Source organism: Nocardia wallacei (assembly GCF_029868745.1).
GTDB lineage: Bacteria > Actinomycetota > Actinomycetes > Mycobacteriales > Mycobacteriaceae > Nocardia > Nocardia wallacei_B.
On sequence record NZ_JARWOP010000218.1, the window covers coordinates 1 to 56,112 of the forward strand.

The window sequence follows — 56,112 nt, forward strand, 5'->3', positions numbered from 1 at the left end:
CACCGACGCCGCCACCACCACCCTCACCCGCGAATGCGGCATCGAAACCACCGACACCTACCACACCCTCGCCCTCCACATCCCCCCACACCCCGACGAACACAACCCCACCCTCAACCCCCACATCATCGCCCGCCGCAACCTCCGCCGACTCCAAGCCCAACTCGCCACCACCACCCACACCACACCCCTCCACCTCCTCTCCACCGACGGCGGCACCCTCCTCCTCCCCCACACCGAAGAACTCGACACCCTCGACGAACTCATCGCCGCACTCTCGCTCGCCGCGCGCGTACCGGTCACCGCGACCGTCGTCACCACCGAGACCGACGCCATTCCGCGCGCGGCCGACCAGGCGCACCAACTGCTCGACATGGTCACCCGCCTCGACCTGGAGCCGGGCCTGTACCGCTTCGACGATCTCGCCCTCGAGTACCAGCTGACCAGGCCGGGGCCGGGCCTGGACTTTCTGCGTGCGCTGCTCGCGCCGCTCGACCAGCATCCCGAACTTCTCGAAACGCTGCGCACCCACATCGCGCACAATCTGAACCGGCAGAAGACCGCCCGACTTCTCCACGTGCACACCAACACCGTCGACTACCGCCTCAAACGCATCGGCAGCCTGACCGGTTTCGATCCCACCCACGCCGCGGGCCTGTGGTATCTGCGCTCCGCGCTCGTCGCCCGCAGCTACGCCGGCGATCGGAACGAGTCCCGCGCACGTTGATGTCAGTTCCTGTCGGCAAATAGGATCGTGGGATGAGTCGATGGGAACCCAACGCGGGCGGCCGCCTGGTCCAGGCGGCGCTGGAGCTGTACGCCGAGCGCGGGTTCGACCAGACCACCGTCGCCGAGATCGCCCAGCGCGCCGGACTGACCGAGCGAACCTTCTTCCGCTACTTCGCCGACAAACGCGAGGTCCTGTTCTCGGGCCAGGACGCGCTGCGCGACCTCATGGTCGGCGCACTGGATGCCGCGCCCGAGTCGGCGGCACCGCTGACCGCGATCGGCATCGCCCTGCATGCCACCGCCGACCTCTTCCAGCAGAACCCCGATTTCAACCGCCGCCGCCACGCCGCCATCGCCGCGAATACCGAACTGCAGGAGCGCGAGCTGATGAAACTGGCCGCCCTGGCCTCGGCCCTGGCCGCCGCCCTGCGCCGCCGCGGCGTCCCGGACCCCGCCGCGAGCCTCGCCGCCGAGGCAGGCATCGCCGTCTTCAAAATCTCCTACGAGCGCTGGATCGAACACCCCGCCAACCGCGATCTGGCGGATTTCATGCAGGAGTCGCTGCACGCACTCACGACCGTAACCTCCGCCTGACCAAGTGCGAGGTATCGGCAAGAGCCACGACACTCCGGTTGCGCCAGTAGTCGTCCTGCCGCAAATGCGTGATGGCGCCCGGCCGCGTCGCGAACGACACGAATCCCGTTGCCTCCACCGGAATCCGCAGCCATGCCGTGACGACGAAAGTCTGCGCATACCCGTGCGTGACAACAACATGGTCGTGGGCGGCATCGGCCATCAACTCCGTCACACACGCACCGACCCGGCTCGCCACTTCCCGCCGTGTCTCGGCCCCGGCGATCGGTCCACGATGATCGAGCCGATCATGATCGGGAGCGGGCACCTGCCGCTCCGCCAGCCACGCGTTCGGCCGCCCCTCGGCCTCCCCGAAGCTGATCTCCCGCAACCGAGAATCCTCGGTTACAGGGACTCCCAACGCTTCCCCCACGATCCCCGCCGTCTCGGCACAGCGAGCCAGGTCCGATGTCGTAATCCGTACGGGCCGTGACATTTCCGCACCCCGCCGCGCCAACTCGCGGGCCACGAGCGCGGCATCGTCCCGGCCGTTCGGGGCGAGCCGGGAATCGAACCAGCCTCCGACAAGGTCCTGGGCAGTGTGCTCGGCATGAGGGTGCGTCACCACATAGATGTCCTGCATGCCTTTCCCCTTGCTCGCATCGGATCGGTCCGGCCTGCGCGGTCACGAACTGCTGCGAGACGGCCATTTTCGCCATTTGGTGGCCGATTGTGTCCGTGCGGGCCGGCCGGCCACCAACTTAGCTGCCTGCACTGGTGGCTGTGGTGGTGGCGACTACGACGGCGACCGTGACGGCTTGGACTTCCTGGACGGCCTTGCGGACTGCGGGGCCGCCCCATTCGCTCTCGCTGATTTCTTTGCCGCGGCGTTTGAGGGCGCGTTTGTCGGCGTCGGGGAAGAGTTTGGGGAGGAGGTCTACGGCGTGCAGGATCGAGAGGAGGGCGGCGGTGCGGTCGTCGGGGGTGGTCGCGTCGACGACGGCGGCGCGTACGCGGCGCTCGATGGCGGATTTGTCGCCGGTGGGGTTCGGTTTCCACGTGGTGGTCGGGAAGAGGCCGAGGATTTTGGTGGTGGCGGCGGTGCATTGGCCTGCGTCGGCGAGGTCGTGGAGCAGGGCCTCGCGCAGGTTCTGGGAGGGGCTGCGCCAGGCGCCGAAGCCGGCGACCTTGCCGACGGCGTCCTTGGGTTTGCGGCCGTGGGCGACGGTGACGAGTTCTGCCAGGCGCGGGTCGTCCGGTTGGGTGCCGGTGGCTACGAGGCGGCCCTTCTTGTGACCGGGTTCGTCGGCCTCGGTCAGGCGCAGGGCGCCCGCGAGGGTGAGTTCCACGATCGCGGCGCCGGCCAGCGCGGCGTTCAACTGGGTGCCGCCGATCCGCGGCTTGCCGGTGTCGTTGCGGTAGGCGAGCAACAGGAATTCCTCTGCGACCGTCACCCCGCCGACCTTACGCGTCAGGCGCTCTCGTACCGCCCGATCGCCGCCACCTTCGCCGCCGACGCCGACTCGGGATCGAAGTGGTAGCCGAGCCATTCCTTGGCCAGCCGCCGGGCCAGTTCGAGGCCGACCACGCGCTGCCCGAAGCACAGCACCTGGGCGTCGTTGCTGAGCACCGACCGCTCCACGGAGAAGCTGTCATGGGCGGTGACGGCGCGGATCCCCGGCACCTTGTTGGCGCTGATCGCGACGCCGAGCCCGGTGCCGCAGACGAGCAGCGCCCGGTCCGCCCTGCCGTCGGTGATCAGGCGGGCTGCCGCCACCGCGATGTGCGGGTAGGCGGTGTGCTCCTCGGCCCCGACACCTACGTCGAGCACCTCGGCCACGCGCTCGTCGGCCTCCAGGTCCGCCTTGATGGCGTTCTTGTAGTCGAGGCCCGCGTCGTCGCAGCCGACCACGATGCGTAGCTGCCCGGTCATCGGCGAACTCCTTCCGCAACAACGGTTTCCAATTCGCTGACCACCGTGCGCACGCACAGGGCGAGGGAGATCGCGCCCGCGTCGGGACTGCCCACGCTCCGTTCGGCCAGCGGCCGGGCCCGGCCGATCCGCGGACGCAAGGTCGCCGTCTCCTGAGCGGCGGCCTCGGCGATGTCTACTGCGGCACGCCAGCTTTCGCCGCGTTCGGCGGCCACGAGGAATGGCAGCAGCGCGTCCAGCATGGTCTTGTCGCCCGGTTGCGCGCGACCGAGCCGGGTGAGTGCGTCATAGGCATCCCGCACTCCCGCAGCGATTTCCGCGTTTCCCGGGATCCCGACGTCACCGAGCCGACCGCCGAGCGCGGTCAGCGCCGCACCCCACAACACTCCGGACGTGCCGCCCGCCTGCGCGGCCCACGCCGCACCGGCGGCTTTCAAGACACTGCCCGGCCCGGCACCCTGAGCCACCGCGGCGTCGGCAGCCGCACGAGCCGCCGCGGTACCCCGGACCATGCCGCGCCCGTGATCCCCATCCCCGGCAACGGCATCGATACGGCCCAATTCCTCTTCCACCACAACCATTTCCGCCGCCACAGCCCGCAATGCCCGCGCGACCCACACACCGCATTCCCGCCCCGCGGCATCGGCGGCCACCGCCGCTCGGCCGGAGCCACCGGCCCCGGACGTGGTCGGCTGCGCTGTGCCGTCGGCGGAACGGCCCGCTGCCTGCCCGGCACCGCGACCTACCTCATCTTCGGCTGCGGGCCTGGCCTTTCCATGTGGCTCTCCCGAACCCGCTCGGTGGCGTGGCCGCTCAGCGCGATTGCGGTCGTCCGCCTCCACCCTTGCCGAACGGCCGGTCGGCGATGCTCCGGCCACAAGACCTGGTGCGCTGCTCGCCATCTCGGCAGCACGGCTCGGCGACAGCCCAGCCCTCTCCCCGATTCCATGCCCGGACGATCCATGCGCCGAACCTCCCGAGTACGCATGGCCGAGGGCGGAATCCGGCGATGGGGCGGCGGGACGCTCAGAGAAAGTGGTCTCGGCGGCAGTCCGGTGCGGACCTCGTACCGCACCATCCGAGGCGACGCGACCGGACGCGCGTGCGACCTCACCGAACGAGTGTGTGCCGATGTCCGCCGCGTCGCCTGCGCCCGAGAATGTCTTGCCCACACCGGAAATGGTGCCGCGCCGGTATGCCGGGGTGTCGGCCGGTGCGGTCCACAATCGTTCCAGTTCGTCGTCGAGCCACATCACCGTGAGGGAGCAGCCCGCCATGTCGAGGCTGGTGACGAGTTCTCCGACCTCGGGGTGTACGACGGTGTAGCCCGCGGCGCGCAGCAACGGGGCGACGGTGCCCCAGAGGACGAACAGTTCCTCGTACTTGGTGCGGCCGAGACCGTTGAGGATCACCGCGATTCGCGTACCGCCGCCGGAGGGACGGTCCTCCAGCACACCCTCGACGAGCAAGCGGGCGAGGTCGGCGGCGGCGGGCAGGTCGTGGGTCGCGACGCCCGGCTCACCGTGGATGCCGAGCCCCAGGCCCATGGTCCCCTTCTCGACGGTGAACAGCGGACCCGCCGCGCCGGGCAGCGTGCAGCCGTCGAACGCGACGCCGAGCGTCCGGGTGTTGCGGTTGGCCAGCGCCGCGACCCGAGTCACGCCGTCGAGGTCGTAACCGTCCTCGGCCGCCGCGCTCGCACACTTGAAAACCGTGAAATCCCCGGCGATTCCGCGCCGCCGGTCCTCTTCACCGGCGGGCGCGCTGGCGATGTCGTCGGTGACCGCGAAATAGCGCGCGGCGATCCCGTCGGCGTTCAACTGTTCCACGGCCAGGCCGAAATTCATCACGTCACCCGCGTAATTGCCGGTGGTGAGCAGCACCCCGGCACCGCTGTCGGCGGCCCGCGCGACGGAGATCGCGTCGGCGGCCGACGGCGAGGTGAAGATGTTGCCGACCACCGCGCCGTCGGCGAAGCCGGGACCCACCACCCCGCAGAATGCCGGGTAGTGGCCCGATCCCCCGCCGACCACCACGGCCACCTTGCCGGGCCGGGTAGGAGCGATCCGCACCACGCCGCCGGGCACACCGACCACGTATTCCGCATTGGCGTCGAGGAATCCGGTCAGCATGTCCTCGGTGAACGACGCCGGGTCGTTGTAGAGCCACGTCATGAGAAACCCTCTATCGCAAACGTTTTCCGGAATCCGGGTCGAACAGGTAGACACGCTCGGGCGGCGCCGACAGCGCGACGGATTGCCCCGCGTCGAACCGCTCGTCCGCCGGGGTCTCCACCAGCACCGGCGCGTCCACGCCGGGCACGTCCACCGCGGCGCGGCCGAATTCCATCAGATGCTCGAAATACCTTACGGTGCAGGGCAATTCACCAGCCGTTCCCGCCGAGAGACGGCAATCCTGCGGACGCACACCCACCTTCACCTGCTGCCCGCTGGAGACCTCCGCCGCCGCGACAGGCAGTGCGCCGCTACCGATCCGGACCGATGTACTCGATCCCTCCCGCCGCACCACTCCATCGACAATGTTGATCTGCGGCTCCCCGACGAACCCGGCGACGAACAGGTTCGCCGGATCATCGAACACCTCGTCCGGCGTGCCGAACTGCTGGATGACCCCGCCGTCCATCACGGCCAGCCGGTCCGCCAGGCTCAGCGCCTCCACCTGGTCGTGCGTGACGACAATGGTGGTGTACCCGAATTCCCGTTGCAGCACCTTCAATTCGCGGCGCACCCGCTGCCGGGCCGAGGCGTCCAGATGCGAGAGCGGTTCGTCCAGCAACAGCACCGGCGGGTTGCGCACCAGCGCGCGGGCGAGCGCCACGCGCTGCTTCTGACCACTGGACAGCCCGGCGGGCCGCAAGTCCAGCAGGTCCGCCAGCTCCAGCCGCCGCGCGATCTCGCCGACCAGCCGGTCCGCCCCGGCCACCTTGCGCGCCTTCAACCCGTAGGCCAGATTCTCCCGCACCGACAGCGGCGGATACAGGGCGTAGCTTTCGAAACCCACACCGACACCGCGCTTTCCGGGCGGCAGTCCGGTGATGTCGCGCTCCCCGATACGGATGGCGCCGCTGGTCACGGTCTCCAGTCCGGCGATCATCCGCAGCGTCGTCGTCTTGCCGCAGCCCGAAGGGCCCAGCAGCGCAACCAGTTCCCCGGGTTCGATATCGAGTTCGATGCCCTTGACCGCCTCGAAACTCTCCCGGCCGCGCGCGGAGTAGGTCTTCGTGAGCCGTTCCAGCGTAAGTCGCTGGGCAACGCTCCGCCCCGGCGCACCGGGCGCAGTCGCTGTCGCCTCGGATGTCATTGTCTCTCCTCCGGTGTCGGGACGGCTGCGCCGGGCCGGTGGCCGGTGTTGCCCGCTGTGCCCAGCCGCCGACTGTCGGTGCCGGAATCGCCCGCCACGAACACGTGTACGTCGTCGAGCGGCACGGTCAACGTCACCTCCGCGCCTTCGCGGACGTGCGCGCCACCCGCGGACAGCGCGATGAGCGACACCCCGCCGATATCGACCGACACCTCGACATTGCGGCCCAGCCGCTCCGCCAACGTGATCCGGCCGAGGACGGACAGCGCGTCACCGCCGCGCCCGGCGACATCGCCCTGGCCACGCGCACCGACGGTGATGTCGCAGGGCCGCAGACCCAGTCGCGCGCCACCGCCGGAAACCTCGAGTCCCGCGGGCACCGGAATACCGATCCCCGTGCCCGGCACCGTGATCCGGCCGTCCGTCACGTCCGCTCCGACGATGTTCATCTCGGGCTGCCCCAGCGCCCGCGCCACGAAGGTGTCGACCGGCCGCCGCCAGATCTCCTCCGGCGTGCCGACCTGGATCAGGCGACCGTCGCGCAGGATGCCGATCCGGTCGCCCAGAGCGAGCGCCTCCTGGTAATCATGGGTGACATAGACCGTCGTCGTATTCGACATGCGCCCCAGCTCCCGCAGCTCCGCCCGCATGGCGGCGCGCAGCTTGGCGTCCAGGTGCGACAGCGGCTCGTCCAGCAGATAGACGTCCGCCGGGCGCACCAGCACCCGCCCCAACGCCACCCGCTGCCGCTGCCCGTTGGACAACTCACGCGGAAAACGCTGCTGTAAGTGGTCGATTCCGAGAGTGCGGGTGACCGCGTCGATCCGCTCGCGCTGCTCGGCCTCGGAGTACTTGCCCGTGCGTCCCGACCGCAGCGGCGACGCCAGATTCTGCGCCACGGTCTTCTGCGGATACAGCGCGTAACTCTCGAACGCCATCGCGACATTGCGGTGGTAGGGCTCCACCGAGGTCATCTCCGTGCCGCCGATGCGCACCGAGCCGCCGTCCACGTCGACCAGTCCCGCGATCGACTTCAGCGTGGTCGTCTTACCCGCACCGGACGGGCCCAGGATGACGAAGAATTCGCCGTCCGCGATGTCGAGCGACACGTCCTCGATGCCGATGGTCTTGCCGTAGCGCTTGGTCAGCCCGTCGAGTGCCAGCTGTGTCATCAGGACTTCACCGCCCCGAACGACAAGCCGCGCACCAGATACCGCTGAATCGTCAGCGCGACGAGCAGCGGCGGCAGTGCCGCGATCACGGCGGCCGCCGCGGTCAGGTTGTAGTACGCCTGCCCGCCGCCGCCGAGAAACTTGGTGATCGCCACGGTGACCGTGCCCGCATTGCTGTCGGCGAGGATCAGCGGGAACACGTAGTTGTTCCAGGCGAAGATGAACGCCAGCAGCGCCGCCGCCGCGATGCCCGGCCGCACCAGCGGCAGCGCGACCATCACGAACGCCCGCCGCCGCGTGTAGCCGTCGAGCAGCGCGGCCTGTTCCAGATCCTCCGGCAGATCCTGGAAGTAGGACCGCAGGATCCACACCACCAGCGGCATGGTCACCAGTTGCAGCACCCAGATCATGCCGACCTTGGTGTCGAACAGGCCGATCTGGTTGTAGATGACGAACAGCGGCACGATCACCATCAGCTCCGGCGCGAACCGGAACGACAGCATGGTGAACATCAGGTCGTTGGACCCCTTGTACTGCCACCGGCCCGCCGCGTAGGCGGCCGGAATGCCGATCAGCAGCGAAACCAGCACCGCGCCACCACAATTGAGCAGACTGGTGAGCAGTGCCGCCTTGAAATCGACGCTGGTGAGGTCGGTACCGCGCCGACTGAGCACCGTCCCGAAGTTCTCCAGCGTCGGGCTGAAGCGGAAGTAGGTCGTGGTCTGTTCGGCGGGAGTCTTCAACGCCAGCAACACCATCCACACGATGGGGAACAGCGAGAAGACGAACCAGCCGATCAGCACCACGTCGGCGCCCACCGACGCCGCGGTGAATCGTCGTTGTCCGGGAAGAAGTTCTTTGGCCATGAGCTACGACTCCGCTCCAGCGGCGCGACGCTGCGCCTTGCCGAGCACGCCCACCAGCAGGCGTGCGGTGATGAAAACGATTGCCCACAGCAGGAACATGTAGGTGCTGCCGCGGGAGTAGTCGAGATTGATGATGGAGTCCTCGAAGGCCCCGATCTGCAGCGTGCGCGTGGCCACGCCCGGCCCGCCCGCGGTGAGCACATACACCGCGTCGAACACCTTGAGGTTGTCCATGAATCGGAAGATGACCGCCACCAGAATGTAGGGCCACAGCATCGGCAGCATCAGCTTGCGGAACATGTAGAACCAGCTCGCGCCGTCCACCGCGGACGCCTCGAACGGCTCCTTCGGCAGCGACCGGATGCCCGCCAGCACCAGAATCGCCACGAACGGCGTGAAGATCCACAGATCGACCAGGATCACCGACCACAGCGCGTTGCCGTGCGACAGCCAGTCGAAGGTCGAGCCGAGCCCGAAGATGTGGTTGAGAATCCCGAACTGCGGGTTGAACATCAGCTTCCAGATCACCCCGGCGATCACCGGCGCGATCATCAGCGGCAGGATCAGCACCTTCTCGAACACCCGCCCGATGAGACTGGATCGGTTGAGCAGCAAGGCGATTCCCACGCCGATGACCGTCTCCACGGCGGTCGCGACCACCGCGAAGATCCCGGTCACCCGCACACTGGTCCAGAACTGCATATCCCCCAGCACGCTGGCGTAGTTGCGCAGCCCGATGAACACCGGATTCGGGTTCACCGCAGCGTAATTGAGCACCGAGTAGTAGGCGCCGATGACGAACGGGTAGAGGATCCCGACGACGATCAGCACCGCGGGCACCGACAGCAGGTACGGTCGCAGCGACCGCCGCCAGCGCGGAACCTCCACGGCGCCGGACGGTTCCGGCGGACTGACGGCTCGAGTGGTCATCTCGACCTCCCTTTCTTCGACCCGCGGCGGGTCACAGATTGACCTTCGACGAACTGGTCTTGGCCAGACTGGCCAGCCGCGACCGAGCGCTCGCGCCGCCGTAGATGTCCTGCAGGGCGACGGCCCAGTCCTCGGTGGTGTCGAAAAACTTCTTCTGCGGGGTGAACTGGATCTTCGAGCTGCCGATGACGGCCTCGAACGTCTCCAGGTAGCCGGGCATGCCGCCGAGTTGCTGCTTGAACACCCCGTCGAACACCGACTTGCGCACCGGGTCGGCGAAGATGCCGCCCCGCACGGCCTTCGACAGCGCCTCCTTGCCGGTCACCCACTGGATGAGCAGCCACGCCGCCAGCTTGTTCTTCGACATCGAATTCATCGCCAGCGACCAGGTCCACAGGTTGGTGCTGTAGTTGCCGCCCGGCCCCGCCGGTCCCGGATACCAGCCGAGGTTGCCCGCCTGCGCGCTGGCGCCGCGCTTGTTCTTCGGGTAGGTCGCGCTGTCGGCGTCGTAGACCATCATCGCCTTGCCGTCGCCCAGATCACCGGTGGCGTTCGGATAGTCGTAGGTGGTCCAGGACGTGGGCCCGGCCAGTCGCTGCATCTCCATCCACTTCTCGGTGAACGCGACCGCGGCATCGGAATCCATCGCGGCCCGCAGTTCGCCGCCGGAGAACTCGTAATCGCGAGCGCCCTCCCGGACGAACTGGGTCATGAATCCCGGATGGATGGTCGCCCATGACTTGGAGCCGCGGGTGGCGATGCCGTACCGGTTCTGCGAGCGGTCGGTGAGATCGATCGCGAGCTGGATGAAATTGTCGAAAGTGTCCGGCAGCGCGATCTTTCGCTGATCGAAGTAGGCCTTGTTGTAGGCGACCACGTTGTTCTCGAAGCCCCACGGGATCGCCCACTGCCCGCCGGTGCCCAGCGCGGAGCCGAGCGTGAAATCCCAGCGCGTGGAGGTGCGCAGGCCCTCGTAGATGTCCTCGAAGTCGTACTCGGCGTTGGTCGCCGACGAATTCGCCAGCCAGGGCGCCAGATCCTCCACCCAGCCCGGCGGGCCGTACTGCCAGATGAAGTAGGCGCCGAGCATGAACACGTCGTGTTTGCCGGTGCCGCCGGCCAATTCGGTGTTCAGCTTGGTGAAGTAGTCGGCCTCCGGCACCAGGTCGGTGTTCACCGTGATCCCGGTCAGCTGCGTGAATTCGGCCAGCAAAGGCTGCAGCGACTGCTGATACGGGTGCGGGGTCTGCAGCAGGTTCAGTGTGGCGCCCTGTGCGGCGCGCCAATCGAACGGCCCCGTCACCTCCGACGCGCCGTTGGTGGCGTGCACGCCGCCGCCGACGCCGCAGGCCGCGATCGCCGGCAGTGCCGCCGCGGCCGCGCCCGCGATTCCCATCGCCCGCAACATGTTCCGGCGCGACATCTGCGGGCCGCAATACTGTCTGTCCCTCATCGAACTTCCTCGGATTCGCCGTCACCGGCGGCTGATGTTGTCGTCTCTCCTCCGGCGGCCGTCCCCTCATCCGACGGCCGCCGTGTCAACCTGCCCCAGTTATCCCGGCCGAAACGTGCCGGGATGACGGGGCATTCACGACGGGATCAGCGACACCTTCACCGACTCGGCGCCGCTCGCCACCAGGTCCAGGCCCTTCTGGAATTCGCTGAGCGGCAGTTGGTGGGTGCAGATCTTGTCCATCGGCAGGACACCGGATTCGAGCATGCGGATCGCCGCGGGCCAGCAGTGCGGGCCGAGATGCGCGCCGCGGACGTCGAGTTCCTTGTCGTCGCTGATGATGCTCCAATCGACGGTCACGTCGCTGCCGAAGACCCCGTATTCGACGTAGGTTCCCAACTTGCGCAACAGGTTCAGGCCCTGTGGCACCGCCGACGGGTGGCCGGTGCCCTCGAGGTACACGTCCGCGCCGTACCCGCCGGTCAGCTCCATGACGACGGCCCGAGCGTCCTGTTCGCGGATATCGACCACGATGTCGGCGCCGCACTCGCGGGCCAGTTCCAGCTTCTCCGGAGCCATGTCGAGCGCGATCACGTGCGCGGGGTTCTTGGCGCGCGCCCCGGCCACCATGCCCAGGCCGATGGGGCCGCAGCCCGCCACCACCACGACGTCGTCGAAGGTGATTCCGGCCCGCTCGACCGCGTGCAGTGAGCACGACAGCGGCTCGGTGAACGCGGCGTGGGCGGGCGGCAACTCCTTGGACACCTTGTGCACCAGCGCTTCCACCGGATACACCATGTACTTCGCCATCGCGCCGGGAGTGCGGCGCTTGAAGCCGTAGAGGTCGTGCGGCGCGCACATGTGGTACTGGCCGCGCAGGCAGTAGCGGCACTTCCAGCAGGGCACGATCTGCTCGGACACGACACGGTCGCCGACCGCGACACCCCAGCGCGCGGCGCCCTCGGCGTCGATTTCGACTATCTCCCCGACGAATTCGTGGCCCGGGATCACCTCGGTCTCGGCCCAGGCCGGGCGGTTCTCGTCGCCCCAGAACTTGGCGGCGCCGTGATAGCACTTCAGGTCGCTGGCGCAGATACCGACCGCCTCGACCCGGACCAGCGCCTCGCCCGGCCCGGGAACCGGGACGGGGACCTCCTCGAGCCGGTAGTCACCTGGTCCGTGGCAGATCACCGCCTGCATCTTCTCCGTCATCGCACTGCCCTTCATCCTGTGTCTGCCGTCACAGTAACCCACGCCGTTTACATCTGTCCAGAACGAATGTTCACAGCACCTATGGCGTGAACAAATGTTCAATGGAATACTGCACACATGCCCAGCAGTCCCGATACTCCGGCGCAGACCTCCTCCGACAGCGGCACTTTCGCGCCGTCACAGCTCTACGCGGCGGCGAAGATGTACTACGAGGAGGACGCCACGCAGGCGCAGGTCGCGCAGAAGCTACGGGTCAGCCGGGCGACGGTGAGCCGGCTGCTGTCTCAGGCAAGGCGGCAGGGCATCGTGCGCATCGAGGTGCGGCCGCCGGACCTGTCCGACACCGGCGACCTCGCCGGATCGCTCGCCGAAGCCATTGGGCTGCAACGGGTCTACCTGTCCGCGCCGCTGCCCGCGCCGACCCCCGCCAAGCCGACGGTCGAGGTGATGGGCAGCTTCCTCGCGCCCGCGGTGTCGTGGGCGCTGGCGGAGGTCGGCCTGGTCGCGGGCGATGTGCTGCTGGTGTCCTCCGGGCGGACCGTCTACGAGGTGGCCCAGTTCGACCTCGAGCGGATTCCGGGGGTGCTGGTGGTGCCCACGGTCGGCGGCAACGATCAGCCCGAGGGGTGGTACCAGACCAACGAGATCACCCGGCTGATCTCCGGCAAGCTCGGCGGGCGGCCCAATTACCTTTTCGCTCCGGCGCTTCCGGGGCCGGACCTCTACGACACCCTGCGCGCCGATCCGTCCATCCAGCGGGTGCTGGATCTGTGGCCGAAGGCGCGGTGCGCCCTGATGGGCGTCGGCGCTCCCCCGCTGCTGCGCGACGACATACCGCAATTCGTGCCGACCACCTCGGCGTCGCTGCGGGCGGCCGTGGGGGACGTGTGCTCGCGGTTCTACGACCGCTCCGGCGCACGGGTCGACTTTCCCGGCGGCGAACGGCTGATCGCCGTGGAATTGGCGGTGCTGCAACAGCTTCCCGTCGGGATCGCGGTGGCGGTCGGGGGCGAGAAGGTGGCGCCGATTCTCGCGGGCGCGCGAGCCGGGTACTTCAACCGGCTGGTGACCGATCCCGCCACCGCACGACAACTGTTGGAGAGCGCATGAATTCGATCCGGCTCGACGGCAAGCGGGTGCTGATCACCGGCGCGTCCCGGGGCATCGGGGCCGATCTGGCGGACGCCTTCGCCGGTGCGGGCGCGACACTGGTGCTGTCCGGGCGCGATGCCGAAGCGTTGTCGGCGCAGGCTCGAAAGCTACAGGAGCAGTATGGGATTCGGGCCGCCGGGGTGGCGGCGGACCTGTCGGAGCCGGACGCGCCGGCACGGCTGGCGGCCGAGGCGGCGGCGGTCTTCGGCGGGCTGGACGTGCTGATCAACAACGCCGGGATCTCCCATCCGCAGCGGGTGACCGACCTGACCGCCGCCGCGTTCGACGAGGTGCTCACCGTCAATCTGCGGGCGCCCGCACTGTTGGCCGCCGAGGTCGGCACGGCCATGGCCGAATCCGGCGGTGGCGCCATCGTCACCGTCGCCTCCGCCGCCGCGCTGCGCGCGCTGCCCGAACACTACGCGTACTGCACCTCGAAAGCGGGCCTGGTGATGGCCACCCGGGTACTCGCACTGGAGCTCGGCCCGCGCGGCGTGCGGGCGAATTCGGTCTGCCCGACCGTGGTGCTCACCGACATGGGCCGCAAGGTCTGGGGCGAGGCAGCGAAGTCCGCTCCGATGCTGGCCCGAATTCCCCTGGGCCGCTTCGCCGTCCCCGCCGAAGTCTCGGCCACCACCCTGTTCCTCGCCTCCGACCTCGCCGCCATGATCAACGGCGTGGAGGTCCCGATCGACGGCGGATACGGGGTGAGCTGACCGGGCCCCTGGGCGGCGGCGAGCGTGGTGGGATATCCGGTGGCTCAGCCGAATTCGGCTAGGCGGTGGACTTGCTCGCGGGTCGCCGGGTAGAGCTGTAGCCAGGTTTTGTAGAGGTCGTCGTAGCGTTCACGGTTGGCGGGATCGGGTGGAACCTCTCGGGCGATGCGGGCCCAATCCGTCTCGGGGGCAACGAGTCCGACGCCGATGGCGGCCAGCAGGGCGTCGCCGTAGCTGGCGCCGATGGCCTGTTCGGGGAGCAACTGGGTGAGGCCGGTGATGTCGCTGAGGGCCTGTGTCCACACGGGGCTGCGCAGGCCGCCGCCGACCCCGACCGCGCGGGTGACCGGCGAGTCGGCGTCGTCGAACATCTCCAGGATCTGCCGGATGCCGAAGGAGATGCCCTCGTACGAGGCCCGGAACAGATGTCCGCGGCCGTGCCGCAGCGTCAGGCCCGCGACCACGCCGCGCGCGTCCGGATCGAACACCGGCGTGCGCTCACCGGCCAGGTACGGCAGCACCACGAGTCCCTCGGAACCCGGCGGCACCGCCGCCGCCTCGGCCATCAGTTCGTCGAAGGGCGCGCCGCCGGTGATCTTCTGCAACCACTGGGTGAGACTGCCCGCGGTCGAGGTGCCCGCCGCGAGCGCGAAGGTGCCCTGCTCGACGCCGGTGGTGGTCCACAGCGCCGGGTTGGTGTGGAACTTCTCCAGCACCTGCACCAGGAACATGGTCGAGCCGTACATCAGCATGAGATCGCCGGGATTGCGCACGCCGACGCTGAACGCCTCGGCGTACGCGTCGACCGTGCCCGCCACCACGGGCGTCCCCGCCGGGATCCCGGTCTGCTCGGCGGCCGCGGCGGTGACCGTGCCGACCACCTCGGCGGGCCATACCAGGCGCGGCAGCGGCAGGTCGCCGAGAACGCGCGCGGCCCAGTCGGCGTTCCAGTCGAAATCGCGGATGGCGTAGAGCGGGTCGCACTGGCTGGCGGTGTGGTGGTCCTGGACGTATTCGCCGGTCAGCTTGGCCACCACGAACGAGTTCGAGCCGTACCAGCGCCGGGCCCGCGCGAACGCCTCGGGCTCGGCGTTGCGCACCCATTCGATCTTCGGCCCGACGGCCTGACTGGACAGCGACTTGCCCGCGCGCCGCAGGATCTCCTCGCCGCCGAACAGCTCCGTCAGCGCGGCGATCTCGGCGGACGCCCGCGTGTCGATGCCGTAGAGGATGGCCGGGCGCACCGGCTCCAGATCGTCGTCGCACAGCACCAGGCACGGCCCGACGCCGCTGACGCACATCCCCGCGACCCGGGCTCCCGCCGGGGCGGCGGCCACCAGCGCCCGGCTGATCGCGCACACCTCGGCCCACCACATTCCGACCGGATCGACCTCCGCCCACCCCGGCCGCGGCAGCGATATCTCGTGCGCCACCTGATGTTCGGCGACCACCACCCCGTCCGGCCGGACCAGAACGCCCTTACTGCTCCCCGTCCCCAGATCAATACCAACCAGCACATCCACGAAGGTCAGGGTATGCGCTCGGCCGCCGCCGCAGGTGAGTCCCGCGGAATCACCCCGGCCGAACCGGCTCCGTGCCCGCACCGCGCCGGCGGTAGGCCGAACCCGGATGATCGGGTGCCAGCAGGGGACCCGCGCCGCCGAGCCTTTCCCGCAGGGTGGCGGGGGCGGAGGTTTCCGGGACCCGCCCGCGGCGGCGGAGTTCGGGGATGACGAGACGGGCGAAGTCGGTGAAAGTACCCGGGGTGGTCACGTAGGCGATGTTGAAGCCATCGATGTCGGCCTCGTCCACCCAGCGTTCGAGTTCGTCGGCGACCTCGCCGGGCGCGCCGGTCAGTACCGGCCCGCGGCCGCCGATGCCGATCGCGTCCGCCAGTTCCCGAGGTGTCCAGGCTCGATCGGGGTCGGCGGTGGTGAACGACGCCAGCGCCGACCGGTTGGCGTCGGTCTCCACATACCGCAGCGGTTCGTCGTGGTCCAACTCGGCGAGGTCGACGCCGGTCCACCCGCCGAACAGCGCGAGCGCGCCCGCCGAGCTGACGAACTCCCGATAGGACCGCAGCTTGTCCTCGGCTTGCGCGCGCGTCTCCGACACCACGGGCGTGACCATGGTGAACACCTTGATCGAGCGCGGATCCCGGCCCAGTTCGGCCGCCGTCTCGCGCAGCTTGCGCACCGGTCCGCGCACTATCTCGGGCGTCGGCCCGGAAATGAACACGGCCTCGGCGTGCGCGGCCGCGAACCGGACACCGCGCGGCGAGGCTCCGGCCTGGAACAGCACCGGCGTGCGCTGCGGCGAGGGTTCGCAGAGGAACGGCCCCGGCACGGTGAAGTACCGGCCCTTGTGCTCGATGTCGTGGACCTTCGCCGGATCGGTGAAGACCCCGCGTGCGGGGTCGCGCACCACCGCATCGGCCTCCCACGACGATTCCCACAGCTTGTAGCAGACCTCGAGGTATTCGTCGGCGACGGCGTACCGCTCGTCGTGCGGAATCTGCTTGTCCAGCCCCAGGTTCCGGGCCGCGCTGTCCAGGTAGGAGGTGACGATGTTCCACGCGACCCGGCCGCCGGTGAGATGGTCCAGCGTCGACATCCGCCGGGCCAGCGCGTAGGGCTGCTCGTAGGTCAGCGACAGCGTGATGCCGAACCCGAGCCGCTCGGTCACCGCGGCCATCGCGGATACCGCCAAGGTCGGATCGTTCACCGGGAACTGCGCCGCGTCGGCGACCGCGGCGTCGCGCGAGCCCCCGTACACGTCGTAGACGCCGAGCACGTCGGCGAGGAACAGCGCGTCGAAGCCACCGTTCTCGAGCGTGCGCGCCAGTTCGGTCCAATATCCCAGTTCCTTGTACCGGTGCCCCTGGTCGTCGGGGTGCCGCCACAGGCCCGCCGACTGGTGACCGACGCAGGCCATGTCGAAGGCGTTGAGGTAGATCCGGCTCACGGTGTCGCTCCGATCTCGTCCCGGTAGGTTTCCCGCGCCGACCCGGCCGCCGCGAGGGTGAGCACCGACAGCACCGCGAAGTACACGACGATCAGCCACGGGTTCCCGCCGCCCACGGTCAGCAGCGCCGCCGCGATCAGCGGAGCGAAGCCGCCCGACAGCACCGCGCCGATCTGGTAGCCGAGCGAACTGCCGCTGTAGCGCACCCGGGTGTCGAACAACTCGGCGAACCAGGCGGCCTGCGGCCCGTACATCGCGTCGTGCATGACGTTCACGCCGAGCACGATCACCACGACCACCGCGATCTTCGACCCGGTCTCGACGGCGAGGAAGAACAGCGCGAGCGTCACCAGACCGCCCGCCGCGCCGAAAAGGTAAGGGCGCCTGCGGCCTACGCGATCGGACAGCCACGCCCACAGCGGCGTACTGACCAGGCCGAGCGCCGAGGAGATCAGCACCGCCACCAGCCCCACCGAGCTGCCCTTCCCGAATTCGTCCTGCAGATAACTCAGCGAATAGGTGGTCAGCAGCACGAACAGCGAAATCTGCGACAGCCGTAAGCCGATGGTGAGCAAGACGTTTCGTGGCTGGGTCCGCAGCACCTCCACCACCGGGAGCCGCGCGATGTCGCCGCGTTCGCGCAGCCTGCCGAAGATCTCCGCGTCGGTGAGGCGCACCCGGATCAGCAGTCCGACGATCACCAGCACCGCGCTCAGCAGGAACGGAATCCGCCATCCCGCATCGAGAAACGCGTCCTCGCCGGTGACGGCCCGCACCAGGTAGAAGACCGCGGTCGCCAGCAACATGCCCGCGGGCGAACCGAGCTGAGTGAAACTGCCGTAGAGCCCGCGGCGTCCCGGTGGCGCGTGCTCGACCGAAAGCAGCGCCGCGCCACCCCATTCCGCGCCGACCGCCAGTCCCTGGAACACTCGCAGCGTCGCCAGCAACGCCGGCGCCAGCAGACCCACCTGCGCGTAGGTCGGCAGCACGCCGATCGCGGCGGTGGTCACGCCCATCAGCAGCAGGGCGCCGACCAGAACGGCCTTGCGGCCCAGGCGATCCCCGAGATGCCCGGAGATGATCGCGCCGATCGGCCGCGCCCCGAAGCCCGCGGCATAGGTGGCGAAGGAGGCCAGGGTGCCCGCGGTGGAGGACACGTTCGGGAAGAACAACGGCTTGAACACCAGCGCCGTGGCGGTGGCGTAGAGGTAGAAGTCGTACCACTCGATGGTCGTGCCGACCATGCTGCCGAGCGCGACCGACCGTGGCGACATCGCGGCCGGGGCGGGCTCGGACGGCGAGGTCCGCTGGGTGACAGTCACGTCGGGGCAGCCTAGGTAGCGGTGAGCGGCTCGAGGAGGGTTGTTCTCGCCCTGATCGCAACCGGTTCCGGCCCCGCGCTGTGGCACAGCTCTCGCACTAATAGTTTGTGCACTAACTATTGGCGGCCTAAGCTTTGCGGTGTGAGTCCTGAGCTGACCGAAGACGACGATCCGTTGCGGCTGGACCGGCAGGTGTGTTTCGCCTTGGCCGTCGCCAATCGGTCGGTGCTCGCGGTGTACCGGCCGCTGCTGGAGCCGATGGGGCTCACCCATCCGCAGTACCTGGTGATGCTGGCGCTGTGGGGCGAGACGCCGATGTCGGTGCGGGCCATCGCCGAAGCGGTGCAACTGGATTCGCCGACGTTGTCGCCGTTGCTCAAGCGGCTCGAAGCGGCCGGACTCATCAGCCGCCGCCGGGACCGGCGCGACGAGCGCAATCTCCTGATCGACCTCACCGACGCCGGGCGTGGGCTGCGGCGGCAGGCCGAGCGGATCCCGCCCGCGGTGGTGGAGCGGCTCGGTGTGAGCCTCGCCGATCTGGAGGAACTGCGCGACATCCTCACCCGTGTGAACCAGGCCGCCCGCGCGGCCGCCGGAACAGCCGAGGCAGGGAGAACCGCATGAGTGGGCAAACCCCCGACCCGATCCAGCGCGTGCGCTACATCGCCGGCGCGACACTGCCCGAGTCGATGCGCGAGTGGGTGCTCGAGGACCTCACCGGCCGCGGCGCCGGCCGCCGCTACCTGCTGCGCTTCCTCGTCCCCGTGCTGCCGGTGCTGTGCCTGTTCCTGCTGGTACCGGGCCCGCTGTGGATCGGGTTGTCGATGATGGCGCTGCTGTACATCCCGCTGATCTACTTCACCGTCGCTCTCATGTACGTCTACCGCCGCCACCGCCTGATCAAGCACGGACTCGATCCCGAACTGGCCGACATCCGCCGGCGCCGCCGCGCCGAGGCCGAACGGGCGTCCTACGAATCCCGCCACGGGCGCGGGTAGCGGGGCGCCGCATCGTCATCCCGGCGCGCTTTTGGCCGGGATCCACACCATCCAGCTGGATTCCGGCCAAGAGCACGCCGGAATGACTATGAGGACCACCGCCGGCATGACCGCGAGGACCACCGCCGGAATGACTGTGAGGACTACCGCTCCCCCTGCCTGGACGAGGTACGGCTCAGATCAGCCCGTGTAGTGGAGGCGCGGTGTCGTGCAGCAGGGCGCGGCCCACATGGTGGTACTTCCAGCGCACGGGGTCGTGGAGGGTGTGGGTGCGGGCGTTGCGCCAGAAGTGGTGGAGGTTGAGATCGGCTGCGGCGCTGCGGGTTCCGGAGACCTCGAACAAGGCGGCGGAGACCTCGGTGGCGGCGCGGTCGGCGATGATCTTGGCCGCCGCGACCGCGAGCGAGGCGGCCGCGACGGGATCCGAGGGGGTGTCTTCCGGCGCCGCCGCGCCGGTGTCGCTCGCACCGACCGCCGCGTCGACCGCGGCAGCGGCCGCCGCCAGCGTCGCCTCGGCGGCCGTCACCGATACCGCCAGTTCGCCGAATCGCTGGATCAGCAGCGGGTCGTCGATCGCCCGCTCGACTTTCGCCTCGAACCACGGGCGACTGCTGGTGCGCGCGAAATCCGTTGCGGCGGTGAGGGCGCCGCGGGCAATGCCGGCGTCGATGGCGACGTGCAGCAACTGCGCGAAGGCGCCGTATCCGGTGGGGGCGCGCACGGCGGCCGAGCGGGCCACCAGTTGCTCGCGATCCACCAGCACCCCGTCGAACGAGACCGTGCCGCTGCCGGTGGTGCGCTGCCCGATGCCGTTCCAGTCGTCGACGATACGCACGCCGGGCGACTCGGCCGGCAGATACGCGACGTACTCCCCCGGGGCCAGTCCGCTGCGCTCGTCCGGATCGTCGAGCCGAGCGAGCACGGCCAGCACATCGGCGAAAAGCGAACCGGTGCAATAGTATTTGATGCCGTCGACACGGAAGCGCCCACCGTCCGGCCGCACGGTGGTGCCGATCTCGGCGACCGTGGCGCTGGTCCGCTCCGACTGCGCGTTGGCGATGCGGCCGCCGCCGAGCACCTGCCCGAGATAGCGCCGGCGCTGCGCCTCGGATCCGGCCAGCCGCAGCAGATTCACGTACACGAAGTGGCTGTGCGGAATCTGGGCGATATTCGGGTCCGCGGTCGCCAGTATCCGCACCACCTCGGCGACCGCGCTCGGCGGCAGATCCGCACCGCCGAGTTCCGCCGGAACGGTCACGGCCAGTAGGCCGCTCGCCGCCAGCTGATCGATTTCCCGATGCGGCAGTTCACGATCGCGGTCGCGGCGGGCGGCGCCCGTCGCGAAGTCGGCCGCCAGCCGCCGGGCCACCGCGCGGGCGTGCGCGGCCGACTCGATGCGCTCGGCGGTGACGGCGGTCATCGGCTCGCGGCCGCGGCGGGTGCGCGGGCGGCCTCCAGCTCCCGCACCAGCGGCAGCACCTTCGCACCGAAGTATTCGATCTCCTCCTGGAAGTGCAGGAATCCGCCGAGGATCAGATCGACTCCGCGGTCGCGGTAGGCGACGATGCGTTCGGCGATCTGCTCGGGCGTGCCGATGAGTTTGGTGCGGAAGCCGTCGTTGTACTGGACCAGGTCCTCGAAGGTGGAGTCGGCCCACATTCCCGTCCGGTCCCGGGTGGACGCACCGGCCTGCTGCACCGCGTCCCGGAACCCTTCCACCGCAGGGCGATTCGCCTTGTCGATGATCTCGCGGAGGGTGTCGTGCGCCTCCTTCTCGGTGTCGCGCGCGATGATGAACCCGTTCAGGCCGAACTTCACCTCGCGGTCGTGCGCGCGGGCGATCTCGCGCAGATCGTCCAATTGCTCGGTGACGCCGTCGAAATCCTTGCCGTTGGAGAAGTACCAGTCGGCGAAGCGGCCGCCGTTGCGCCGGGCGGCGGTGGAGTTACCGCCTTGGAACAGTTCGGGATTCGGCCGTTCCGGGGTGTTGAGCGGCTTGGGCTTCAGGGTGAAGTCGCGGATGCGGTAGAAGTCGCCGCCGTAGTTCACGTTGTCCTCGGTCCAGATCTTGCGGATCACCTCGAGGAATTCGCCGCTGCGCCGGTAGCGTTCGTCGTGCTCCAGCCACGGCTCGCCCAGCGCCTGGAACTCGCCCGCGAACCAGCCCGATACGACATTGATCGCGAAACGCCCGCCGGACAGATGATCCGCGGTGGCGCCGAACTTGGCCAGCACCGCCGGATGCCACAACCCGGGATGCACGGCCGCGATCACCTTCAGCCGCTCGGTCGCGCCCAGCAGCGCCAGGCTGAACGACGTCGACTCGTGCTGGAACTCGGCGCCGTAGGAGGCGGTGTAGCGCACCTGCGACAGCGCGTACTCGAACCCGTTGCGTTCGGCGGTCCGAGCGAGCTTCTTGTTGTACTCGAAGTCCCAGCTCGTACGCTGCTCGATATCACTGGTGACCAGTCCCCCGCTCACATTGGGCACCCAGTAGGCGAACCGCACCTGATCGGCGATGTTCTCGGTCGTCATTGCTGCTCCAGCCGATTGTCGTCGAGACGGGATGTAGGCCACCGGGCGCGGCAACCATGCGCCCGGCGTGCCCCACACTTCAACACCGCCGCGTCTCCCGAACCAGGGTTTGAATCGCCCCGATCCGATCCCCGCCGAGATCTCGCCACGGGTTCGCGTTTCTGATGCCGATGTCGCCGGGTGGTGGACAGGGTTGCCCAGGCGGCGGCGGTGGTGATGGCGGCGATGCCGAGACAGCGGTGCAGGGAGAGGGACTCGTGGAGGACCACTGCGCCGGTGAGGGCGGCGACTACGGGTTCGAGGGTGAGGAGGGTGGCGACGAGGTGTGCCGGAATGCGTTGTAGCGCAGCTAGTTCCAGGGAGTATGGGATCACCGCGGAGAGGGTTGCGACGGCGACACCGGCGAACAGGACGGCGGGGGTGAAGAGGGTTCCGCCGTTCGAGTACAGGCCCGGCGGTAGGCCGAGCAGGGCGGCCACGCCGACGGCGAGAGCGAGCAGGGGGCGGCTGCCGGGCCCCGATCCGAGGCGGCGGGAGAGCAGCAGGTAGCTGCCCATCGAGGCGGCCGACAGCAGGGCCAGGGCGATACCCTGCCAGGCCAGGGGGCCAGAGGCGGGATCGCGGACGAGCAGCAGGCCCGCGACGGCGAGCACGACCGCACCGGCGTCCGCGAGTCGGCGGGAACCGCACAGCGCCACCGTGAGCGGACCGAGCAGTTGCAGCGTGCAGGCCACTCCGAGCGGGAGATAGTGCAGGGCAGGGTAGATCAGGTTCATTCCGGCGATCGCGACGCCGAGCGCCAGCACCGTGCGCAACCGCCGCCCGCGCGGCAGGGTGCGCGGGCGGCGGATCGCCACCAGCACCAGCGCGGCGATTCCGAGCCGGAGCGCAACCACGCCGAGCGGGTCCACCCGCGAGAACAGCTGCTTGCCGAACGCCTGCCCGGTCTGCGTCGAGATCGCGGCGGCCAGGACGAACAGTGGAGCGGGAACCATGACCACAGCTTCTCGGTTCACACAATTCAGGTCCATCAAAAGATACCGGCGATGTTCGTGCAGAATTGCCTACATGATCGACCTCCGCCGATTACAGGTCCTGCGGGTGCTGGCCGACCGCGGCACCGTCACCGCGACCGCCGCGGCGCTGTACGTCACTCCCTCCGCGGTCTCGCAGCAGATCCGTTCCCTGGCAGCCGAACTCGGCGTCGACCTGCTGCGCCAGGAGGGCCGCCGGGTGCGGCTCACCCCGGCCGCACGGGAATTGCTCCGGCACGCCGACATCCTGGCCGAACAGTGGGAGCACGCCCGCGCCGACATCGCCTCCGGCGGCACGGAATTGACCGGCGCGCTGCGCTTCACCGGGGTGTCCTCGGCCATCGCCGCCGTCGTCGGCCCGGCCGTGGCACGCCTGCGCGAACAGCATCCGCGAGTCGAATCGACCATGGACGAGATGGAGAGCACCGAGGCCTTTCAGCTCCTGCTCGCCGACGCCGCGGACATCTCCGTCGGATTCCCCACGGCCACCACCCCGCCCGTCGACGACCCCCGCTTCGAACAGCACGTGCTGCTCGACGATGTCCAGGATCTCCTGGTGCCCACCGGACAACCCCTGGCACAACAGGACTCGGTCACGCTCCGGGACGCGGCCGCCGAACCGTGGATACTCGACTTCCCGGGCGGCGACACCCACGACGTCGTCTTCGCGGCCTGCGCCACAGCGGGTTTCACACCTCGCATCGCCCACCACGTCAAGGAATGGTTCGCCGTGTCCGCTCTGGTCGCACACGGCCTGGGCGTCTGCCTGCTGCCCCGGCTGGTGCCGATTCCCGACGAGCACGCGGTGGTCCGGGTCCCGCTGCACGGTAGTCCGCGGCCGGCCCGGACGATCATCGGCACCGTCCGCCGCGGCGCCGCCCGGCACCCGCTGATCGCCGCCGGATTGTCCACTGTCGCTGCCGTCGGCCGCGAGATCGCCGCGCGCCGTTGATGTTCAGCGGATGGTGCTGGTGCGGCCGTAGCCCTGCGTGATCTCGGCCAGCTCCGCCGGGGTGAGAACGTCCTCGATCCGGTCGAAGCCGCTCGGGGCCCGTTCCGCGACGGTGCGGAGGATGCGGTCCATCGGCATGTCACGGTTGGCGAGAACGATCTCGTTGACCGTGACCAGGCGCGCGGACTCGTAGGCGAGCGCACCCCGCTCCGGATCGCCGGTGCGGGCGAGTTCGGCGGCGAGCGTCCGGGCGTCGAGAATGGCCTGGGAACCGCCGTTGGAGCCGATCGGGTACATCGGATGCGCGGCGTCCCCGACCAGAGTGATGCGCCCGGAAGTCCAGTGCGGCAACGGTTCCCGATCCACCATCGGATACTCGAGGATGTGCTCGGTCGCGCCGATGAGCTCCTCGATGTCCACGGTGTCGAAATGCCAGCCCCGGTAGAACGGCAGCACATCCGCCGCCCGGCCGGTGCGATTCCAGTCCGCCACCTCGGCGCCCGCGTCGGGTAATCGCACCTCGGCAACCCAGTTCACCAGCGCCCGCCCCGCGCGCCGGGCAGCCGCCGAAATCGGATAGGCGACGAACTTGGCCGCGTGATTGCTGCCCGCGAACGCCATCGACGCCCCGGACAGGAACGGCCGGGTCATGGTCACGCCCCGCCACATCCGGATGCCGTTCCCGCGCGGCGGCCCTTCCCCGGGGTGCAGTTGCGCGCGCACGGCCGAGTGCAGGCCGTCCGCGCCGACCAGCAGATCCGTCTCCAGCTCGACCGCCGCGTCACTGTCACGATCGCGCAGTCGGCTGCGCACACCCGCGTCCGTCTCGACGGCGGCGACGAAGCGGAGGCCGGTTTTCACCGCGTCCGGACCGAGCCGGTCGTGCACCGCGGCCAGCAGCAGGTCTTGCAGTTCGCCCCGGTGCACGGAGTACTGCGGCCAGCGATGCCCGGCGGCGACACCGCGCGGCTCGCGCCAGATCTCATTGCCGAAGCGGTCGTAGTGCAGCACCTCCGCGGTCGGAATGGCCAGTTCGCCCAGGCGGTCGGCCAGCCCGAGCGCGGCGAGTTCCCCGGTGGCGTGCGGCAGCAGATTGATGCCGACGCCGAGCGGCCGCAGGGTGCGGACGCTGTCCACGACCGTCGCGCGGATCCCCTGCTCGTGCAGGCTCAATGCCGTTGTGAGGCCGGCGATTCCGGCGCCGACGACCAGGACTCGCATCAGCCCACCCCGACCGGTACATACGCCGGATTGAACCGCTCGTGCAGGTACGCGACCGCCGTCGCGGTGTGGTCCAGCAGCACGCTTTCCTTACACGCGCAGGGGATTCCGCACGCGTCGTCGTCCGCCGGCCAGATGGTCCGCCCGGCCGCCAGCACCGTGCGCCCGAGATGCCGATTGGCCGCCGCCAGGCTGTGACCGATGGGCATCTGCTGCTGAGCGAGCAGCCCGACGAGTCCTCGGTCGGATCCGGCGATGACGACGGAGTTCGCGGACACGGCGATGGTATCGGCGTACAGCGCCGACCGGCGCACAATCACCTGATCCGTCTCGGCGCAGCTCAGCGCCGCGCGCACCGCCTCGGACAGCTCACCGGCGGCCACCTCGTGCTGGTCGAGCACCTCGACCGACAGCCGCCGCCCGACCAGGGCCTCCAGCAGCAGAGTGGTCGACCCGTCGGCGCACAGCAACATACGGGTAACCGACGGAACAGCGAATCTGCTTGTGTCCGTAGACATCTCGATCACCCGACCGAGCATAAAGGCATTCTCGCCATCGCGCTGGCCGGACGGTGGTCCCGGCGGTGTCGCCGAATGTTCGCCGGCGCTGTGGCTCGACTCCGAAACTACCGCCCCGCGCCGTGCGCCGCTCGGTGGCGATCGCGTGGTTACCGCACCGTCCGGCCTGTCTCTCGCCAGGTCGGCGCGTTACGAAGCCGCAGTTCGGGAGTCGGTCCACGCCCGGACACGCCCGCTCGGCGCGCCGTGCCGAACCGGTCGGCGTGTCCGATTCAGTGGTGGATGTCACTCCCGGCGAACAAACGCATGAACGAGTTGGGCACCTCGGCGCGGACGGACAGCCGCAGGCCGGGGGGTGTGCCGCACGAAACTCCGGCACACCCCCGGGAACTCCGGCGAGAGGACTACCTGGAGGCCGTGAGCGCGGCGAACTCCGACCGCGAGAACCGGCCCGCGGGCTCGAAGCGCGCCAGCAGTTCCGACGCGGGCACACCCGTGACCGAGGCAACGTATTCCTCGGCGGCGGGCACGGTCTCTATGCCCCGGAACGGCTGCGGCCGGTGCAGCAGCCCGACCAGCGCGGAGGCGAACCGGGCGTCGACGGCCGCCGCGGCGAAGAACAGGTTGCCGATGTCGGCCAGTTCCGGGTCGCTGAGGAACAGGCGGGTGACGTGGGCGGCGGCCTCGGCCCGCGCGGCCAGGAAAGCGCTGTACTGCTCGGTGATCCACGCGTCGTCGAACGGACCGCTGTGGGTCGCGGCGGCCGCGACCAGGCGCTGCGCCTGCACGAGCCCGCTCTGCGCGCCCTGCCCGGCGATCGGGTCGTAGGCGACGGCGGTGTCACCGAGCGCGGCGACGGGATGGCCACCGGCGGTGTGGCCCAGGCCGGCCCGGAACACCGGCCGCACCGCGCCCTTCAACCAGGAGTGCCGGTCCTCCGCGATCACCTGGGTGGCCTGCACCTCGGGCAGGTCCCAGTCGAGGTAGTCGCGGTAGAGGTCCTGCACGATGCGATGCGCCGATTCGGCGGAATCCGCCGCGCTGAAACGCTTCTCCCAGTCGCTACCCGGCCGCGCCCAGCCCAGGAACGCCCAGCTGGGGCCGACGTCCTTGTGCAGGTACGGTCCCCACCAGCCCTCGCCCTGGTCGGCGCGGATGGAGAAGCCGCTGCGCGCACCGCCGGCGGGGCTGCGGTGGGCGAAGACGTTCTCGTCGAAGCCGAGTCCGGTCACCGTGACCGTCAGCAGGGTCCGTTGCGGGGCGTCGTAGACAGTGCGTGCCGAGTCGACCGGGAACAGCTCCGACAGCCCGCCGCGTCCCGTGGCGACCAGCGTCAGGTCGTGCGCGGCCGCGATGCCGTCGAGCTTCTCCGGCGTCACCGCCTCGACCACGAACCGGCCGCCGCGCTCCTGGAAGGCGGTCAGGCGGTCGTCGGCCTTGAGCCGGGTGTCGACGGCGAGACCGGTGTAATCGTCGAAGGCGCCGTCGAATTCGATGAGTTCGGCATCCGGCGCCGCGATGCGGACGGTGAGGCCGGTGTGCAGCGGCGCGCGGTCGGCGTAGCTGGTGAGGCCCAGCGCGGCCTCGGCGGCCTGCGCCTCACCGAAGATCAGCGCGGTGCCGGTGGCGGGCACGTCGTCACGCAGCGACCGCTGGTCGCGGTCGCTGTACACGGTGACATCGAAGCCGGCGTCGAGCAGGCCGAGCGCCGCGGTGACACCGGTCTGCCCGGCGCCGATGATCGCGGCCGAGCGGGTGGATTCGGAGCGGGGTTGTGTCGTCATAGCGAAATCCTCCGGTTCGGAGCGTGCACAGTGGAGTATTGCGATCAGCGGGAATAGATCGGTTCGCCTCGGCAAACGACGAACTTCTTTGGAACGAGCGGCAATTGAAGCTGGACCCGCCTACTCCGCCACGAGCGCGGCGCCCGGACGGGACTCGGTGTCGGGCAATGCTGTAGACCCTGGCCCGCCGAGCCGGTATCGCGCGCCGCGATGTTCCGGGGGCAGCCGGTCACCGGCGCCGAACAGCGCGTTGCGCAGCGTCCCCGGCACATACTCCCGCGGATACGCGCCTCGTTCGGTCAGGACCGGAACCACGTGCCGCACAACGTCTTCGAACGAGGCCGGCGTCACGGCGTAGGCGAGGTTGAACCCGTCGACATCGGTATCGGCCACCCATTCCTGCAGCCGGTCGGCGACCATCTCGCCGGAACCGACGAAGACCGGCCCGATCCCGCCGATCCCGGCCCACCGGCCGATGTCGCGCACGGTCCACTCCCGGCCGTCGTCGTCGAACTCCTGGAAGGCCGCGACCGCCGACCGGATGGCATTGCTCTCCACCTGACCGATCGGATCGTCGAGGTCGTAGCGGGACAGGTCGATTCCCATCCAGCCCGACATGAACACCAGCCCACCCTCGATGCTGGCGTAGGACAGGTACTCCTCGTGCTTGCGCCGCGCCTCGTCGTCGGTCGGCCCCGTGATGATGGTGGACAAGGCGTAGACGCGTGCGGCGTACCGGTCCCGGCCCGCCGCCTCCAGCGCGTCGCGGATGGTCGAAACCGTCTGCGTGAGCACGCGTTTCGACGGCGCGGCGACGAAGATCGCCTCCGCGTTCTCGGCCGCGAACCGCACCCCGCGCGGCGACGCGCCCGCCTGGTAGATCACCGGCGTGCGCTGCGGCGACGGCTCGGACAGATGGATGCCCGGCACCGTGTAGTGGCGGCCGCGGTGCCCGATGTGGTGCACCTTCGCCGGGTCGACATAGATCCCCTGAGCGGCGTCGCGGACCACCGCGTCGTCCTCCCACGAGCCTTCCCACAGTTTGTACAGCACCTCGAGGTACTCGTCGGCCTGGTTGTAGCGCTCGTCGTGGTCGAGTTGGTCGGCGGCGCCGAAATTGCGTGCGGCCGAGGGCAGATAGCCGGTCACGACGTTCCAGCCGATGCGGCCGCCGGTGAGATGATCGAGTGTGGACAGCCTGCGGGCGAACGGATACGGATGCTCGAACCCGGTTCCCGTGGTGATGCCGAAGCCGAGATGTTTCGTCGCCGCCGCCATCGCCGAGACCAGTAGCAGCGGATCGGCCACCGGGATCTGCGCGCCCTGCCGCAGCGCCGCGATGTCGTTGCCGCCGTACACGTCGTAGGTGCCGAGCACATCGGCGATGAAGATGCCGTCGAAGCGGCCCTGTTCCAGCAGGACCGCGAGGTCGGTCCAGTAGCTCAGTTCCTTGTATCGGTGCGACTGGTCGTCGGGGTGGCGCCACAGTCCCGGCGACTGGTGGGCCACGCAGTTCATGTCGAACGCGTTGAACCGGATGCGCCGCGTCATCGCGCACCGCCCTCGGTCTTGCGCTCACCGGCACTCCACGCGAACGGCAGGTCCGCGCCGTTGAGCAGATGGTCGCCGATGGCACGCGCCTTGAAGATGGCCGGGTTGTGCACGGAGATGGTACGGGCGTTGCGCCAGTGCCGATCCAGCCGCAGCCGCTCGGAGGTCACCGACGCCCCGCCCACCTCGAACAGCTGGCTGGTCGCCGCCAGGACCGTGTCGATGACCGTCAGCTGCGCCTGTGCGGCGGCCAGTTCCGCTGCCACCAAACCCTTTTCGTCGCCCGCGCCACCGGCCAGCACCTCGTCGAGCACGTCGGCGACCGCCAGCACGCTCGCACGGGCGGCGAACGCGGCCGCGGACAGGCGGCCGATCACCTGCTGTACCAGCGGATCGTGCCGGGGCAGGTCGGCCGACGCATGGGTGTAGGTGCGGGTGCGCTGCGAGACCCATTCGCGGGCATCGCGTTCGGCGCGCTGGGCGATGCCCGCGAGCACCGCCAGCTGCACCAACTGGAGATACGCCGTCGCGTAGGTGGGCCCCGCGACTCCGTAGCCGGGCCCGAGGACATCCTCCTCCGACACCACGACATCGGTGAATTCCGTTGTGCCGCTGGCGGTCAGCCGCTGGCCGAAGCCATCCCAGTCGTCGTGCTGGCGCACCCCGTCGGCCTTCGCTCCGACCAGCACGCCGACCCGCTCGCCGTCGCGGTCGGCCGCGGTGAGGATGTGATCGGCGTACAGCGATCCGGTGCTGTAGTACTTGATGCCGTTGAGCAGCAGCCGATCTCCGTCGCGCGTGAGCCGGGTCTGGTAGCGGTCGACGGCCCCGACGCCGGGTTCGGTGATGGCGTTGCCGACGAGTACTCCCTCCCCGGTGGCGCGCAGCCACCGTTCGCGCACCGGGCCCGGCTCGGCCAGCAGTTGATCCTCCACGAACGAGAAGTGCACCCGCAACGCCTGCGGGATATTGGATTCGGCGGCCGCCAGCTCGATCAGCTGTCGGAACAGCTGCCGCACGCTCGCGCCGTAGCCGCCGAACTCGGCGGGCACGCGCAGCGCGCCGAACCGCGCGGCGCGCAACTGAGCCACCTCGTCGTAGGGCAGTTGCCGGTCGACCTCGCGATCGACGGCGCCGACGGCGATCCGCTCGTAGATCGGTGTGAAGACCGCGTCCAGCTCGGCGTCGGTCACGGAAGGCACAGCGGTGGAAGTCATGCTTCACCCTCGCCCACCACCCCCGGTGCGCTCACGGGTTGCGCGCACCGCGATCAAAACACCTCGCGCGGCGCCCGGCGACGACCGCCGCTCAGCCCCGGTAGATCCGGTCGACGGTGGTGGTCAGCAGTTCCTGCAGCGTGGCGAGCGAGGCGTCGGCCCGCTCCGGCCCGCCGCCGAGCACATCGTTGTCGTCCAAGCCGTCCGCGATACCGCCCGCGACCGCGCGGTGCACGGCATCGAGTGCTACCCCGCTGTGGCGGCAGTGCACCGCCGCGTACTCGAACCAGTCCAGCGTCGTCACGCCCGCGGCCTCCGCCGCCCGCACGACCGACAGCGCCGACTCGAAACCCGCACGCACCGTGGCATCGTGGGCGGCATCGGCGGCCCGGCGCACACCGGGACGGGGTCTGCCGTACCGACCCGCATCGTGTGGCTCCGCGCTCATACCACTCCTTCCTCCCCGGCGACACCTTGCCTTCGACGGTACGACACCGTACGCGCGCGACCGCCCGCGAACGCGGAATCGCCGGGATCGTCACCCGTCGCCGGACACGCGGCCTTGTGACCGTTCACAGTCTCCGGCGCACGGCTCCCCGCGCGTTCACAGAACCTGGGCCAGTTGGGTTTTCCGTTGTGACCGGAGCGTTACCGTGAGGTGCTACGCGAGACGCGCGGCGACGGAAGGGATCCACGATGACGGCTACCGGCACCGAGCACCACGACCTGACCGTCTCGGGGCAACCGGTCACCTCGCCACTCAAGGACGTGCGGGCGCTGGCTCGGAAGATGGTAGGCCACTTCGTGGACAATGTCGCGCCGTGCGGGACGCTGCCCGGCGACGCGCTGCGCGGCGATATCACCGCCGTCACCCGCGCCTGCCTGGAGCTGGCGATCAGCATGCTCGACGGCACCGACATCCCCGACAAGACGGTCCGGCTCGAACAGGCCGCCGCCAACTGGGCCCGCGAGGGCATCCCGATCGACACCATCCAGCACGCGCTGCACGAGGGCTTCCGGCTCGGCTTCGACCTCATCCTGGACCGCGCCACACCCGACGACTTCGACAGCCTCAAGGGCGCGTCGCGACGCCTGCTGGACGTCCTCGACACCATCAACGCCACCGTGTCCCGCGCCTATGTCAAGGAATTGCGCGGCGTGGTCGGCGAACACCACACCGCGGTGCACACGCTCACCTCGGCGCTACTGGCCGGGCACCCGACCTCGGTGATGGCGCGGGAATCCGGCATCGAGATCGCCGCGGCGTATCACGTTGTCGCGCTGGCGGTTCCGGCGCACCCGGACGAACGCAATCCCGCGCTGAACGGTCAGGTGGTGGCGCGGCGCAAGCTGCGGCGGGTGCAGGCGGCGCTGGCCGACCGCTGCGGCGACACCGCGCTGTCGCTGCTGAGCGTCGACGGCGGCACGGTGCTGATCCCGTCGACCACTATCGCCGACGGGGATCTCGACGAGTTCGTGGCGGTGCTGTCGCGCAACGCGCAGGTTCCCGTGACCGCCGCGGTGATCGACGCGAGCGCGGCCGACATCCCCGCGGCCGCGCGGCGCGCCCACGAACTGCTCGACATGGTGCAGCGCCTGCACTGCCAGCCGGCGCTCTACCGCTTCGACAACCTCGCGCTGGAGTATCAGCTCACCCGGCCCGGGCCGGGGCGCGAATACCTCGGCGCGCTACTGGACGTGCTGGACGACCACCCCGAACTGCTCGGCACCCTGCGCAAGCACATCGGCACCAATTTGAACCGGCAGCAGACCGCGCGGGCGCTGCACGTGCACACCAACACGGTCGACTACCGGCTGAAGCGAGTCGCCCAGCTGACCGGATTCGATCCCACCCAGCCGGCCGGGCTGTGGTATCTGCGCTCGGCTCTCGTGGCGCGCACGTACCGCGCCGCCGAGTAGCGGTCAGCCGTTCTCGGCGAGTTCCGCGAGCCTGTCCAGGGACGCGCGCAGGCGGTCGGCCGTGGTGGCGCGGGCGCGGACGAGACGCTTCTCGTCGGCCAGCCGCGTCCAGTCGTAGGTGTGGGTGACGCGGGTGCGCGCCGCGTCGAGGGGCTCGACCTCCCAGCGCCACAGGTGCCCGGGCGGCTGCTGACCGGGTTCCGCGGGCCGCCAGGCGATCCGGCGGCCCTCCTCGAATTCGACCACGTGGTTCTCCCGGACCGCGCCCGGCTTGGTCAGCGCCGTCACGAAGACGTCGCCGACGGCGTGCGGGCGTTGTCCCGCAGCGGCTTCCGACAGATTGTCGTTGCCGTCCCAGCTCGGCTGCCGGGCCGGATCGGCGATGAGTTCGAAGATCCGGTCGGCGGGGGCGGCGATCTCGCGATCGGCGGACACGATGCGTGCTTCCACGGTGCTGTCGGTCATGCCCCGATCGAAGCACCCGACCACCCGATCGCGCCAGCGGGCCTTCTTTCGGACGGCCGGGCGGTAAGCGGGAACGAAGGGCAGGGCCATCCTCGCTGCCGGGCGGTGAACGGTGGTAGGACGCAGGGTCGTAACACGTTTGTAGCGAATGAGCAGTTACCCTGTTGCGGGAGTGCAGCACTCCGTCCATACCCGAGCGCGGAACGTCGGCGAACTCACAGCTACGGTCCGTGCCGGATTGGACCCTTGTTCGAGCACCGTGGTAAGAGAAATGTCGTGCCCCTTCCGATCGCTGTTCATCCCGCACCGGGCCGCCGTGACACGCTGAGCGACACACGGCGGGCGCCCGGCGCGCGGCGTCTGCGGTGACGGCGCGGCCGGACCGGATGGCGATCGGCGCACGCGGCCAGCAAACCCGGGCGGCGGGACGCTCGGGAGTCGCGACGTACCGGCACGACCTGGACGGGCTCCGTGGTGTCGCCATCGCTCTGGTGGTCATATTTCACATCTGGTTCGGCCGGGTGTCCGGTGGCGTCGATGTCTTCCTGGTGCTGTCGGGATACTTCTTCACCGGACTGTTGCTGCGCCGCGCGACGGCCGGATCGGTGGGCGTCGCCGCGACACTGCGCCGCACCGCGCGGCGGCTGCTGCCCGCCTTGGTGACGGTGCTGGCGGCGGTGGTCGCGGCGGCATTGCTGCTGCGGCCCTACACGCAGTGGAACGAGCTGTCGAGTCAGACGCTGGCCTCGCTGTTCTACTACCAGAACTGGCAGCTCGCGCTGTCGTGGTCGAACTACGCGGCCGCCGATCCGTCGGTCAGCCCGCTACAGCATCTGTGGTCGATGTCGGTACAGGGCCAGTTCTATCTGGCCGCGATCGTGCTGGTCGCCGTGGCGGCGAAGGTCGCGAAACCGGGCACGCTGCCGCGGGTCACGGTCACGGCCGTCACCGTAATGGCAGCGCTGTCGTTCGCGTATGCCGCCCACGGCACCGGCGCGCACCAGGGCTGGAGCTATTACGACAGTGTCGCGCGGGCATGGGAACTGCTCGCCGGGGCCGCGCTCGCCGTCGTCGCGCCGAGGTTGGCCCCGCCGCGCTGGGCCCGGACCGTACTCGCGGTGTTCGGCATCGGCGCGGTCGTCGCCTGCGGCTGGTTGCTCGACGGCGCGGGCCTGTTCCCGGGACCGGCCGCGCTGCTGCCCGTGAGTGCCGCCGCGGCGCTGATCGTCGCCGGAAACACCGCGGAACCGGCGGACCGCCCCCTGCCCAACCGGGTCCTGACCTGGCAGCCGATGATCCGGCTCGGCGACATCGCGTACGCGCTGTACCTGTGGCACTGGCCGATTCTCATCTTCTATCTCGCCGAACGCGGGCGGCCCACGGCCGGAATCGGGGACGGGCTGGTAGTGATCGCGCTGTCGCTGGCGGCGGCGTGGGCGACATTCCGGTTCGTCGAGCAGCCGCTACGGCTGCGCGCCGGCGCTCCCCTGACCCCGGCGATCTATCGCCGCCGGGCCGGGGCGGCGGTTTCCGCGGCGGGGGTGACGGTCGCGCTGCTCGCCACGGTCTGGATCGTGGTCGTCGGCGCCAATCCGCCGCGTCCGGTCGGTGCGCTCGATCCGGCCCGGTATCCCGGCGCCGAACAGCTGGCCGCGGGCGCCGGGGCCCTCGACGCCCCGATGCGGCCGTCGATCGCCGAGGCGCCCGGGGATCGGGCCTATCCGGCGCGCGACGGATGCATCGCCGACTTCGATACTCGCGACGTCGTGACCTGTACCTACGGTGATCCGGACGCCCACCGGACGCTGGCCGTCGTGGGTAGCTCGCATGCCGAGCACTGGATACCGGCGCTACACGAGCTGGGACAGCAGCACGCGTTCCGCATCGTCGTGTACCTGAAAATGGGCTGCCCGCTGACTGTTTCCGCAGACACCATGTACAAGGGCGAGCGCATCCCGGACTGCCGGGACTGGTCGCGGGAGGTGATCGACCGGCTCGGCGCCGAACGTCCCGACTGGGTGTTCACCACCGGCACCCGGCCCCGCGACACCACCGGCGACGAGACCCCCGCCGACTACCTGGACGTGTGGACCCAGCTCGCGGAGCGCGGCCTCAACGTCGTCGCCGTGCGCGACACACCGTGGTTGCGCCGCAACGGAATTCGCTACCGCGCCATCGACTGCCTGGCGCAGGGCGGCGACCGCATCGGCTGCGGGATGCCCCGCACCGACGCCCTCGACCCGGTCAACCCCGCCGCCGTCCCGGCCGCCGCGTACCCGAACGTCTTCCCCATCGACCTCAGCAATGCCGTCTGCGAACCCGAGAGCTGCCCGGTCGTGGTCGGCAACGTCCTGCTTTATCACGACGAGCACCACCTCACCGCCACCTATTCGCGGTCCCTGGCGCCCGAACTCGAACGCCAGTTACAGCCCATCCTCCGATGGTGGTGAACGACGGCCCTCACCATCGGATGCGCGCCACCAGGGCCCGATGGTCCGCGCCGGGCAACGACACCGTGTCCGCCGCGACCGCCCGTCCACCGGCGACGAGGATGTGGTCGATCCCGATCAGCGGCGGCCAGCGCTTGTCGGTGGGGTAGGTGACGAGCAGTCCCGCGCCCGCCTCTTCGGCGGCGTCGGCGAAGCGGCCGGTGAGGAACGCCCGGAACTGCGAGTGGTCGTAGGTCGCGTTGAAGTCGGCGCCGACGAGCGCGGGACGGTCCGGCGCGCGGTCGAGAATGTCTCGCAGCCGTGCCAATTCGTCGCCCCAGACCTGCGTGCCGAATACCGGCGGCACCGGATGAAACGCGTACACCGTGACCGGACCCACGTCCGGGATCGTCGCCGTCGCCGAGAGCTGATTCAGGACGAACCCGTCGTATTCGACGGTGTCCGACAGCGGGTAGGCGCTCCAGATCCCGGTACCGGCGGCGTTGCGGCCCGGCGCGACGAATCGGTGCGGCAGCAGCCGGTCGAGTCCCGCCCCGCCCAGCGCCTCGACCGCCGCCGGGGTGAGTTCCTCGACCGTCAGCACGGTGACGTCACGTGACCGCACCTCGTCGACCAGTGCCCGGGGGTCGGCGCCGTCGAACAGCAGATTGGCCTGCATGACCGTGACACCCGGACCGTCATCCGCGCTCGAGCGCCCGACGAACAGCGGAGCGAGCGTCCACAGCGCCGCAACGACGACAACGACCGCCACGGCCGCGCCGACCCGATTCCGCACCGCCGCGAACCCCACCACCCCGACCAGGGCGGCAAACATCAGATACGGCGCGCCCGACGCCGCGAGCACGACCAGGCGCGACCACGACGGGCTGAAGTGCAGCGCCACCCCCACCGCGCCGACCAGCGTCGCCACCCCCGCGCACACCTCGACACCGATCCGGACCGCCTTCGACCACACGACGATCAGACAAGCACGCCGTCGCACCGGTCGATCGGCAGTATCCCCAGCTGCGGGAAGAGGGAAAATAGGGGGCATGCCTGTGGAGTGTGGGGTACGGCAATGGATTTCGCAGACGTCGTCCTGACAGTCGGCCTGCCGGTGGCGGGCGCGATCCTGGTCCCGGGACCGCTGGGCGGGATGATCGGCGGCGCGGTCGGCGGCGCGATCGGCGGGTATCTGAACGCGAAGGTACACGGCGAGAATTCGCAGGACACCTTCACCAGCACCGCCTTCAGCGCCCTGATGGGCGGGCTCGGTGGCCGGCTGGGCGGCAAGGTGGGCGCGAAGCTGCTGGAGAAGGTGGCGCGGGATGCGCGCGCGGGCTGGATACCGGTCAACACGTTCGCCAAGCTGAAGAACACCGTGGGGCCCGGTATCCCGCAGGCCGTGCTGGCCGGCGCCGGCAGCGGATGGGCGCGCTCGATCCTGAACCACGGTCCGCCGCGTACGAATGCCGAGGAACTGCCCGCACTGCACAAGCCGAGTGCGGTGGCGCCGCAGGTGGACAACCTGTACAACCAGCTGCCGGACCTCTTCGGCCGCGCGTCGTCGGTGCTCGGCGGGGCCGGTCCGGCGTCGAAATACGTAGCGGCGCCGGTCGCTTCGACTTCGACACTGCGAGCGCCGCAGGAGCGCAGCGGAATTCCCAACTACGACACGGGCCGCCGGTCCCTGGACGACACGGTCGCCACCACCGCCGCGAACGACCGCCGAGTCGCCGACGCCGTCCGCGTCGCCGCCACGTCCTCGGCCGAAGGCCATACCGCCCTGGCGAATACGGTCGCCACGCTCAATCGCGGCGCCGACGTCCCGGTCGGCGGCGTGCACCGCGACACCTATTTCCTGAACCAGATCGATCGCGCGGCCAGCGGCACCCAGCAGATCCTCCAACGCACCCAGGACGCGGGCACCCAGCTCGCCCGCTCACTGCCCGCCGCGACCGTGTGACCGAGTGGGCGAGGTCGGGGACCTCGCCCGCGGCGGTCAGTCTCCCTCGGGAGTGTCGGTGTAGCGCTGCAGGTACAGCTGTTCGCCGAGCTTTTCGAGCAGGTCGAGTTCGGTTTCCAGATAGTCGACGTGGTGCTCCTCGTCTTCCAGGATGGCCTCGAAGACGCGGGCGGAGGTGACGTCGCCGCGGGAGCGCATCAGGTCGATGCCGCGGCGCAGGCGCTCGACCGCCTCCATTTCGATCTGCAGGTCCGCGCGCAGCTGTTCGGGGACGGTCTGCCCGATGCGCAGCGGGTTGAGTTTCTGGTAGTTCGGCAGCCCCTCCAGGAAGAGGATGCGGTCGGTCAGCACCTCCGCGTGCTTCATCTCATCGATGGATTCGTAGCGGGTGTGCTTGGCGAGTTTGGTGAAACCCCAGTTCTCCTGCATCTTGGCGTGCAGGAAGTACTGGTTGATCGCCGTGAGTTCGGCCGTCAACTGCTCGTTGAGCAGCCCGATGATTTCCTTGTCGCCTTCCATAGCGTGTGATCGTGTCACAGCTCACAATCGGCGACCCGGTTAGGCAGACCTGAGTGTCGGGTCAGGCGGCCGGCGCCTCCGCCACCGCGGTCACCGGGGCCTCGACGCGGGCTCGGTCGATCACCTCGGCCAGCCGCGCGGTGCACGAACCGCAGCCTGGCTGCCAGCCACACGCCTTCTTCACCTGCCGCGTCGAGCAGGCGCCCGCGGCGACACAGCGGTGCACGTCTTTCTCGGAGACGGCGTTGCAGATGCAGACGTACACGGCGGGCCTCGATAGCGCGGGGGCGGGGTCGGCGAGGTTAGCCTCAACTAACGAGGTAAGCCTCCCCTAAGGTATAGCATCCCGCCATCGGGGGCTGTCAATAGCCACACCGCCTCGCACCCGACACCGATCGATCTCGGCCGTGCGCCGGGGAGCGTGTCTACACCACCCGGCTGGAGTCGGGTTTGATCTTCCCGGCCTCGACCAGCGCCTGCCAGGCCGCCGCCTTGCGGCGGCACTCGTCGGTGCTGCAGCCGCGATGCCGCTGCATGATCTTCTGCGCCTCGTGGACACTCAGCGGGTGGTCGGGAGTCTCGTGCGGCCAGCCGTTGGGCCACAGGCCCGCATCGGCCGCCCGGGCGTCCTCCGCCAGGATCTGCTCGCGTCGCCGCCGGGCCCGCACGCGGTCGGCGTGCTCCGACTCGTCTTCCGGCTGTTGCTTTTCGGCGTCTTCGCGCCACCAGTCGAACACCACCATCGTCCACCCTCGATCGGTCCGGCCATCGGAGAGCCCACCGCCAGGAAGCAATTCGGCATCGGTCGTGGTGTCGATATCGGCCGGCCGATGCCGTTCGCGGCGTCTTCCTGGCGATGGGCTGCCACCAACGTTATGGGTGACATGTCTTCGGAGGGAAGCTTGTTGCGAAATGTTGCGACAAATGCCTCGCAGGCTTGCGAAACCGCGGCGTCGAGGCCCGAGAATGTAGCCGCGACAGGACAACTGGCGTGCCGCGCGCCCGGATGCCGGACAGGTTGACGGGTCCCATCCCGGACGAGAAGATGAGTGGACATTCGCAACATCTCGCAACAAGTAGGTAGGGGCTCGCCATGCGTCTGACGTTTGTTGCCAAGGATCCGGGCTCGAACCCTTCGGGCTCGCCGACGCTCTACCGCACCGACCGCGAGTCCTGGGTGGTGCAGGGCTGGGTCGTCACCGACCCCGAAACCCTCGCCCGGATGGGCATTCCCGAGGGTGAGACGTGCGTCGAGATCCCGGACAGGCTAGTTCCGTTCTTCGGGCAGGGAGATAGTGACCTCGATCAGCGATGACGAATTCGACCGGCTACTAACCGAATTCGAGTCGGATGCCGCCCACCTCGAGACCCGCGACGCCTACGGCACCGCGGTGGAACTGCCACACATGGCCAAGTGGGCGCACGGCGAGCCCGACGACCTCGGTTGGCTGGCGGACTGGTGCGGCACGCTCCGCGGCCACGCGGCCGCCGGGCGGACGGTGCGGCGCGCACGCATCGTCTCCGAACCGCTCAGCGACTATCAGCGGTGGTCCCACAGCATCGCCCAGCCGATGGTGGACGCGGGCGAGGACATTCGCTGGGTCCCCCGTCGGCTGGTGTCCGCCGTCGCGATTCCCGGCAACGACTTCTACCTGCTCGACGAGCGCTTGGTGATCTTCCTGCACTACACCGGTGACGGCCACGCGGCCGGCAAGACCACCTCGACCGCGCCGGACGATATCCGCTTGTGCCGCACCGCTTTCGAGACGGTGTGGCGGCTGGCTGTACCGCACCGTGACTACCGGCCCCGCTAGCGGCGCGCAGGAGGCCCGCCGCGCGCTGGGCAGACGACTGCGCGAACTCCGGCACGCCGCCGGACTGACCGTCCGCGAACTCGGCGCCGCCAACGACTGGCATTTCGCGCGGGTGTCGAAGATCGAGAACGGCGTGCAGTCACCCACCGACCGCGACATCCGGCTGTGGTGCCGCGCGTGCGCCGCCGAGGAGCAGATCCCGGACCTGGTCGCCACCCTGCGTACCGTCGACGAGGCGTACGTGGAGTTCCGGCGGCAGAGCCGCGCGGGCATGAAGCGCGTGCTCGGCGCGCACACGCTCGAAAGATACGAGCGCACCAAGGTGTTTCGCGTCTACGAGCACAACGTCGTGCCCGGCCTGTTCCAGACGGCCGAGTACTCCGCGGCGATGCTGTCGTTCTGGGTGCGGTTCCTCGGCACCCCGAACGACGTCGAGGACGCGGTGGCGGTCCGGATGCAACGACAGCGGATCCTGCAGCGCGGCGGCAAGCGATTCGTCGTACTGCTCGAGGAGCAGGCGCTGCGGACATGGTTCGGCACCGCGGAGGTGCAGGCCGGCCAGCTGGGCCGGTTACTGGAGCTGATGGCCCTGCCCAACATCTCCCTCGGCATCATCCCGCTCATGACCGAGCGCGCGGCAGTCGCCTCCACCGGATTCTGGATCTTCGACGACGATCTGGTCGCGGTGGAGACGCCGACGGCGAACATCCAGGTCACCCAGCCCGCCGAATGCGGCCTGTACGCGCGGATGTTCGAGGAGCTGAAGCGCTCGGCGGTGCACGGCCGCCAGGCGCGGCGCCTGATCCTCGACGCGCTCGCCGAACTCAGCCGGTAGCCCGCGGTCCGGCCGAGTCCGGCGCGGAATCGCGGACCACGTACAGCGGCAGGCGCAGGGCCGCGGGTGCGCCGGGGGGCACCACCGGCTGCCGCGGCAGCACCGCGGGGATGCGGCGGTAGGGCCCGCCCATCGGCGGCCGCGTGTCCTCCGCACCGTTGTTCGGCCACAGCGACGCGGCGCGTTCGGCCTGTGCCGCGATGGTCAGCGAGGGGTTCACCCCGAGGTTCGCCGAGATCGCCGAGCCGTCGACGACGCTCAGCGTGGGATAACCCCAGACCCGGTGGTACGGGTCGAGGACGCCGTGTTCGGCATCGGCGCCGATCACACAGCCGCCGATGAAATGCGCCGTCATCGGGACGCCGAAGACATCCGGCCAGGTGCTGCCGGGCGTGGCGCCGAGCTTCTCGGAGACCCGCCGGGTCACCTCGTGGCCGGGCGGGATCCACGTCGGATTGGGCTCGCCGTAGCCCTGCTTGCTGGTGAAGCGGCGGCCGAACAGCCCGCGCTTGGTGTAGGTGGTGATCGAATTGTCCAGGCTCTGCATCACCAGCAGGATCAGGGTGCGCTCGCTCCAGCGGCGAGTCCGCAGCAACCGCACCGTCAGCACCGGATGCGCCAGGGCGGTGCCGAAAACCCTTGCCCAGCGCGGTGTCCGGCGCCCGCCGTCGACGAGGTAGGTCTGCAACAATCCCATCGCGTTGGAACCCTTGCCGTAGCGGACCGGCTCGATGTGGGTGTCGGCGGTGGGATGGAACGACGAGGTGATGGCGACCCCGGCGGTGAGGTCCAGCTCGGGATTCACCTCGGTGCGGCCCGCTCCGAGAATGGCCTCCGAGTTGGTGCGGGTGAGTACCCCGAGCCGGGACGAAAGATGCGGCAGCACACCGGAATCGCGCATCCGGAACAGCAACTGCTGGGTCCCCCAGGTGCCCGCCGCGAGCACCACCTGGCGGGCCGAGAACGTCCGCGGCCGACGACGGACCCACGCGCCGGTACGACGGGTGTCTACCCGCCAGCTGCCGTCCGGCTGCGGCCGCAGCGCGGTCACGGTGGTCATCGGGTGTATCTCGGCGCCGGCGCGTTCGGCGAGCCCGAGATAGTTCTTCACGAGGGTGTTCTTCGCGCCGTGCCGGCAGCCGGTCATGCACTCGCCGCACTCGACGCAGCCGGTGCGCTCGGGGCCGACGCCGCCGAAATACGGGTCCGGCACGGTCTTTCCGGCCTCACCGAAGTAGACGCCGACCGGAGTGGGGACGAACGTGTCGCCGACGCCCATGTCGCGCGCCACCGATTCGATGATCTCGTCGGCGGGCGTGGTGTGTGGGTTGGGGACCACGCCGAGCATCGCGCGGGCCTGGTCGTAATGCGGGCTCAATTCCGCGTCCCAGTCGGTGATTTCGGCCCACTGCTGATCGCCGAAGAAGGCCGGGCCGGGCTTGTACAGGGTGTTGGCGTAGTTGAGCGACCCGCCGCCGACGCCCGCGCCCGCGAGGATGAAACAGTCCCGCAGCCGGTGAATGCGTTGAATCCCATAGCAACCCAGCCGCGGCGCCCACAGATAGCGGCGCAGATCCCAATTCGTGGCGGCGAAGTCGGCATCGGAGAATCGGCGGCCGGCCTCGACCACCGCGACCCGGTAACCCTTCTCCACCAGCCGCAGCGCCGTCACGCTGCCACCGAATCCGGAACCGACGATCAGCACGTCGACATCGCACCGCCGCTCTGCGGTCATGGCCACCTCCTGGCACCGACGCTAACAGCCCGCATCCGCGCAGAGACCGCCTTTGTGGTGACTACCAGTGTCCCCGCGAGCGGCCCCCGACAGTTCACAGCACGCTGCCGACCTGCCCCGGCTCGAACATGCGCGCGACGAAACTCGCCCGCAGATACCACAGGTCGGTCGGGGCGTCCGGATTCAGGCCCGTGAGCGTCGCGATCCGGTCGAGGCGACGGCGCACGGCGCTCACCGAGATGCCCAGCCGCCGGGCCGCGGACTCGCGTTTGCACTGGGACGCGAAGAAGGCGTCGACGGTGTCGACCAGTTCGGGTTCGTCCTGCAGCGGGTCGAGCAGCGACCGCAGGTGGCGGTTGGCCGGACCCGGTTGCACCAGTTGGTATTCGCACGCCAGATCCCGGAAGCGGTACAGGCCCGGCCCGCGATCCAACCGCAGTGCCAGGTCCAGGAGTTGGTGCGCGCGATCGGCGGCCCGCGGGATCCGATCGTTCGGCGACGACACGAACGCCGCCGTCACCGGCGCCTCCGCGGCGCGCGCCAGCCGGTCGATCAATGCGGCGAGCCGCTCGTCGGCCGCCTCGGCGTCGGCGGACGCCGGGACCAGCGCCGTGCCCCCGTCGACGCTCAGCAGCGCCAGCACGCGCGGTCCGGGTTCCCGGGCCAGCTCGGCCTGCACCCGGCGCAGTTTGCGGCGCGCCACCACGCCGCCGTCCAGACGCGGATCGTGCTCGTCGGGGTGCGCACCCAGCGCCACGGCCACCACCAGGTAGGTCTCGGCCAGCTCGACCTCGTTGCGGCGCACCATGATCGAATCGACGCGGCCGGTCAGCAGCGCCGACACCAGCGTCTGGGAGGCGACCCGCCGCTCGCCGGTCATCGCCCGTACCTCGTGGGCATAGCCGCGCGCGACCGCGGTCGACAAGGTCCGCAGCGCCTCGATCAGCACCACGCCCGCGCCGTACAGGCGGGCCGCCCCGTCGGGCCGGGCACGGGCGCCGACCACCGATTCGGTCACGGCCTCGGCGGCGGCGTGCACCGCGTGCTGGATCGTCTCGACCGGTAGATCCCGATCCGCCCAGCGAGCCGCGATCGTCTCCAGCCGGGTCGCCGTGCGATCGGGCACCCGCTCGTCCGCGGCGGCCGCCGTCACGATGGCTTCCATACAGCAGCGGACCACCGTGAGCAGATCACCGCGCACACCCGGGTCCGAGCGCGCCCCGTCCGCGACCGCGGACAGGTCCAGGCCGTCCACGACCTTGCGGGACAGCGCCGGATAATTCGGGACGCCGTGCCCCTCGGCGGAAATTCCCGGATTCGCGATACCGTCGGTTACAGTCACAACCGGACCCCCGATTGGGAGAATTCACTATTACCCGCCGAATTTCGCTGTAGCACTTCCCCAACCGGCCATCGATGGATGGTCATGACATTCCCCGTTCGACGCTGCGAGGGCACACAATTGCACGGCGTAATTCGCCAGGGAGAAACTCTAGCCCGAACCGCGCGGCGGGAACAGGTCGAAGTGCACATCGCTGCGCCGGAACGTTGTGCATTGTTGCCGGTGCGCCGCGGCGGGACGGCCGCGCGGCGGGTCAGTGCCCGTCCGCGGGCCCCAGGACACGGACGATCTCCAGTGCCATCGCGATGTGCAGCGGACGCTGTTCGAGCGGGTACGGCAGCAGGGCGCGGACGCGGTCGAGCCGGTGCACGATCGTGTTGCGGTGGGTGAACAGCGCCCGCGCGGTCCGGGTGGTGTTCGAGCCCTCGTGCAGATAGACGCGCACCGTCTCGCGCAGTTCGGGATCGGCGGACATCAGATTGCCCAGCGTGCGGGCGACGAACTCGCGGGCGCGCTCCTCGTCGCCGCCGGTCGCCAGCGCGACCACCTCGACCTCGTCGTAGGTCGCCAGCCGCGCGCCCGAGGGCAGGCGGCGCATGAGTCGTTGGGCCGCAACGGCATCCAGGTGGGCGCGCCGGAATCCCGCCATCCCCGTGCCGACCGAGCCGACCGCCATGCGCACCCCGGGAGCGGTCATCGCGGGCCGCACCTCGGCCAGCGGCGGCACCTCCGCCGTCGGCAGCCACACCCACAGCGTGGACGGGCTGGGCACCAGGGTGAGCGGCCGCACCGATCCCGCGGCCTGCGCGAGCGCGTTCACCACCTGTTCGAGCGGCTCGGGGGCGGCCGGATAGGTGTCGCTCCACACGATGGCCGCCAGATGCGGCCGGTCCAGTTCGTACCGCAGCCGTGCCCCGGCCCGGCCCGCGCTGATCGGCGCCCCGCCGAGCACCAGGTTCAGCGTCTCCATCCGCTCGGTGTGGTCGACGTCGGCCAGTTCCCGGCGCTCGCGCTGGATCAGCTCGAACACACCGGCCAGGGTGTCGTCGATGAAAGCGAATATCGAACCCATGACAACGTCGAGCAATTCCCGCACCTCGTACGGATCCGGGCTCACGAAGAACGCCAGCTGCGTCCATTTCCGGATGGCCGCGTTCTGCCCGGCATGGAAATTCGTGACCAGCATTTCGTCGAAACCGTGCCGCACCACCGAGCGGGCGATCTCGATGTTCTCCGCGGCGAGATTCGGCGCTACGGGCATTCCCGGGGAGGCGAGATTCGCCAGGCACCAGTGCGTGAGATTCGCGCGCACGCAGGCGCGGACCGCCTCGGCGAGCGCCGGTTCGGCGGCGATGGCCGGACTGGCGGCGGCCAGCGAGGCGTCGTCCATCGCCTCGTACATCAGCTCGGGATGGTCCAGCACCATCTCCACCGCCGCCCGCAGCAGCTCGGCGGTCCGTTCCGACGGCGGTTCCCAGTACCGTGAGCTGACACCGAAGGCGTCGCCGACCATCGCGCTCCTCCGATCCGACGCGTCCCTACTGTCGGTCGGCCAGGCTACGACACCGCGGCGATGCCCGAAATGTGCTGCGGCGTCGATGATGACGGTCCACAATCCGGTGCCGGGACCGCGATGACACCTAACGCACCCGGCGGGCCAGTGCGGCCTCGAACATCGGCCAGGAGTTGTGCAGGTCCTGCTGCCAGTAACCCCACGAATGCGTGCCGGTCGGACGGAAGTCGAAGGTGGCCGGAATGTCCAACTCCCGCAACCGGTCCCGCAACTGGTAGGTGCACACGTTCGCGATCGCCTCGAGCGGCGCGCCGAACATCAGCTGCCAGGTGAGCTGCAGCAGGTCGCCGCGGGTGCCCTCGGGGGTGTCCAGAGCGCCGGGGACGCCGGTGCCCGTGGCCACGTAGATCGCTGTCCCGCGCAACCGGTCGGCGTGCACGTAGGGGTCGTGGGCGGCCCACGCCGGATCCGACGGCGGGCCCCACAGGTTGGCGACATTGCCGCGCTGGCGCGCCACCACGGCGGCCACCATGGCCTGCCCGCCGGGGTTGCTGGTCTGGATGCAGCCGCTGTAGGACCCGATCGCCCGGTACAGGCCCGGCGCGCTCAGCGCGAGCTGGAACACCGAGGTGCCCGCCATCGACAGTCCGGCGATCGCGTTGGCGCCGTTGCCGTTCAGGGCCGCGTCCACGATCGGCGGCAGCTCCGCGGTGAGGAACGTCGCCCAGCGCTGGCGGCCGAGAATCGGGTCGTCGGATCGCCAGTCGGCGAAGTAGCTGCCCGCGCCGCCGATCGGGATGACGACGTTGACCTGTTTGTCACCGAAGAACTCGGCGACGTCGGTCTCGTCGTACCAGCTGCCGTCCACTCCGCCGTTGGCGCCGTTGAGCAGGTACAGCGTCGGCGCGGGCGTCTGCTCGTCCGGGGCGCGCAGCACGCGGGAGCGGACGACGACGTTCATCGCGGCCGAGTACACGTACAGGTCGAGGTAGCGGCCGGGGTGCGCCTGGATGCGGTCGAGGCGGGAGCCGTCGGCCGACATCGTCACCGGCGGTTGTGCTTGTGCCACAGTAGGATCGGCGAGCTGCGCGACGGCCAGCAGCAGCGCCGCGAGCAGCGTGCGCCGCATCGGTGCGACGCGCGCGTGGTGTCCGGTCACGGTGAGTCCTTCGTTGACGGTGATCGCGCGGCGGGACGGTCACGGGTTGAGCAGGGAGCAGTCGTAGGCGAGCAGGTCCGCCATGGCGGGGCGGTCCTCGAGCGACACCGTGGTGGTGTGCCGCCGCCACCCCGCGCCGTCGGGCCGGTACTGGGTCAGTCCCGTGCCGGAGTCGCCGATGCCGAGCCGGTCCAGCATGGTCGCCACGATCTGGCGGCTCATCACGGCGAGTTCGTGGGTGGGGCGGTTGCGGTGCACCCGGGTGCCGAGGTCCACCTGCCCGATGGCGGACGCGCCGTGGCGGCGCCAGGTGTCGAGCAGCAGGCCGATCTCGACGCCGTACCCGGGCGCGAACGGCACGGCGGTCAGCAGTTCGCGGGTCGCGGCGTATTCGCCGCCGAGCGGTTGCACGAGGTCGGCGAGGTCGGGGGCGAGCGCGGTCAGCAGCGGCCGGGCTACCAGCTGCGTGACCCGGCCCCCGCCGTCGGCGTCGCCGGACGGGTCGTGCCCCAGCGGCCTGCGGTAGCAGCCCTTCACCAACCGCAGCCCGTCGTCGAGCAGCAAGGGGGCCACCAGCGCGGGGACGAAACGCGGGTCGGGGTCGCGCAGGTCGGAGTCGATGAAGACGATGATGTCACCGGTCGCGACGGCCAGCGACCGCCACAGCACCTCGCCCTTGCCGGGGCGCGGCGGCAGCGAGGGCAGAGCCTGCTCGCGGGTGTAGACGGCGGTGGCGCCGGCCGCGCGGGCGCGGTCGATGGTGGCATCGGTGGAACCGGAGTCGACCACGATGAGCTCGTCGACCAGCGTACCCACCAGACCGCGAATCGTGGCGAGCACGCCGCCGACCGTCTCCTGCTCGTTCAGCGCCGGGACGACGACCGAAATCGTCCGGCTCCCTTTGTATTCGGTCAGTTCCGGGAGCGACCATTCACCCCGGAACCAGGTGATGCCCGTGGTGTCGGCCGTGAGCGACATCGAATCTCCTTGTGCGCGTCAGATGCCCGCGTCGAGCACGTTGGTGGTCAGAACCGGCCAGGTCTCGGCCCAGGACCGGGCGGGCCGGTCGCAGCGCCAGACGGTGAGCTTGCGGTCGATGCCGGGGAACCCGAGCCGGTCGTCCAGGCGAGCCACCGGGCGGACGCCGGAGAACGTCCGGCGCAGAGTGGTTTCGGCGGCCGCCGGGGCGACATACAGGACGGTCGTGGCGGTTTCGGGCGGCGTCCCGAAGTAGGCGAAGCCGCGGTCGGGGCTGTACACCGCGGGCAGGTCCGTGTGGTCGAGAGCGCTTGCCTGCCAATAGGTGTGCGTGACGATCACGGTGCGCGCTCGCTCGTCCGGCGGCAGTTCGCGATAGGCGTCGCGCACAGTGGCGGCCAAGCGGTCCCAGCCGCTGGTGCCGAACAGTCGCAGGCGGGCCGACAGCTGGCTCTGCGTATCGGTCGGCTGCCGCAGCTCTCCGGCCGGTCGCGGCAGGAGGATGAGCACCGTGCCGACGATCGCGGCCGAGAGTACGGCCGACACCATAGCCGCCGCGGGCACCCAGCGGATCTCGCGGTCGAAAAGCCATACCGCACCGGCCGCGAACAGCACCGGAAACAGACCCGCCAGATAGTAGGGCCGGGTGCCGGTGGCCACCAGGAACAGCAGCTGGCACAGTACGGCCACGGCGACGAACCGGTGGCTGTACAACGCACGAGAGATCGTCGCCGCCCGGCCCCACGCCCACAGTCCCGCCGCGGCGAGGATCCCGCCGAGCAACCCGACGAGCAGGACCAGTTGCAGCGGCAGTCCGGGGACGCCGCCGGTCGCGGCCTGCTGCTCGGCCCGGATCACCGCGCCCATCGCGACCTGCGGCCAGCCGTGCCGCGCCTGCCAGAGCACTCCCGGCAGCGTCGACCCGGCGACCAGGAGCGCGCCCAGCCACAGCGCGCGGCGGCGCAGCAACTCGCGCGGCCCGCACAGCGCGATCCCCAGACCGAGTCCGAGCAGCAGCGCCGGCAACAGCAGCTTGACCTGTATGTCGACCGCGGCCACCACCGCGGCGGCGAGCAGCAGCCGATCATCGCGAATCCGGTTCCAGCGCACCAGCAGCCACACCAGCGTCGCGGTGAGGGTGGTGTCCAGCGCGAAGGTCGACAGGGTCGCCGCCTGCGTCACCAGGAACGGACAGGTCGCGTAGCCGAGCGCGGCCGTCACCTGCGCCGCGCGGCCACCGCCGAACTCCCGCGCCGTCGCGGCGGCCACGACGATCGCGACGACCGTCGCCAGGATTGCCGGGAACCGCAGCACGACAAGCGAATCCGGCACGAGGGCGTCGGCGCACCGCGCCAGCAGCGGTATAAGGGGTCCCTGGTCGACGTACCCGAAGGCCAAGCGCCGTCCTGCCGCCAGGAAGTACAGCTCATCGCCGAAGTAGTCGTACCGGTCGGCGCGCGCGAACAGCACCGCCGCGGCCACGCCTGCGATCGCGAGGATCGGGCGAAACGCCAACGGCGGCAGGGCTTCCGAAGGGCCGATGCCGAGAGCGCCGGATCGATCGGCGGTCTCGGCGTGCGCGTTCCCGGACGTCGCCGTCAACGGCTCCTCCAGCTGACACCCGGCACCACCCGTGCCCGGACGCGGTGGCCCGAACGGGTTCCGGCCCGGACGCTCCCCGGCGGACGCGGCGGTCCGCCGCCATGCCGCCGTCTCATGAGCGCGGATCGGCGCGGATGCCGTAGTCCCCCTCGGCGGCGACCGCGGTGATGACCGAGGTCACCGTCTTCACGTACCGGTCGATCGACTCGTGGGCCTGCGGCGTGTCCGGGAACAGCACGCTGAGCTTGGTCTGATCGTGGAAGCGGTTCACCCACGTGTACACCTCGCCGGCGGAGGAATTGTTGCCGAAGAGACCGCCGTTGATCTGGTCGAACATCTCCGCGCCCGCGATCTTGCGGACATCGACGTAGGACAGCATGGGGGCCGCCCAGCCCGGCCGGGTGCGGATACCGAGGTCGGGCGTGACCAACTCCAGCACCCGGTGCAGTGACACGTCGAGCAGATCCTTCGCGCGCTCGGCGGACTCCTGCGCCGGGCCGACCAGCGTGGTGAAGGTGTCGTCGGGCCGGATGGCCAGGGTGACCGGAATCAGGTTGGTATACCAGCCGATCGAACCGGCCTCCCCCGGCGTACCGCGGGTATTGGCCGGACTGAACCCGAAATACCAGTCCTTGCCGGTCAATTCGAGCTGGGCGATCGCCAGCGCCACGAACAGCCCGCCGTGGAACCGGCCACCGTGATCCACACACGCCTGCTCGAATCGGAGCGCGTCGGTCTCGCTCATCAGCGGCACGGTCACCACCGCGCCGGTGCTGTATCCGCCGCCACCGCCGAGTTCCAGCGGAAACGACGGCACGTCACCGTCGTTGCGCTGCAACAACTCCACCCAGCGGCGCACCTGCGGCGAATCCGCGGTCAACCGGCCGTTGCGCTCTCGTTCCCGGGCACAGTGGGCGATATGCCCGTCGACCTCGGCGATCGGAACCTGGCCGCCGGACAGTTCGCGCCCGTACAGCGTGAGCAGATCCACGCACGACAGCGCCTGCGCCACCCCGTCGGTGTGCAGGTGGTCCACGGCCGCGTAGACGGTGAACGACTGGTCGCGTTCGATGATGCCGAAACTGAAGCAGTCCCAGTCCTCGGGCCCCGGCGTATCGGCCTGCACGTGCGCGCGAATGGCCGCGCTGTCGGTGAATTCGCCGTGATCGGTGGCCTCGAATTCGATATCGTCGGCGTCGGCCACATGGCGCACGAAACGCCCGTCGGAATCGAGGGCGAACCAGCTGGAGAATGTATCGTGCCGCCGCAGAAAGGCATTCACCGTCCGCGTCATCGCCGCCTGGACCGGCGCGCCGGGGATATCGAATGCGATCATGCACAACCGGGATACGCGGAACCCCGCACCGGAATTGCGGTGCGCGGCTTGCAGATACGCTTCCTGCTGATACGACGGCCCGGTCCGGTGCACCGGCGCCCGCCGCACTGAAGCCCGTGACCTGGGCGATGCCGTCCAGCTGGTGAGCCTGCCCGGCTCCGGATGCCAATCGTCGAAGAAACCGAAATTGACCACGGATACCTCGATTCTTGTGGCGCAAGAGAACTCGACGCACCGGCCGTGTAACCCGCCGGTAACGTGGTGACGAGTTAACGGCAGGTGGGCGGGTATCACCACCGTCCGTTCGGAATCTTGTGAGCTTCCCCAGGATCGGGCGAGCCGCCCGACCGGTCGTCCCAATTCGGCGCGTAACCGCTTGTAGGGGTCGAATATCCGGTTCTACGGTGGCATCGAACACGCTCGCACGGAAGTAATGGGAGGCGCGGTGAGAAGTCGTGGCAGACGGTCCACCGGACGGACTCGGGCGGGCCTCAGGCTGCTGCTCGCGCCGCTGATCGTCGCCGGTCTGGCGCCGCTGACGCCCGCCGCCGCGGACGAGCCGGACCCGCTCGACATCCCGGCGCTCACGGCCGCCGCACTCCCGGCGCCCGACGGCTCGCGCCTCGTCGCGGCCACCGAGAGCGCCGACGGCATGCTGGACCTGCGCGTGCACTCGGCGGCCATGACCACCGATCTGACGGTGAAAGTCCGTCCGGCGCCGGATGTTTCGCGCCCGGCGCCGGTGCTGTACCTACTCAACGGGGCCAGCGGCGGCGCGGACTCCAGCAGCTGGACCGAGCAGACCGACATCACCGAATTCTTCCGCGACAAGCAGGTCACGCTGGTGGTGCCGATGGGCGGCAACGGCAGCTACTTCGCCGATTGGCGCTCCGACGACCCGGTGCTCGGGCGGCAGCGGTGGACCACCTTCCTCACCGGCGAGCTGCCGCCGATCATCGACTCGGCCTTCCGCGGTTCCGGCGCCAACGCCGTCGCGGGCATCTCGATGGCCGGCACCTCGGTGTTCCAGCTCGCGCTCGCCGCACCGGGTCTGTATCGCGCGGTCGGCTCCTACAGCGGCTGCGTGCAGACCAGTGATCTGCAGGGGCAGGCGTTCGTCGACGCGGTCGTGCTGCGCTGGCGCGGCAATCCCGCCAACCTGTGGGGTCCGCCGAACGATCCCACCTGGGCGGCCAACGATCCGTTCCTGCACGCCGAACGCCTGCGCGGCACCGCGATCTACGTGTCCACCGGAACGGGCTTTCCCGGACCGCTCGACACCCTCGACGGCCCCGGAATCCACGGCAGCTCCGGCAAACTCATCGGCCAGCTGGTCAGCGGCGGCGTCCTGGAGGCCATCACCAACCGCTGCGCGCTGACCCTGCGCGACCGCCTCGGCGGGCTCGGGATCGCCGCCACCTTCAATCTGCGCCCGGTCGGCACCCACTCGTGGGGTTACTGGCAGAACGACCTGCACGACTCCTGGTCGGTCTTCGAGCCCGCCCTCGAGTCCTGACACCGGTCGAAAACCACTCGCCCCGCACCGCCCGTCGGCGGTTCACTGGCAGGCATGATCCCCCTCGACACGCGGCCGCTGTTCCCGCGGGAACGGCGCGAACTGATCAGCCTGCTCGAATCGCTCGAACCGGCCGACTGGGCGAAGCCGACTGTGTGCCCGGGCTGGGCGGTGCGGGATATCACCGCGCATATCCTCAACGACTACCTGCGCCGCCTGTCCGGCAGCCGCGACGGGCATGCCGGCGCCGTCTTCGCCGACGGCGAGACGCTGCCCGCCTACCTCGCTCGCACCAACGACCAGTTCGTCGCGGCGCTGCGGCAGTGCAGCCCGCGGACGATGACCGACCTGCTGGCCCATCTGGGTCCGCAGCTCGACGAGGTCTGGGCGGCAACCGATCTCGCGGGCCCCGCGGACCTGAACGTGTCGTGGGCGGGCGGTGACACCAGCCCGGCCTGGCTCGACATCGCCCGCGATTACACCGAGTTCTGGGTCCATCAGCAGCAGATCCGCGACGCGGTATGCCGCCCCGGCGCCGACGACGCGGACCTGCTGCGGCCGGTGGTGGTCGCGTTCCTGCACGCCCTGCCCGCCGCCCTGCGCGACCGTCCCCGGCCGCCCGGCACCGCGGTGCTGATCGAGGTCACCGGCACGGCCGGCGGGCGATGGGCCGTCATCAGCGACGGCACCGCATGGGACCTGACCGCGGCGATCTCCGAGGCTCCGGCAGCGGTCGTGCGAATGGACGCGGACACGGTCTGGCGGCTGGGCAGCCGCGGCCTCACCGTCGACCAGGCTCGGCAGCGCATCCAGTTTGAAGGCGACCACGAACTCACCATCTCCGCAACGACCCTGTTGGCCGTAGTTGCATAACCCCCTATCGGGGGCCGTAGGCGGCGAGGAAGGTGCGGACCGCGGCGGTGGCGATGGCGCGGAGTTCGGCGATACGGACGGTGTGGGTGCCCATTCGGGAGCGGTTCTCCACCGGGGCGGTCAGCAGCGCGAGGAACTGTTCGGCGGCGGTCGCCGGATCCTCGGTGCGCACGTGACCGGAGAGGGTCAGGCGGGCCAGGCGGTCGGACAGAGCGTCGACCGTGCGCAGGCCGGTGCGCTCCCGGGCGAGTTCGACCAGTTCCGGGTGGACGGCGGCCTGTCCGTAGGCGAGCCGGCGCAGGGCTCGCGACCGATCGTCGTTGCAGATGCGCACCAGCCGGTACGCGACGTCCTCGAGCAGCGCGCCGATATCGGCGCCGGGACTGCGCAGGCGATCGAGCACGGCGACGCACTCCGCCCCCACCTCGTCCGCGACCACGGTGATCGACTCGCGCAGCAGGCTGTGCTTGTCGGTGAGGTGGTTGTACACCGTCGGCTTCGCTACTCCGGCCGCCGCCGCGATGTCCTGCACACAGGCCTGCTCGAACCCCTTGCGCGCGAAGACCTGAAATGCGGCGGCCAGAATCGCCTGCCGCTTGTCGATCCGCCCGCGCGACGCCGCACCCGCCGCCTGTCCCGCTGCCATTCCAGCAGCATATCCGCCCCGTTGTACCCTCCAGTTCAGTCGGGTGTACCTCAGGGCAAATCGTGGGACGGGAGTGGCGGGAGTTCCAGGTTGTCGCGGAAGGTGTCACCCACGTAGTCGGCGCCGACGATGCGGCGGCGGCGGAGTTCCGGGAGCAGGCCGTCGAGGACGAATTCGCGCGAGCGCGGCTGGTCCAGGCCGCCGAGAGTGAGGACGTCGAGGACACCGGCGGTGTAGCGCTCCTGCACCGCGTCGGCGATCTGCTCCGGCGTTCCCGCCACCGCCCAGTGTCCGGTGTCCTTCGCGGCGAGGATCAACTCCCGCAACGTCTTTCCCTGCCGGGCGAAGCGGCTGAAGATCTCGACGCGGCCGCGGCGGCGGTTGATCGTGCGGACATCCGGCAGCACATGCTCGGGAATCGGCCGGTCCAGCGGTAGCTCGGCGAGGTCGACGCCGCCGCCGAGCATATCGGCCAGCCGCGCGCGCCCCGCCTCGAAATCGGTGGCCTCCCGTTGTTCGCGCACCGCGCGGCGCACCTCGGCCTCGGTCGCGCCGTAGGTCGCGTGCAGCGAACTCATGATCAGCGGCAGACCGTCCGCCCGGCCCAGTTCCGTGGCGCGGGCCCGGATGCGTTTCGCATAGGTCACCGCGTCCTCCAGCGTGGGCAGCGAGGTGAACACCACCTCGGCGAACCGGGCGCCGAGTTCGATCCCGGCCTCGGACTGCCCGGCCTGGAACTGCACCGGCCGCCGCTGCGGCAGCGCCGGAATATTCAGCGGACCGCGCACGGTGAAGTAGCGCCCCGCGTGATCGATCGGCCGCACCCGCCCCGCGTCGAGCACCGCCCCACCGTGGCCGTCCGGGCTCAGCGCACCGGGCCGCCAGCTGTCGAACAGGGCGTTGACGACCGCGATCGACTCCGCGGCGCGCGCATAACGCTCCTCCGGGCTCGGCAGGTCCCCGGCGCCGTAGTTCTCCTCCCCCACCGACGAGGTGACCGCGTTCCAGGCCGCGCGCCCGTTGCTGACGTGATCGAGTGTCCCGAACAGCCTGGCCAGGTTGAACGGGTGGTGGAAGGTCGTGGTCACGGTCGCGATGAGCCCGACGTGCGAGGTCACCGCGCTGAGCACGGACAGCACGATCAGCGGTTCCTGCGCGCCGATCGCGCCCTGCGCGCCGAAGCTGAGCAGGTCCGCCGCGAACAGCGCGTCGATCTTGTGGGCCTCGGCCAGCCGCGCCACCTCGACCGCGTCCGCGAGCGTCGATCGCCCCGGATCGATGGCGGCGGCGTACACCTCCGGCGACCCGCTCACCCCCGTCACGGTCTTCAACGTCCGGCGCGCTCCGGGCACACTGCTCATGCCGCGACGCTAACCGGGCCGGGCGCCGCGTCCACCGGTTCCGCTCAGCGAGATCCTATTGCCCGCCAACGGATTCCGGCCGCGGGCACCACGGCGGGCGCCGACCCGCGGACCCGCCGCGCGGCCCGTGGCTATGCTGGCTGCAATGACCAACGCGATGGTGACCGTTCCCGCCGACGTGGACTCGGTGACGACGACCGGGCCCGAGGACGATCCCGCCGACGCCGGGGTCACCCGCGCCGCCGTCGAATCCCTCTGGGCCGAAGTCGTGGACTGGTACCGGCTCGGGACCACGCCCGCGATCCAGGTGTGCCTGCGTCGCAACGGCAAGATCGTGCTCAACCGGGCGATCGGCCATTCCCGCGGCAACGCGCCCCAGGACGAGCCGGACGCGGAGCGCGTCCCGGTGACGCCGGACATGCCGTTCTGCGGCTTCTCCACCGCCAAGGGCGTCTCCGCGACGCTGATGTTCATGCTGCTCGAACAGGGCGTCTTCGCACTCGACGACCCGGTCTGCCGATACATTCCCGAGTTCGCCGCCAACGGCAAGTCCTCCATCACCATCGGCCACGTGCTGTCGCATTCGGCCGGGGTGCCGTTCATCACTCCGCCCTACCGCGGCGCGGAACTGGTGCTTGACGAGGACCTGGCCGCGCGGGCGCTGGCCGATCTGGTGCCCAGCTGGCGCCCGGGCCGCTTCCGCGTCTACCACGCGATGACCGGCGGACTGATCCAGCGGCTGCTGGTGCGTCGCGCCACCGGCCGCTCGATGCGCGAGCACCTGGCCGAGCGGGTGCTCGATCCGCTGGATTTCCGCTGGACCAACTTCGGAGTCGGGCCCGACGACGTCGATCTGGTCGTCCCCAGCGTGCGGACCGGGCCGCCACCGTCGAAGGTGTGGAAGTTCCTGGCGCACAAGGCACTCGGCGGCGGGCTGAGCGGACCGGTGTCCGAGGCCGACAATCGCGCCTTCCTCACCGCCGAGCTGCCCTCGGGCAATCTCGTCACCACCGCCGCGGAACTGTCGAGGTTCTACGAGATCCTCACGCGCGGCGGCGAACTCGACGGGGTCCGGATCATCGAGCCCGACACCCTGCGGCAGGCGGTGCGTCCGGCCGCGTGGCTGCCGGGCGTGGCCGGGCGGGTGAGCCGCGCCGGGTTCGAATTGGGCGGGCGCAGATCGAAATTCGGCGCCCACACCCGCTCGCACTTCGGCCGCAGCGGGCTCACCACGCAATACGGCTGGGCCGATCCCGAACGCGCGCTCGCCGGGGCGATCCTCACCAGCGGCAAGTCCGCCACCGACATCGACCGCCCCACGCGGCTGTGCGCGAGGATCTCAGCCGCCCTCGACCGGCTACCGCCCTCGGAACGCGTCTTCGTCCTCTGATCAGTGCCGCGCGTGCGGCACCCTTTGGGAATCGGGGCAATTCGCACAGCGAAGGGTCTGGGAAGCGCCACAATATCGGTCGCGGCCCCTGGTCAACCCGGTCGGCATGCTGTTGACTCGACATGGGTTCGGGGGGCACCCTGCCGTTCGCGCAGCGGCGGCGTGTCACGGCGTCCAGATCGGAGTGCGATGATGTCCGAGCGGCTGTCGCGGGGCCTGCTCACGGCGGCCACCGTGCTCGTTACGGCCTTGAGTGTCAATGGATTCGCCGTCGGCGGCATCGCCGCGGCCGAGCCCGCCGCGGGCGCACCGCTGACCGCCGAGGACGGCACGCGCATCGCCGATATCCGGCACATCTCCGAGCGCGTGCTCGATGTCGGCGTGCATTCCGCCGCGATGAACACCGTGACCCGGCTGACCGTGCTGCGGGCCGCCGATCCCGACCGCCCGGCGCCGACGTTCTATCTGCTCAACGGCGCCAACGGCGGTTCGGACGGCAACTGGCTGGAGACCACCGACTTGGTCCAGTTCTTCCGCGACAAGCAGGTCAATGTCGTGAT

General features: G+C 69.9%; 53 protein-coding genes and 1 pseudogene (1 of these 54 only partly in view). 17 read left to right on the forward strand and 37 right to left on the reverse strand.

Annotation, left to right across the window (positions count from 1 at the left end):
• Positions 1-727: PucR family transcriptional regulator (locus tag QH470_RS18175; protein WP_280273572.1), on the forward strand; the 727-nt coding region annotated here is incomplete at its 5' end.
• 32 nt (positions 728-759) lie between these two features.
• On the forward strand, positions 760-1,323 hold the full coding sequence (locus QH470_RS18180) for a TetR/AcrR family transcriptional regulator (RefSeq protein ID WP_280273573.1): 564 nt from the start codon (positions 760-762) through the stop codon (positions 1,321-1,323).
• On the opposite strand, the gene QH470_RS18185 is transcribed toward QH470_RS18180, so the two are convergent.
• From QH470_RS18185 to eltD, 11 genes and pseudogenes are all read right to left on the reverse strand, one after another.
• Entirely contained in the window at positions 1,301-1,945 is a 645-nt protein-coding gene (locus QH470_RS18185; protein WP_280273574.1) for a histidine phosphatase family protein, read from the reverse strand. The two genes, QH470_RS18180 and QH470_RS18185, sit on opposite strands and share 23 nt — an antisense overlap.
• A gap of 118 nt (positions 1,946-2,063) precedes the next feature.
• Entirely contained in the window at positions 2,064-2,756 is a 693-nt protein-coding gene (locus QH470_RS18190) for a GOLPH3/VPS74 family protein (protein WP_280273575.1), read from the reverse strand.
• Between the two features lie 17 nt (positions 2,757-2,773).
• Positions 2,774-3,235: a ribose-5-phosphate isomerase gene (locus tag QH470_RS18195; protein WP_280273576.1), complete on the reverse strand. Its 462-nt coding sequence runs from the start codon at positions 3,233-3,235 to the stop codon at positions 2,774-2,776.
• Complete coding sequence (locus QH470_RS38255; RefSeq protein ID WP_425302698.1) at positions 3,232-4,137, reverse strand: DAK2 domain-containing protein; 906 nt, start codon at positions 4,135-4,137, stop codon at positions 3,232-3,234. The genes QH470_RS18195 and QH470_RS38255 overlap by 4 nt, the downstream gene beginning before the upstream one ends.
• A 282-nt stretch (positions 4,138-4,419) precedes the next feature.
• Positions 4,420-5,409: pseudogene (locus QH470_RS38260) on the reverse strand (dihydroxyacetone kinase family protein); the annotation flags it as partial.
• Positions 5,410-5,419: 10 nt separating this feature from the next.
• A complete protein-coding gene (locus tag QH470_RS18205; RefSeq protein WP_280273578.1) occupies positions 5,420-6,556 on the reverse strand; it encodes an ABC transporter ATP-binding protein in 1,137 nt (378 codons plus the stop codon).
• Entirely contained in the window at positions 6,553-7,728 is a 1,176-nt protein-coding gene (locus QH470_RS18210; RefSeq protein WP_280273579.1) for an ABC transporter ATP-binding protein, read from the reverse strand. The genes QH470_RS18205 and QH470_RS18210 overlap by 4 nt, the downstream gene beginning before the upstream one ends.
• A complete protein-coding gene (locus tag QH470_RS18215; RefSeq protein ID WP_280273580.1) occupies positions 7,728-8,594 on the reverse strand; it encodes a carbohydrate ABC transporter permease in 867 nt (288 codons plus the stop codon). Before QH470_RS18215 ends, QH470_RS18210 begins: the two co-directional genes overlap by 1 nt.
• Before the next feature lie 3 nt (positions 8,595-8,597).
• On the reverse strand, positions 8,598-9,524 hold the full coding sequence (locus QH470_RS18220; RefSeq protein WP_280273581.1) for a carbohydrate ABC transporter permease: 927 nt from the start codon (positions 9,522-9,524) through the stop codon (positions 8,598-8,600).
• Between the two features lie 31 nt (positions 9,525-9,555).
• Positions 9,556-10,977, reverse strand: a complete 1,422-nt coding sequence (locus QH470_RS18225) for an ABC transporter substrate-binding protein (RefSeq protein WP_280273582.1) — start codon at positions 10,975-10,977, stop codon at positions 9,556-9,558.
• Between the two features lie 135 nt (positions 10,978-11,112).
• On the reverse strand, positions 11,113-12,189 hold the full coding sequence (eltD, locus tag QH470_RS18230) for an erythritol/L-threitol dehyrogenase (protein ID WP_280273583.1): 1,077 nt from the start codon (positions 12,187-12,189) through the stop codon (positions 11,113-11,115).
• Between the two features lie 117 nt (positions 12,190-12,306).
• Between eltD and QH470_RS18235 the strand changes: the two genes are divergently transcribed.
• Both QH470_RS18235 and QH470_RS18240 read left to right on the forward strand, forming a co-directional pair.
• Positions 12,307-13,299 carry a sugar-binding transcriptional regulator gene (locus QH470_RS18235; RefSeq protein WP_280273584.1) on the forward strand — a complete coding sequence of 331 codons (993 nt, stop codon included), beginning with the start codon at positions 12,307-12,309 and terminating at the stop codon, positions 13,297-13,299.
• A complete protein-coding gene (locus QH470_RS18240; protein WP_280273585.1) occupies positions 13,296-14,057 on the forward strand; it encodes an SDR family NAD(P)-dependent oxidoreductase in 762 nt (253 codons plus the stop codon). The genes QH470_RS18235 and QH470_RS18240 overlap by 4 nt, the downstream gene beginning before the upstream one ends.
• Positions 14,058-14,101: 44 nt before the next feature.
• On the opposite strand, the gene QH470_RS18245 is transcribed toward QH470_RS18240, so the two are convergent.
• Genes QH470_RS18245 through QH470_RS18255 form a run of 3 tightly spaced genes read right to left on the reverse strand, consistent with a single transcriptional unit; the run spans position 14,102 to position 18,265 of the window.
• Positions 14,102-15,580, reverse strand: a complete 1,479-nt coding sequence (locus tag QH470_RS18245) for an FGGY-family carbohydrate kinase (RefSeq protein WP_280273586.1) — start codon at positions 15,578-15,580, stop codon at positions 14,102-14,104.
• Between the two features lie 49 nt (positions 15,581-15,629).
• Complete coding sequence (locus QH470_RS18250) at positions 15,630-17,021, reverse strand: LLM class flavin-dependent oxidoreductase (protein WP_280273587.1); 1,392 nt, start codon at positions 17,019-17,021, stop codon at positions 15,630-15,632.
• On the reverse strand, positions 17,018-18,265 hold the full coding sequence (locus QH470_RS18255) for an MFS transporter (protein WP_280273629.1): 1,248 nt from the start codon (positions 18,263-18,265) through the stop codon (positions 17,018-17,020). The genes QH470_RS18250 and QH470_RS18255 overlap by 4 nt, the downstream gene beginning before the upstream one ends.
• Before the next feature lie 219 nt (positions 18,266-18,484).
• Between QH470_RS18255 and QH470_RS18260 the strand changes: the two genes are divergently transcribed.
• Together QH470_RS18260 and QH470_RS18265 are read left to right on the forward strand one after the other, a co-directional pair.
• Positions 18,485-18,967: a MarR family winged helix-turn-helix transcriptional regulator gene (locus tag QH470_RS18260; RefSeq protein WP_280273588.1), complete on the forward strand. Its 483-nt coding sequence runs from the start codon at positions 18,485-18,487 to the stop codon at positions 18,965-18,967.
• On the forward strand, positions 18,964-19,341 hold the full coding sequence (locus QH470_RS18265; RefSeq protein ID WP_280273589.1) for a DUF5313 family protein: 378 nt from the start codon (positions 18,964-18,966) through the stop codon (positions 19,339-19,341). The genes QH470_RS18260 and QH470_RS18265 overlap by 4 nt, the downstream gene beginning before the upstream one ends.
• A 175-nt stretch (positions 19,342-19,516) precedes the next feature.
• Here the strand turns inward: QH470_RS18265 and QH470_RS18270 are convergent, their stop codons facing one another.
• The 3 genes from QH470_RS18270 to QH470_RS18280 are packed head-to-tail and all read right to left on the reverse strand — an operon-like array spanning position 19,517 to position 22,871.
• The gene (locus tag QH470_RS18270) at positions 19,517-20,761 is read right to left on the reverse strand and encodes an SfnB family sulfur acquisition oxidoreductase (RefSeq protein ID WP_280273590.1); all 1,245 of its coding nucleotides are present in this window, start codon (positions 20,759-20,761) and stop codon (positions 19,517-19,519) included.
• On the reverse strand, positions 20,758-21,876 hold the full coding sequence (gene sfnG, locus QH470_RS18275) for a dimethylsulfone monooxygenase SfnG (protein ID WP_280273591.1): 1,119 nt from the start codon (positions 21,874-21,876) through the stop codon (positions 20,758-20,760). Before sfnG ends, QH470_RS18270 begins: the two co-directional genes overlap by 4 nt.
• Entirely contained in the window at positions 21,873-22,871 is a 999-nt protein-coding gene (locus tag QH470_RS18280; protein ID WP_280273592.1) for an EamA family transporter, read from the reverse strand. The genes sfnG and QH470_RS18280 overlap by 4 nt, the downstream gene beginning before the upstream one ends.
• 73 nt (positions 22,872-22,944) lie before the next feature.
• Between QH470_RS18280 and QH470_RS18285 the strand changes: the two genes are divergently transcribed.
• Positions 22,945-23,862: a LysR family transcriptional regulator gene (locus tag QH470_RS18285; protein WP_280273593.1), complete on the forward strand. Its 918-nt coding sequence runs from the start codon at positions 22,945-22,947 to the stop codon at positions 23,860-23,862.
• Positions 23,863-23,865: 3 nt separating this feature from the next.
• On the opposite strand, the gene QH470_RS18290 is transcribed toward QH470_RS18285, so the two are convergent.
• The 6 genes from QH470_RS18290 to QH470_RS18315 all read right to left on the reverse strand — a co-directional run bounded on the left by QH470_RS18290 (position 23,866) and on the right by QH470_RS18315 (position 30,601).
• A complete protein-coding gene (locus QH470_RS18290) occupies positions 23,866-25,083 on the reverse strand; it encodes a flavin-dependent oxidoreductase (RefSeq protein WP_280273594.1) in 1,218 nt (405 codons plus the stop codon).
• The gene (locus tag QH470_RS18295; protein ID WP_280273595.1) at positions 25,083-25,601 is read right to left on the reverse strand and encodes a chorismate--pyruvate lyase family protein; all 519 of its coding nucleotides are present in this window, start codon (positions 25,599-25,601) and stop codon (positions 25,083-25,085) included. Before QH470_RS18295 ends, QH470_RS18290 begins: the two co-directional genes overlap by 1 nt.
• Positions 25,602-26,005: 404 nt before the next feature.
• A complete protein-coding gene (locus QH470_RS18300; RefSeq protein WP_280273596.1) occupies positions 26,006-27,385 on the reverse strand; it encodes a styrene monooxygenase/indole monooxygenase family protein in 1,380 nt (459 codons plus the stop codon).
• Between the two features lie 120 nt (positions 27,386-27,505).
• The gene (locus tag QH470_RS18305) at positions 27,506-28,936 is read right to left on the reverse strand and encodes an LLM class flavin-dependent oxidoreductase (protein WP_280273597.1); all 1,431 of its coding nucleotides are present in this window, start codon (positions 28,934-28,936) and stop codon (positions 27,506-27,508) included.
• Positions 28,933-30,153: an acyl-CoA dehydrogenase family protein gene (locus QH470_RS18310; protein WP_280273598.1), complete on the reverse strand. Its 1,221-nt coding sequence runs from the start codon at positions 30,151-30,153 to the stop codon at positions 28,933-28,935. The genes QH470_RS18305 and QH470_RS18310 overlap by 4 nt, the downstream gene beginning before the upstream one ends.
• Before the next feature lie 91 nt (positions 30,154-30,244).
• Positions 30,245-30,601 (reverse strand): hypothetical protein, encoded by a 357-nt coding sequence (locus tag QH470_RS18315; protein ID WP_280273599.1) that lies wholly within the window; start codon positions 30,599-30,601, stop codon positions 30,245-30,247.
• A gap of 248 nt (positions 30,602-30,849) precedes the next feature.
• Between QH470_RS18315 and QH470_RS18320 the strand changes: the two genes are divergently transcribed.
• Positions 30,850-32,073 (forward strand): RsbRD N-terminal domain-containing protein, encoded by a 1,224-nt coding sequence (locus QH470_RS18320; RefSeq protein ID WP_280273600.1) that lies wholly within the window; start codon positions 30,850-30,852, stop codon positions 32,071-32,073.
• A 3-nt stretch (positions 32,074-32,076) separates the two neighbouring features.
• On the opposite strand, the gene QH470_RS18325 is transcribed toward QH470_RS18320, so the two are convergent.
• Positions 32,077-32,538, reverse strand: a complete 462-nt coding sequence (locus QH470_RS18325; RefSeq protein WP_280273601.1) for an SRPBCC family protein — start codon at positions 32,536-32,538, stop codon at positions 32,077-32,079.
• A gap of 386 nt (positions 32,539-32,924) precedes the next feature.
• On the opposite strand from QH470_RS18325, the gene QH470_RS18330 reads away from it, so the two are divergent.
• Positions 32,925-34,988: an acyltransferase family protein gene (locus tag QH470_RS18330; protein ID WP_280273630.1), complete on the forward strand. Its 2,064-nt coding sequence runs from the start codon at positions 32,925-32,927 to the stop codon at positions 34,986-34,988.
• Positions 34,989-34,998: 10 nt separating this feature from the next.
• On the opposite strand, the gene QH470_RS18335 is transcribed toward QH470_RS18330, so the two are convergent.
• Positions 34,999-35,970, reverse strand: coding sequence for an endonuclease/exonuclease/phosphatase family protein (locus QH470_RS18335; RefSeq protein WP_280273602.1), 972 nt, complete (start codon positions 35,968-35,970; stop codon positions 34,999-35,001).
• Positions 35,971-36,045: 75 nt separating this feature from the next.
• Between QH470_RS18335 and QH470_RS18340 the strand changes: the two genes are divergently transcribed.
• A complete protein-coding gene (locus tag QH470_RS18340) occupies positions 36,046-36,933 on the forward strand; it encodes a hypothetical protein (RefSeq protein ID WP_280273603.1) in 888 nt (295 codons plus the stop codon).
• A gap of 36 nt (positions 36,934-36,969) precedes the next feature.
• Here the strand turns inward: QH470_RS18340 and bfr are convergent, their stop codons facing one another.
• The 3 genes from bfr to QH470_RS18355 form a co-directional block, all read right to left on the reverse strand.
• A complete protein-coding gene (gene bfr / locus QH470_RS18345; RefSeq protein WP_280273604.1) occupies positions 36,970-37,452 on the reverse strand; it encodes a bacterioferritin in 483 nt (160 codons plus the stop codon).
• Positions 37,453-37,513: 61 nt separating this feature from the next.
• A complete protein-coding gene (locus tag QH470_RS18350) occupies positions 37,514-37,717 on the reverse strand; it encodes a (2Fe-2S)-binding protein (protein WP_280273605.1) in 204 nt (67 codons plus the stop codon).
• A gap of 160 nt (positions 37,718-37,877) precedes the next feature.
• Positions 37,878-38,195, reverse strand: a complete 318-nt coding sequence (locus QH470_RS18355) for a hypothetical protein (protein ID WP_280273606.1) — start codon at positions 38,193-38,195, stop codon at positions 37,878-37,880.
• Positions 38,196-38,545: 350 nt separating this feature from the next.
• Here QH470_RS18355 and QH470_RS18360 point away from each other — a divergent pair, with 350 nt between their 5' ends.
• From QH470_RS18360 to QH470_RS18370, 3 genes are read left to right on the forward strand one after another with little or no spacing between them, the layout of a single operon-like run.
• Positions 38,546-38,767 (forward strand): hypothetical protein, encoded by a 222-nt coding sequence (locus QH470_RS18360; protein WP_280273607.1) that lies wholly within the window; start codon positions 38,546-38,548, stop codon positions 38,765-38,767.
• Positions 38,748-39,266 carry a DUF6879 family protein gene (locus tag QH470_RS18365; protein WP_280273608.1) on the forward strand — a complete coding sequence of 173 codons (519 nt, stop codon included), beginning with the start codon at positions 38,748-38,750 and terminating at the stop codon, positions 39,264-39,266. Before QH470_RS18360 ends, QH470_RS18365 begins: the two co-directional genes overlap by 20 nt.
• Entirely contained in the window at positions 39,247-40,101 is an 855-nt protein-coding gene (locus tag QH470_RS18370; protein WP_280273609.1) for a DUF5753 domain-containing protein, read from the forward strand. Before QH470_RS18365 ends, QH470_RS18370 begins: the two co-directional genes overlap by 20 nt.
• Here the strand turns inward: QH470_RS18370 and QH470_RS18375 are convergent.
• The 7 genes from QH470_RS18375 to QH470_RS18405 form a co-directional block, all read right to left on the reverse strand.
• Positions 40,091-41,836 carry a GMC family oxidoreductase gene (locus QH470_RS18375; RefSeq protein ID WP_280273610.1) on the reverse strand — a complete coding sequence of 582 codons (1,746 nt, stop codon included), beginning with the start codon at positions 41,834-41,836 and terminating at the stop codon, positions 40,091-40,093. The two genes, QH470_RS18370 and QH470_RS18375, sit on opposite strands and share 11 nt — an antisense overlap.
• A gap of 94 nt (positions 41,837-41,930) precedes the next feature.
• Entirely contained in the window at positions 41,931-43,178 is a 1,248-nt protein-coding gene (locus QH470_RS18380; RefSeq protein ID WP_280273611.1) for a PucR family transcriptional regulator, read from the reverse strand.
• 253 nt (positions 43,179-43,431) lie between these two features.
• The gene (locus QH470_RS18385) at positions 43,432-44,691 is read right to left on the reverse strand and encodes a PucR family transcriptional regulator (RefSeq protein WP_280273612.1); all 1,260 of its coding nucleotides are present in this window, start codon (positions 44,689-44,691) and stop codon (positions 43,432-43,434) included.
• A gap of 127 nt (positions 44,692-44,818) precedes the next feature.
• On the reverse strand, positions 44,819-45,820 hold the full coding sequence (locus QH470_RS18390; RefSeq protein ID WP_400183058.1) for an alpha/beta hydrolase: 1,002 nt from the start codon (positions 45,818-45,820) through the stop codon (positions 44,819-44,821).
• Between the two features lie 69 nt (positions 45,821-45,889).
• Positions 45,890-46,828, reverse strand: a complete 939-nt coding sequence (locus QH470_RS18395; protein ID WP_280273613.1) for a glucosyl-3-phosphoglycerate synthase — start codon at positions 46,826-46,828, stop codon at positions 45,890-45,892.
• A gap of 18 nt (positions 46,829-46,846) precedes the next feature.
• The gene (locus tag QH470_RS18400) at positions 46,847-48,430 is read right to left on the reverse strand and encodes a glycosyltransferase family 39 protein (protein ID WP_280273614.1); all 1,584 of its coding nucleotides are present in this window, start codon (positions 48,428-48,430) and stop codon (positions 46,847-46,849) included.
• A gap of 112 nt (positions 48,431-48,542) precedes the next feature.
• Positions 48,543-49,961 (reverse strand): condensation domain-containing protein, encoded by a 1,419-nt coding sequence (locus QH470_RS18405; RefSeq protein WP_280273615.1) that lies wholly within the window; start codon positions 49,959-49,961, stop codon positions 48,543-48,545.
• Between the two features lie 250 nt (positions 49,962-50,211).
• Between QH470_RS18405 and QH470_RS18410 the strand changes: the two genes are divergently transcribed.
• Positions 50,212-51,282, forward strand: coding sequence for an alpha/beta hydrolase (locus tag QH470_RS18410; RefSeq protein ID WP_280273616.1), 1,071 nt, complete (start codon positions 50,212-50,214; stop codon positions 51,280-51,282).
• Between the two features lie 54 nt (positions 51,283-51,336).
• The gene (locus QH470_RS18415; RefSeq protein ID WP_280273617.1) at positions 51,337-52,155 is read left to right on the forward strand and encodes a maleylpyruvate isomerase family mycothiol-dependent enzyme; all 819 of its coding nucleotides are present in this window, start codon (positions 51,337-51,339) and stop codon (positions 52,153-52,155) included.
• A gap of 4 nt (positions 52,156-52,159) precedes the next feature.
• Here the strand turns inward: QH470_RS18415 and QH470_RS18420 are convergent, their stop codons facing one another.
• Complete coding sequence (locus tag QH470_RS18420) at positions 52,160-52,801, reverse strand: TetR/AcrR family transcriptional regulator (RefSeq protein ID WP_280273618.1); 642 nt, start codon at positions 52,799-52,801, stop codon at positions 52,160-52,162.
• A gap of 50 nt (positions 52,802-52,851) precedes the next feature.
• Complete coding sequence (locus QH470_RS18425) at positions 52,852-54,162, reverse strand: NtaA/DmoA family FMN-dependent monooxygenase (RefSeq protein WP_280273619.1); 1,311 nt, start codon at positions 54,160-54,162, stop codon at positions 52,852-52,854.
• Between the two features lie 145 nt (positions 54,163-54,307).
• Here QH470_RS18425 and QH470_RS18430 point away from each other — a divergent pair, with 145 nt between their 5' ends.
• Positions 54,308-55,552: a serine hydrolase domain-containing protein gene (locus tag QH470_RS18430; RefSeq protein ID WP_280273620.1), complete on the forward strand. Its 1,245-nt coding sequence runs from the start codon at positions 54,308-54,310 to the stop codon at positions 55,550-55,552.
• A gap of 192 nt (positions 55,553-55,744) precedes the next feature.
• Positions 55,745-56,112, forward strand: partial view of an alpha/beta hydrolase gene (locus QH470_RS18435; protein WP_425302699.1) — the 5' end (the start) only. The gene runs 688 nt beyond the window's last position; only the first 368 of its 1,056 coding nucleotides appear in the window; it begins with the start codon at positions 55,745-55,747; its stop codon lies off the right edge, out of view.

Excerpts from the sequence above, each read along its gene's own strand:
- QH470_RS18280 (WP_280273592.1), bottom strand. The coding sequence starts at position 22,871 with ATGGTTCCCGCTCCACTGTTCGTCCTGGCCGCCGCGATCTCGACGCAG.
- QH470_RS18285 (WP_280273593.1), top strand. The coding sequence starts at position 22,945 with ATGATCGACCTCCGCCGATTACAGGTCCTGCGGGTGCTGGCCGACCGC.
- QH470_RS18395 (WP_280273613.1), bottom strand. The coding sequence starts at position 46,828 with ATGTCGCTCACGGCCGACACCACGGGCATCACCTGGTTCCGGGGTGAA.
- QH470_RS18295 (WP_280273595.1), bottom strand. The coding sequence starts at position 25,601 with ATGTCTACGGACACAAGCAGATTCGCTGTTCCGTCGGTTACCCGTATG.
- QH470_RS18185 (WP_280273574.1), bottom strand. The coding sequence starts at position 1,945 with ATGCAGGACATCTATGTGGTGACGCACCCTCATGCCGAGCACACTGCC.
- QH470_RS18205 (WP_280273578.1), bottom strand. The coding sequence starts at position 6,556 with ATGACATCCGAGGCGACAGCGACTGCGCCCGGTGCGCCGGGGCGGAGC.
- QH470_RS18420 (WP_280273618.1), bottom strand. The coding sequence starts at position 52,801 with ATGGCAGCGGGACAGGCGGCGGGTGCGGCGTCGCGCGGGCGGATCGAC.
- QH470_RS18355 (WP_280273606.1), bottom strand. The coding sequence starts at position 38,195 with ATGGTGGTGTTCGACTGGTGGCGCGAAGACGCCGAAAAGCAACAGCCG.
- QH470_RS18320 (WP_280273600.1), top strand. The coding sequence starts at position 30,850 with ATGACGGCTACCGGCACCGAGCACCACGACCTGACCGTCTCGGGGCAA.
- QH470_RS18195 (WP_280273576.1), bottom strand. The coding sequence starts at position 3,235 with ATGACCGGGCAGCTACGCATCGTGGTCGGCTGCGACGACGCGGGCCTC.
- bfr (WP_280273604.1), bottom strand. The coding sequence starts at position 37,452 with ATGGAAGGCGACAAGGAAATCATCGGGCTGCTCAACGAGCAGTTGACG.
- QH470_RS18270 (WP_280273590.1), bottom strand. The coding sequence starts at position 20,761 with ATGACCGCCGTCACCGCCGAGCGCATCGAGTCGGCCGCGCACGCCCGC.
- QH470_RS18430 (WP_280273620.1), top strand. The coding sequence starts at position 54,308 with ATGACCAACGCGATGGTGACCGTTCCCGCCGACGTGGACTCGGTGACG.
- QH470_RS18325 (WP_280273601.1), bottom strand. The coding sequence starts at position 32,538 with ATGACCGACAGCACCGTGGAAGCACGCATCGTGTCCGCCGATCGCGAG.
- QH470_RS18385 (WP_280273612.1), bottom strand. The coding sequence starts at position 44,691 with ATGGTCGGCGACGCCTTCGGTGTCAGCTCACGGTACTGGGAACCGCCG.
- QH470_RS18215 (WP_280273580.1), bottom strand. The coding sequence starts at position 8,594 with ATGGCCAAAGAACTTCTTCCCGGACAACGACGATTCACCGCGGCGTCG.
- QH470_RS38255 (WP_425302698.1), bottom strand. The coding sequence starts at position 4,137 with ATGGCGAGCAGCGCACCAGGTCTTGTGGCCGGAGCATCGCCGACCGGC.
- QH470_RS18220 (WP_280273581.1), bottom strand. The coding sequence starts at position 9,524 with ATGACCACTCGAGCCGTCAGTCCGCCGGAACCGTCCGGCGCCGTGGAG.
- QH470_RS18360 (WP_280273607.1), top strand. The coding sequence starts at position 38,546 with ATGCGTCTGACGTTTGTTGCCAAGGATCCGGGCTCGAACCCTTCGGGC.
- QH470_RS18310 (WP_280273598.1), bottom strand. The coding sequence starts at position 30,153 with ATGACTTCCACCGCTGTGCCTTCCGTGACCGACGCCGAGCTGGACGCG.
- QH470_RS18305 (WP_280273597.1), bottom strand. The coding sequence starts at position 28,936 with ATGACGCGGCGCATCCGGTTCAACGCGTTCGACATGAACTGCGTGGCC.
- QH470_RS18210 (WP_280273579.1), bottom strand. The coding sequence starts at position 7,728 with ATGACACAGCTGGCACTCGACGGGCTGACCAAGCGCTACGGCAAGACC.
- QH470_RS18180 (WP_280273573.1), top strand. The coding sequence starts at position 760 with ATGAGTCGATGGGAACCCAACGCGGGCGGCCGCCTGGTCCAGGCGGCG.
- QH470_RS18375 (WP_280273610.1), bottom strand. The coding sequence starts at position 41,836 with ATGACCGCAGAGCGGCGGTGCGATGTCGACGTGCTGATCGTCGGTTCC.
- sfnG (WP_280273591.1), bottom strand. The coding sequence starts at position 21,876 with ATGACGACCGAGAACATCGCCGATCAGGTGCGGTTCGCCTACTGGGTG.
- QH470_RS18240 (WP_280273585.1), top strand. The coding sequence starts at position 13,296 with ATGAATTCGATCCGGCTCGACGGCAAGCGGGTGCTGATCACCGGCGCG.
- eltD (WP_280273583.1), bottom strand. The coding sequence starts at position 12,189 with ATGACGGAGAAGATGCAGGCGGTGATCTGCCACGGACCAGGTGACTAC.
- QH470_RS18415 (WP_280273617.1), top strand. The coding sequence starts at position 51,337 with ATGATCCCCCTCGACACGCGGCCGCTGTTCCCGCGGGAACGGCGCGAA.
- QH470_RS18390 (WP_400183058.1), bottom strand. The coding sequence starts at position 45,820 with ATGCGGCGCACGCTGCTCGCGGCGCTGCTGCTGGCCGTCGCGCAGCTC.
- QH470_RS18225 (WP_280273582.1), bottom strand. The coding sequence starts at position 10,977 with ATGAGGGACAGACAGTATTGCGGCCCGCAGATGTCGCGCCGGAACATG.
- QH470_RS18425 (WP_280273619.1), bottom strand. The coding sequence starts at position 54,162 with ATGAGCAGTGTGCCCGGAGCGCGCCGGACGTTGAAGACCGTGACGGGG.
- QH470_RS18330 (WP_280273630.1), top strand. The coding sequence starts at position 32,925 with ATGGCGATCGGCGCACGCGGCCAGCAAACCCGGGCGGCGGGACGCTCG.
- QH470_RS18315 (WP_280273599.1), bottom strand. The coding sequence starts at position 30,601 with ATGAGCGCGGAGCCACACGATGCGGGTCGGTACGGCAGACCCCGTCCC.
- QH470_RS18235 (WP_280273584.1), top strand. The coding sequence starts at position 12,307 with ATGCCCAGCAGTCCCGATACTCCGGCGCAGACCTCCTCCGACAGCGGC.
- QH470_RS18300 (WP_280273596.1), bottom strand. The coding sequence starts at position 27,385 with ATGACGACACAACCCCGCTCCGAATCCACCCGCTCGGCCGCGATCATC.
- QH470_RS18255 (WP_280273629.1), bottom strand. The coding sequence starts at position 18,265 with ATGGTCGGCACGACCATCGAGTGGTACGACTTCTACCTCTACGCCACC.
- QH470_RS18265 (WP_280273589.1), top strand. The coding sequence starts at position 18,964 with ATGAGTGGGCAAACCCCCGACCCGATCCAGCGCGTGCGCTACATCGCC.
- QH470_RS18340 (WP_280273603.1), top strand. The coding sequence starts at position 36,046 with ATGGATTTCGCAGACGTCGTCCTGACAGTCGGCCTGCCGGTGGCGGGC.
- QH470_RS18290 (WP_280273594.1), bottom strand. The coding sequence starts at position 25,083 with ATGCGAGTCCTGGTCGTCGGCGCCGGAATCGCCGGCCTCACAACGGCA.